Genomic DNA, 57671 nt, shown 5'->3' on the forward strand with positions numbered 1-57671 from the left:
AGCTAATGCGCCGCGGGCCCATCTGTAAGTGATAGCTTGCGCCATCTTTCAGCTTTCCCTCATGTGAGGAAAAGGATTATCCGGTATTAGCTCCGGTTTCCCGAAGTTATCCCAGTCTTACAGGCAGGTTGCCCACGTGTTACTCACCCGTCCGCCGCTAACCAATGGGTGCAAGCACCCAAAGATTCGCTCGACTTGCATGTATTAGGCACGCCGCCAGCGTTCGTCCTGAGCCAGGATCAAACTCTCCAATAAAGTGTTTGATTAGCTCATAAAGTTTACTCTGGCTACTTCTATAAATAGAAGTTTTTATTTGTTAACGTTTGGTTGTTTAGTTTTCAAAGAACAATTTTATTGATTGTCCAAAAGCGACTTCCCTAATTTATCATACCCACTTGGAATTTGTCAATAACTTTTTTAAAATTATTTTCATCTTCGTTTGTGGTGAAGAAGCGTGTGTCTCAAGGACGAGATTAAATATAACACGATTAAATTATGTTTGCAATATAGTTTTATAAGTTTTTTTCACAAAAATGTTTATTTAGTAGATTTTTACATCATCATCATTTGTTATCTCATATTTTATCAACAGTTTATACACAAGTAATCATAACATCCGAGTTAGATTCATTGGTCAATCTCCGACTTTATACACAATCTGTTAATAACTATTAGATTACTTATCAACATTTTTATTCGTATTAGTATTTTTTCTTGTTTTTGTTCTCCTATAAGTATTGTAAAGAAAAAGGCTAACCAATTTACAAATTGGTTAGCCTTTTTCTCCATATAATCCTTCCTTCTTTACACAAAACTAGTTTAACTAAAGGTATCTCTTTTATTTAATATTAATATTTTATTTTCTTCCATCTGCTAATTCAATATTCTTTTTTGAAATTTTCCCTTTCCTTTCGTCGATAACAAATAAACTGATTCCTCCAATAACAACCAGACCACCAATAATTTGAGACAAAATTAATCCTTCATCTAATAAATAGTAGGCTAAAATAATGGCTCCAACAGGTTCAAATAGAATAGCCATGGAAATCATGGATGTACTAATCCATTTTATTACCCAGTTAAATAAGGAATGACCTAATAAAGTTGGAATAAGGGCAAGTAAAAAGAAGTATATCCAGTCACTTGATTGTTTCGGAATGAATGATTCATTTCTAACGAGAACATAAATAAAAAGTGTGATACTGCTAAACGAATATACAATGAACGTGTAGGTAATTAGAGATACTCTCTTTCTAACATCCTGTCCAAACATTAAATACACAGTTACGAGTGCACAGGCAATTAAAGCAAGGAAATCTCCAAAAAGTGCAGATCCACTTACTCGGAAATCACCCCAACTAATAATGACACTTCCTAAAATCGCTATTATGCCACTTATGATAGTCATAAAAGATATTTTCTCTTTAAAGAAAAAATACGTGCCTACAAAAGCAAATAACGGTTGTAATGTTACTAATACAGTGGAACTTGCAACTGATGTATAGTTTAATGACTCAAACCAAAGGATGAAATGCAACGCAAGAAAAATGCCGGCAATCATCGAGAATATCCAATCACGCTTCGTAATAAGACGAAGCTCTGAAACATACCTTGTTAAAAACAGGGGAAGTAATAATATTACAGATAAAAACAAACGATAAAATGCGATGACCCCTGCTGGAGAGGTTGAAAACTTTACTAATATGGCCGAGGTTGAAACTGATATGACTCCGATCACCAAAGCCAGATAAGGATTGAATTGTTTTTTTTCCATTATGTATCTCCCTTTACAAACCTTCTATAATTACATGGTCTATATTTTACACTTATTTAGCTCTAGTTTCCTAATGATAATATCTGGATATTACTCAGTAAATGCAAGATCCAAGAAGTGAAGATAAAAGCTTAGGCTATTTTTCAATCAAACTTAAACACTAATTAGCAAAAATAGACAATAGGCGGTAATGTTATGACCCAATCTGAAATGGAAATGTTATTAAAATTAGGAATATCCGCAATATTAGGATTAGTAATCGGACTTGAACGGGAGTTAAAAAGAAAACCAGTCGGACTAAAGACAAGTCTAGTTATTTCAATAGTAAGTTGTCTTTTGACTATTGTTTCAATCGAATCAGCTTACTCATTTCCGCATAACGATAAAATTAATATTACAATGGATCCACTTCGCTTAGCAGCACAGATTGTTTCGGGCATTGGTTTTCTTGGGGCTGGGGTTATATTAAGGAGAGAAAATGACAGTATTTCAGGTCTAACCACTGCAGCAATGATTTGGGGTGCAGCCGGAATAGGAATAGCGGTAGGTGCAGGATTCTTCACCGAGGCAATTGCAGGTGTAGGATTACTTATTATTAGTGTGGAATTAATTCCTTTCTTAATGGGACTTATTGGTCCAAAGCGTTTAAGAGAGAAAGAAATATCACTTCAGTTAAAGGTAAATGATAAAAACAATATTGATGACATTATCCTATTAATGAAAAATGAAAAGTTTTCCGTAAAAAGAATTCGGATAAAGGATCTGTCTGATAATAACCATCTCCTTCAACTTATTATTACAGTAGATGTTAAATTGAAAACAACTGATGTATATTACACGATATCCAATTTCCAAGGAATTCAAAGTGTAGAAATAGAAAGTATGGGTTAATTTTGATATAGAAGAAGGAAGGTGCGAATTCTTAGGGCTTCGCACCTTTTCTTTTACAACCAAGCCTTGTCTTCAGGATCGAGTGAATGAAACAATTGAAATATTCAAAATCAGATACGACGTCTGAGATTCTGGAGGATACCACCTACAAATTAGCTAGTTCTATTAAGAGTCACTATGAAATTACTCATTATCAAGTAATGAAGTGATGCGGCGTAATTGTTAGGATTTTTGATACTGATCATACTTTTTTCGAATACCTATTGCCAAGCTTGGAAAAATAGTTATAATATTCAATATAGCATTAACGGGGCATTAGCTCAGCTGGGAGAGCGCTACGCTGGCAGCGTAGAGGTCAGGGGTTCGAGCCCCCTATGCTCCATAATTTACAAAAAACGACATTAGCAGAGCTGATGTCGTTTTTACGTGCACGGGTCACGGGTGTTTGTTTTAAACCTGTATTAACGTAATTATGCGTGTACATCCAATTAGAATTGAAATTCAATAATTAGACATAATTCTATTGTTTTATTCTGACAATTTTATAAAAGAAAATTATATACTAAGTTTATAAATTATCTCTTGTCAGAATTTTATACACTGCGAAACAAGAAACAAGAAACAAGATAAAATCTAATTAATATGAAGGAAAGTGAATGAACCTTGAAAAAAATTTTAGTTCCGGTGGATGGTTCCGAGGATTCCAACAAAGCAATTCTGTATGCACTTTCACTTTGGGAAGGAAAAGAAACTGAAATTATTCTTTTAAACATCCAGCCTAGCTATAATACGCCTAATGTAAAGCGATTTGTTAGTCAAGAGCAAATCCGTGGATACCAACAGGAATTGAGTCAAGAGGTATTGGAGAAATCATTAGCTGTAACAGAAACAAAGAGCCCAAATGTCTCAATCAGTACAAAAGTGAGAATTGGTATTCCCGGAATCGAAATTTGTGTAGAGGCTAAGGAAAGCCAAGTAGCATGTATTGTTATGGGAAGTAGGGGGTTAGGCGCTATTAAACGAACCGTTTTGGGCAGTGTAAGTTACAGTGTGTTACATGATGCTCCATGTCCGGTTACAATTGTTCCTTAATAGATATTCTGACTCTTTAAAAAGACCTAGCCTAAATGATAAAAAGCCGCAATTCCCCTGTAGGGTTGCGGCTTTACTCTCTATCAATTCGCAAAGTTATTGCCATTTATCGTATCAACTGCATTCAATTTCCTTTTTGATAAATTAATATTCCCTAAAACAATTCCACTTAGGATGACCACCACACCTAGCCACTGAGAGATACTAACATACTCCGCCAAAAAGAGGGCAGACATCGTAACCGCAACTGGAAGTTCAGATGCTGCTAATATCGTACCAAGACTTGGTCCAACATGCTGCATTCCGATTGAAAACAACAATGGTGGTAAAACGACTCCCAGTAAACCAAGAAAGAAGCCGTACGGTGCAACCCCTACTACAACTTGAAAATCTAACAGAAAAGCTGGTGGAAATAATAACATTACAATTATTAATGCTCCTGTTGAAAATAATGCACTCTTCTGGATGGGAGGAATGTCCTTACCAACTGAACCACTAATATAGATAAATGTTGAAAAGGTTAAAGCTGATAACATTCCCCAGACGATCCCTTGCCAAGACAAGGAGTTGACACCATTTGAGACCAAACCAGCAGATAAAATGGATCCAATGAGAAGCGCAGCAATAGACACCATTTTACTCCCCGTTGGCCTTTTTTTATCGATCATCCACTCGAATAAAGTGCCAATCCAAACAAATTGAAACAAGAAAATAATCGCAAGTGACGCATCTAATGTTTGTAGAGACTGATAATAGAACACTCCTGTTAAACCCATTGGAATGCCAGAAAGAATCATTTTAACTGCTTGAATTCCCTTTAATTTTTTCTTCTTCGCAAAGAGTGTAGCGATCCAGATTAATAAAGTTCCACAAATATATTGACTTCCCGTAACTTCTGCCATTGAAAACCCTGCAGAATAACCAAGTTTAACAAACGTAGACAGCACTCCATAACAGCACCCACCAATAAATACGATTAAAGCATAATGCCAAGCTTTCATTTAATCACACCTTCCTTAAACATAAAAAACCACACAAATGTCCTAAGGCATTTGTGTGGCGAAAATAGAGATTTCTCTAGAAAAGTCCACAATCATAAAAAGTTTTATTATTAATAATGTCCTTAATCATTGTAAAAACAATTGATCATTTTGTCAATCCTACATATACTCTTTCAGGTCGACCGACTGTCCCGTATGCTAAATCAGCCTCTATTTTTTCTTCCGACACGAGATGTTCAAGATAACGTCTGGCAGTCGTTCTGCTTACGCCAATTTCTTTGCCTACGTTTTCCGCAGATAAACCAGAATCAGCTTTTCCCAAAACCTCCAATACCTTTTCTAAAGTAAGAGGGTCAATTCCTTTAGGCAAATACGATTTTTCGTGAATATTTCGTTCAATCTCTTTCCGTAAAAGATTATCCACCAGCTGCTGAGTGACATGTGTATTATCTTTTCCCAACTCTAATAGTTTCGTATGATAATCCTGATACCGAAGTAAGGACTGTTTAAATCTCTCGAAAACAACAGGCTTTATTATATAATCAAAGACACCAATGGTGACTGCTTCTTGAACTTTATGGATTTCTTTTGTCGCTGTGACCATAATAACATCCATCTGTTTATTTTGTTGTTTTGTTTCCTTCAATAAATCTAGTCCGTTCATATCAGGGAAGTAGACATCTAATATGATAAGATCTGGCTGAAATATGTCAATAAAACTTTTTGCTTCTACATAACTATGGGCTATTCCGATTGTTTGGAAACCTTCAATTTGTTCAATAAAACGTCTTTGTATTTCTGCAATCCTTTGGTCATCTTCAACTATCAATACTTCTATGTCTCTTTTCTCCCTCATTGAAACACCCCCTACTTTTTGGAATGGCAACTGTGAAAATCGTTCCTTCACTCTCGGTGGATGAAAATGTAATTGATCCTCCAAGGCAGTAAATCGCTTCCTGAACCAAACTTAATCCAATTCCGGCATTGCTATGGTGATTCTTCGTTGTAAACCCTTCTTGAAAAATTTTATCGTTATTCTCTAAATTAATCCCTTTTCCGTTATCTTCCACTTCGATGATGAGGTCTTTTCCTAAATCCGTTAAAAACAAACTTACTCTTTTTTCGTTTTTTTCATTTTCCCTAACAGCATCGAAAGCGTTATTTATGAGATTTCCAAGAATAGTTACTAATTGATCGCGATTAATATCTACCGGTACATCCTTAAAGCTGCTTTCACGGTCAATTGTAAAATCTAATTTTAATTCACTAGCCAAACTAACTTTTCCAAGGATAAATCCAGCTAAAATTGGGTCAGGTATTTCCCTCATTAAAAATTGAATAAATCCTTGAGCTACATCGACTTCTTTGGAAATAAAGTCAATCGCTTCCTTATAAGAACCAAGCTGGATTAACCCAAGAAGTGTGTATAGTCTATTAGAATATTCATGTGTTTGAGCACGCAAGCCTTCTGCATAGGATTTAACATGAGACAGCTCCTGAAGAAGCTTATATAGTTCCGATTTATTTCGCAAACTCGCCACTGCCCCAATAACTTTCCCTTGTTTATTTAGGATTGGAATGCGATTGACTAAGAAGGTTTCTCCAAAGATCGTAAACTCACGATCATATGCCGCTTGACCTGACCTTACAACATCAAGAAGTTGGGTATTTTCAAGCACGTCTTCAATTCTATTTCCGCGGAGTTTAATACTATTTGGTATATCTAGAATTTTATGTGCCGTTTCATTTACAACGGTGATTTTACCAGCCGTATCAATCGCAATGATTCCCTCATGGATGGACTCTAAAATTGCGTGTTTTTCCTGATACATCCAAGCAATTTCCTTCGGTTCAAGGCCAAAAATAGCCCTTTTAATATTTAGTGAGATTAAGAGCGCTGCAATTAAACCTCCCATTAATATAAACATTGTGGCAATAAAAATTTTCCTTTGAATCTTTGCTACTTCTTTTTCAATATCTGTTTGCAAATAACCAACCGAAACAACTCCGATGACTTCCCCTCCGCTAAATATTGGTGCTTTTCCTCGTAAGGAAGGTCCTAAGGTACCTGTTGATTCAGAAATAACTGATTCACCTAAAAAAACACGATTATTGTCCCCACCAACCATCTTTTGTCCAATTCGTTTCGGATTAGGATGGGAATATCTGACTTCATTTCGATTTCCTATTACGATAAATTCAGCACCCACTTGTTTGCGGATTTTTTCAGCGATAGGTTGAATGATGAAGGAAGGATTTTCAGTATAAAATGCTTCTTGAATATCAGGCATATTTGATATCGATTGAGCAACTGATAAGGCCTTCGTTCCTTTTTCATGTTTGAGATTTGTTTCCATCATATTTTTAAAGGTATATTCAAATATTCCTCCCATAAAAATAATCAAAACAACGATTCCAAGCATTAGTTTAGTATGTAAGCGCATTCGATGAAACACCTCTATTTCTATCATAGTAAAAAAACCCCTTTATAAAAAGAGGTTTTCTCAAATAATCAGAATATCCAAACTTTACCCTTCCACATTAATGATGACCTTTTTACCCCTCATTTTTAATAATACTGGGATAATCAACCATAAAAATGTGATGATTAGAAATGCTAAAGATATCGGTCTTGTAAAAAATACACTGTAATCACCATTAGAAATAGTTAAAGCTCTACGCAAATTGTTCTCAATCATCGGCCCTAATACAAGTCCTAATACAAGTGGGGCAATAGGATAATCATTTTTACTTAAGAAATATCCGAAAACCCCACATGCAAGTAAAAGAAGTAAATCATACATTGAAACTTGTACAGCATAGACACCAAAAATTGAAATAGCAATAATAATAGGAATTAAATACTTTTTCGGTGTTTGAATGATTTTCGCAAATACTTTAACGAGTGGTAGGTTCAATACTAAGAGCATGATATTACCGATAAACATACTAGCAATTAGCCCCCATGCTACTTGAGGATGATCCTCAAATAATAGCGGTCCTGGCTGAACATTATACATCATTAGCGCTCCCATTAGGATGGCTGTTGTTCCAGATCCTGGAATTCCTAATGTTAATAGAGGAATCATTGCGCCACCTGACGCTGCATTATTGGCCGATTCTGGAGCTGCTACACCTTCAATCGCCCCTTTACCAAATTTCGATGGATCTTTTGAAATCTTTTTTTCAAGAATGTAAGAAAAGAACGAAGCAAGTGTTGCTCCTGCTCCTGGTAGGATCCCAACAAAAAATCCTAGGATGGAGCCACGAGCGATAGGTGCTGCTGAATCTTTTAATTCCTGTTTAGAAGGTAGTAAATTATTAATTCTTGCAATCTCTGTTTCTTCTTCGTCTTTTTCTAAGATGGTTTTGAAAACTTCCCCAAGTGCAAATAATCCAACAGCAATCGTTAAAAATTCAATCCCTTGATATAGCCAAGGTACTTCAAAGGTAAATCTAGCTATTCCTGAAACATTATCAATACCGATTGTAGCAAGTAATAATCCGATAACAGTCATAATTAAAGCTTTTGTAACTGATTTTCCTGCCAAGCCACTAACAGCCGCAAGCCCTAAAAGCATAAGTGAAAAATATTCAGCCGGACCGAATTTTAAAGCAACATTCGAAAGTGGTTCAGCTAGTAAAATTAACGCTACAAGAGTAACAATACCAGCTACAAAAGAACCAATAGCAGCGATCGATAAGGCACTACCTGCTCTACCTTTCTTCGCCATTTGATACCCGTCCAATGTTGTTACAACAGAGGATGATTCACCCGGTGTATTTAGTAGAATGGATGTCGTCGATCCACCGTACATCGCCCCATAATAAACTCCCGCAAGGAGAATGATGGCACTCGTAGCTGCTTGTTCGGGAGGCAATCCACCGGTAATAGAGGCCGTTACTGGAATAAGTAGGGCAACTCCGCTCATTGGTCCTATTCCTGGTAAAACTCCAACGGCTGTCCCGATTAAAACACCAACAAAGGCGAATAACAAATTATACCAAATAAGTGCTGTTCCAAATCCATGTATTAAATAATCTAGTGTACCCATTGTCTATTCCCCCCCTCTTATGAAAACCAAATTGGCCAGCCTGGCAATGTCCCTTTTAAAACATTTACGAAAATATAATAGACAACGCCTGAAAAACAAGCTGAAATGAGAAGGGATGTGAGCCATTTGGAACGTTCCATCGTTTGAAAACAAATAAATAAGAAAACAAAAGTAGTAATGATATATCCAATCGTTTCTAGTGTTAAAATATATACTAGGGTAGCAGAAAAAATAATTAGGAAGGGCTTGTATTGAAGGGCTTCCTTTTTCCCTTCCTGTTTTTCACCTCGAAAAGTTTCATAAAATAAACGAATACTTAATAAAGCCAACAGAATCCCTAGAAACAGCGGGAAAATATTTGGTCCAACCTGGCTACCATAAGAAGAGCTAGAAATATTTTGACTCCCAATAATGAATAGGACCCCAACGGCTAGGAACAATGCTGCGGCAAAGCGGTCAAATTTAACGTCCATCCGGTAATCCTCCTTCGATATAAAAATAACCGGGAAGGAGAGATTTACCCCTTCCCACCTTATTACTTCTGCATTCCTAAAGCTTCAAGAAGTTGACTTACTTGTGATTCTTGATCCTCTAAGAATTTTTTGAATTCATCGCTATTTCTATATTCTAATTCCCATCCTTGAGTCTCAACTTCTGTTTGCCATTCAGGAGACGCAACTAATTCATCAATTGTTTTTTCCCAATAAGCTTTTGCTTCTTTGGACATTTTTTCAGGACCAAACACACCGCGCCAAATCGTAAATTCAGCATCTACACCTTGTTCAATCGCAGTTGGAACATCTTGAAAATCACCAGCTAATCTTTCAGTTGATGTAACAGCTAAAACTTTAACTTTTCCAGCCTTTAAAAACTCTTTTACACTTGATGCATCTGTTCCAATTACGTCAGCGTTTCCGCCAAGTAGGGCTGTGATTGCTTCTCCCCCACCATCATAGGAAACATATTTTACTTTTGTTGGATCGACACCATATTTATAAGCAGGAAGAATCGAAATTAGGTGGTCCATTGATCCTGGAGCTGATCCACCAGCAAATGTAAGCTTGCTTGGGTCTTTCTTCACTTCTTCTAATACTGATTTTAGATCAGTAAATTTTGAATCTGCCTTTACAACAATCGCTCCGAAATCCTTCGTCAATTGTGCCAATGGTGTTGTATTTTTAAAACCATAAGGACTATTTCCTTCTTTTTTCAGGTTGTTAATAATAATTGGTGGTGAATTAACAAATAACATTTCGTTATTTTGAACTTGCTGAGTTGCGTATTCCGCCATAAAAACAGCGCCACCGCCACCTGGTTTGTTTTCAACAGTTAAAGGCTGTTCAACAAGTTTTGTCTCGCCGAGTACTTTAATAAATGAGCGGGCAGTTAAATCCCATCCACCACCTGCTCCAGATGGTGCAATAACAGAAATAGCCTTTTGTGGATAGCCTTTAGCTGCTTCCTTTTTGCCATCACTCGAAGTATCTTTACTACTGCAAGCACCTAAACTTAATGCCAAAGCACCTGCACAAAAAATCGTTATAAGCTTTTTAATCGAAATCATGTAAATCCCCCTTGAAAGCGTTTTCTTAATTTTATAAAATTTTTAGAATTTTCATAGTTTATAAAACTAAACTGCATTAAAAACTTAAATCACATTTTGTTCATATTGTTCACCGAAAGATTATGCCATACAAAAAACCCTTGCTATGCAAGGGTTTTCCAAGAAAATTATTCTTTACTACCATGTTTCGTAAAAGTTAATAAAAGAAAAAAACCAAAACTAATTAATAGCGTTACGCCTCCGCCGATATAGAAAATGAGATTCACAGCCTTTGAAAATAGATCAAAAGCATTCATCGCCATTCCAGCAGTTAAACCGATAGAACCAATAATCGCGGTGTAAAAATGAAAAGCTGTTAACTTTTTTGCCACTGGTTGAAATAATCGGTAATATACGGACCAAGAAAAGATCGAAAGCCAGCCGACAACTAATATGTGAGCATGAATCGGTCTATAGGCATAATCATTCGAACCCGCCATATGTGCTCCCATCACTGCTCCTACTAAAGCGAAAATTGCTGATAATCTTAATAATGTATTGCTATATTTTGTATTGTTCATTTTACCTCTCCTTATTACCATTCCGATTTTCTATGTTAACTTGTACATTATTTTCATAGATAATATAACTTACGAATATGAACGGAAGATGAACTTCATATTACATATTTATTGGCAAAATAACCTTAAATGAGGCTCCGATCCCCTTTTCACTGTCTACTATGATACTTCCTTTATGCATTTGAATAATTGTTTGAACGATGGAAAGTCCTAATCCTGTTCCTTCAATTAATTTGTTTCTTGAAGGGTCCGCTCGATAAAAACGATCATATATTCTTTCTTTTTCAGAAGAATCTATGCCAATTCCCGAATCTTTAAAAACAATTTCTACATAATCATCTAACTTTGTTAGTGTAATATCAATACTTCCATATTCCACATTATATTTCATTGCGTTTGTTAATAAATTTTCCCACACGGAATATAGCAAAAAAGGGTCTCCCGAAATAATCGTTTCAGGCAATAAATAACTCAACATCAATTCTTTTTCACTTATTTTCCACTGATACTGTTGGATGACTCCTTTAATTTGTTCCGCCACATTAAACTCTTTTATTTCCATTAAATCCCTTTTACCTTCAATGGATGCTAAAAGAAGCAGTTGTTTAGACAAGTTCGATAATCGATTAATTTCCGAATGAATGATTTGAATATTTCGGTTCCTTTCTTCCTTCGTAATCTCTGTATTATCTAATAAATTTAAATAGCCTTTTATATTCGTAAGTGGCGATTGAATATCATGTGAGACATTTGAAATGAACTCTTTTCTTAAATTGTTGACCCTCGATAATTTGCTAGCCATATTCGTAAAACTTCCCGCTAAATCACCTATTTCATCTTTCCGATTAATATCTAAATGAATGGAAAAATTGCCTTCTGTCAGCGTTTTAGTCGCCTTATTTAATTTAATGATGGGATTTACTAAATACTTTGTACTAATCAACACAAATAAAATACTTAATGTAATAGATGAGAGTAATAACCATCCAAATAATAGATGCATTTCATTGAACATTAATTTAATGTCGGGACGAATAAATAGAGCATATTTCTCATTTTCAAATGTAAACGGAACACCGATTGTATTCTTTAATTCATTGGCAAAAAAGCCTGTCACGAAGGTTTTATGAGGGAAGTTGACAATCCCATGATACACTTCACCAGATAATACATCCGCAACTGCCGTTTTTGATAGTTCCTGATTTCGATAAGAAGTCCCAAAAAACTGCTTTTCGCCTTGCGTATTCACAATATATATTTGATAGCCAATTGAACCAAGGTGTTTAAAATAATCATTCAAATTAATGCTATGATCCTTTTGGATAAAATCCGAAATTTCCAAAGCAAAATGAGTAATTTTTCGATCATTTTGCTGCTTTAATGTATGTTGGTAATAAAAATTGGAAAATACAAATGATAATATCCCACTTATAATCATGATCAAAATAGTAGAAAAAGCAAATTTACTATACAGGGATTTCATTTATAAAACCTCCAAGGAATAACCAACACCTCTAATGGTTTTTATGGAGAACTTATCAGATCCGCTTTTAAAGCGTTCTCTTAAACGTTTAATATGGACATCCACTGTCCGTTCGTCTCCCTCATATTCCATACCCCATACTTGTTCTATTAATTGATTACGATTAAACACTTGATTCGGATGAGAAGCCAAAAAATACAGTAGCTCAAATTCCTTTAAAGGCAGCATATATGTTTTTTGATCCATTTCTACTTCATAACTCTTTTTATTAATAAACAAAGGTCCCAATTTAATATTCGATTCATTAAGTCTTCCGTACCTTCTCAAAAGGGCATTGACGCGAAAAAGCAATTCCTTCGGTTCAAAGGGCTTCACTAAATAATCATCGGTTCCAGAATGATAGCCTTTTTCTTTTTCTTCAATTTGACTTTTAGCTGTCAGTAGGATGACAGGCATATCATGGCTTTTTCGAATTTCCTCAGTTAAAAGGTAACCATCCATATTCGGCATCATGACATCCACAACCGCTAAATCACAAATTTCCTTTTCCACAATTTTTAACCCTTCGACTCCATCTCCCGCTTCTAGAACCTTATACCCTTCTTTCATTAGAAGATCCTTCACTAAATAACGGATATGTTGATCGTCATCAACGACTAAAATGGTTTTCATGAAAACACCTGCTTGTTTAAATTAAACAATCCAATTCTTATTATATTTGAACTACTCACCCCTTAACAACCTTACGGTTTGTTTGAAGGGGGAGATTCCTAAGAACACCAGTGTATCCACCAGTTATTGATTAGGCTATCCCTGTCGCTCCGACAGTTAGAAGTCTTATCGCTTCATTTTTAAGATTTTGTCCTGCGTTAATATCCCTATCGAGGTGTGTTCCACAAGAAGGACAGTCCCACACACGAAGGTTTAAATTCTTAACGTCTTTGTTTTGATAGCCACAACATGAACAAAGCTGACTGGATGGGAAATTCTTCGCCACTGTCACAACTTGTTTGCCATACCATTTCGCTTTGTATTCAATCATGGTTTTGAATTGTGACCATGATACTTCACTAATGGCTTTGGCAAGATTAGGATTCTTTAACATGTTTGATACCGACAAATCTTCCATACCTATTATGTCGTGGTTTTTGACAATCACGGTTGAAATTTTGTCTAGGTAATCCTTTCTTACATTGGTTATTTTTTCATGGATGCGTGCAACTTTCATTTTCGCTTTGTACCAATTGGAACCACCTATCGTGCCTCTACTCATGATTCGCTGTGCTTTAGCTAACTTTTCCTCTAGTGTGCGGAAAAATCTTGGATTAGAGAAAGTTGTTCCATCTGAAAGGATAGCAAAATCTTTTAATCCGACATCTATGCCAACAGCAGAGTTCGTTTTGGGTAATTCCGTCACTTCTGTTTCCGTTGCTAAAGAAACAAAATACTTTCCCGAAGGGTTACGCCTAATAGTAGCACTGATGATTCGACCTTCTACTTCACGACTCTTTGCAAAGCGGACAGTTCCTAATTTTGGAAGTTTGATATGATGATCCATTACAGCAATATTTCCGTTCGTATATTTTGTAGTATAAGATTGAAGTTTGTTCTTTTTGGACTTAAAACGTGGATAATTATTCTGTTTTTTGTAATAGCGAACATAGGCATCCGCTAATGTGTCAACAGATTTTTGCAGAGCAATACTATCTACCTCTTTTAAAAAAGAATACTGCTTCTTTAATTCGAGAAGGAATTTAACCGTTTCGTATTTATTAAAGCACTTGCCTTTCCAGTTGTTAGTTGGAATTTGACCATTCTGAACCATCTCTTCAACAATGTACCAATACGCATCTTTCTCTTTCTGTTTACCGAGAAAGAAATTAAATAAAAATCTTGAACATCCAATCGTTTTGTTAATGACTTCAATTTGGTATCTGTTTGGATAGATTCGAAATTTATAGGCTTTATTTACAATCATGAATATCACCACACTTCACAGGAACATTTGTTCTAATTATACCATGCTAGAACCTTGTTGGCTAACGCCAACCGACATTCATCTCTCACCTACTCATTGGGCTACGCCCTTCCCATTCCTTGAGGTGGGAGTCTTCTGTCGGGAAATGATAAAATAAAAAGCCATCCCAGTTTATTAACCAGAATGGCTGTAAATAAGACGTTTATGAAGCTTTCTGTTCCTTAAGGCCAGCTGAATAAGCGGACTTTTTACTAAGTGGCATAATATTAAAGACAATATTTAAAATAATTGCCGTTAAGCTACCTGTAACAATTCCATTACTCGTTAATATTTGAATACTTCCAGGTAGTTTTGCAAATAAATCTGGTACAGCGGTTACTCCTAAGCCCATCCCCACTGCACAAGCTATAATGAGAAGATTTTCCTGTGATGCAAAATCCACATGACTTAGCATTTTTATCCCATAGGCAACAACCATTCCGAACATCGCAACCATTGCTCCACCAAGAACAGCAGCTGGAATAACAGTCGTCAGTGCACCTATTTTCGGTACAAAACCAAGGATAACAAGAAACGCCCCAGCCGTGTAAATGACGTTTTTACCCTTTACACCTGATAATTGTAAAAGACCTACGTTTTGAGAATAAGTCGTGTATGGAAAGGCATTAAATAGTCCACCTAAAAGAATAGCCAAACCTTCTGCACGATAACCATTTGCTAAATCCTTCTCTGATACTTTTCGATTGCAAATATCACTCAAGGCAAAATAAACACCCGTCGATTCAACTAAACTGACCATTGCAACTAAAATCATTGTTAATATAGCCGAAATTTCGAAAGTAGGCATCCCAAAGTAAAATGGTTTGGCCATATGGAACCACGAAGCATCAGCAACAGCTGTAAAATTCACCTTCCCCATAAAATAGGCAACAGTTGTTCCACCAATTAAGCCAAGTAAAATGGCGATTGAGCGAATAAATCCTGATGCAAAACGATATAAAGCTAAAATGAATAATAGAGTACCAAAAGCAAGCGAAATATTGGATAGTGAACCAAAGTCTGGACTCCCTTGGCCTCCTGCAATATTATTCATGGCCACTGGGATTAGAGTAAGACCAATAATCGTCACTACAGATCCTGTTACGACAGGCGGAAAAAATTTGACCAGTTTTCCGAAGAAAGTTGAAATTAATACAACAAATAACCCAGATACTAAGATGGAGCCATAAATGGCTGATATCCCAAATTCTCCGCCAATTGCAATCATTGGGCCTACAGCCGTAAACGTACATCCAAGGACAACAGGCAAACCAATACCAAAGAATTTATTTTTCCAAACTTGTAGAATGGTAGCTATTCCACACATTAATATATCAATAGAAACGAGGTAGGTTAATTGCTCTGTCGTTAACCCAAGAGCACCGCCTACGATTAATGGAACGATAACTGCACCTGCGTACATTGCAAGCACATGTTGAATTCCTAAAGATGCCGTTTTAAATGAATTCGTTGACATTATTGTATAACCTCCAATTCTTCTAAAAAGGTTACTTTGCCATTTTCCAAAGACTCGATTCTCGCAAGTGACTCTACTTTATAGCCTGCATTTCGAAGAAGTTTTCCACCCTCTTGGAAGGACTTTTCAATGACTATACCGATTCCTACCGTTTCAGCTCCCGCTTGCTTAACAATATTCGCTAACCCTAAAGCCGCTTGACCATTTGCTAAAAAATCGTCAATAATCAAAACCCGATCTTTAGGCGAGATAAATTTATTGGATACCGAAATTTCATTTGTTTCATTTTTCGTAAAAGAATGGACAGAAGCAATAAGTAAATCATTCACCATCGTTAATGACTTTCTTTTTCTTGCAAAAATGACTGGAACGGAAAGCTCAAGAGCCGCCATCAATCCAGGGGCAATTCCTGAAGATTCAATCGTAAGTACTTTTGTCACATTTTCAGCTTGAAAACGCTTTGCAAACTCCTTTCCCAGCTCAGCCATTAAGACTGGATCAATTTGATGATTTAAAAAGGAATCTACTTTTAGTACTTGATTGGAGAGAACTCTACCCTCTGCCTCAATCTTATTCTTTAATAATTCCATTGATCTTTTCCCCCTAGATGTAAAAAAACCTGAAATCATTGGACTCCCCATAGATTGAGTGAGTCAATGACCTTCAGGTTTAGCTTTGAAGGAAAATGGAATAGAACACCTTATAAAAAAGGTGTATTCCCATTGCTCACTCATAGTCGGCATATTTGCGGTACACCGGTAGAAACTTGCAGGCCATATCCCCGCGATTATATGAGTGATTGCGTCCAATTTAATTGTATGAACTGTATTATAGGTCGAAAGATTGTATTTGTAAATGGAAAATCTTAAACATTTTTAATTTCTTTTTGGCTAATGTTCGTATTTTAATCTAGTAGCCAATTCCTCTGTTTCTATCAAATCATTTTCTTATTACTATTAAACAAATATATTTCTCAATTGTTAAATTTCCATTGTTTGACAAATTCGATATTTAACTTATAAAGTTCAGGCATTGTCCAAGATTTATAATATGGTGGAATTTCTAGCTCTTTTGTATTTGCTGCTTCGATAACTCTTATTATATATTCCTTCAGTATGATTAATTCCTCTTTTGTTGCGATATCTCCGTGTCCTGGTACAGCAACTTGAATTGGTAAAATTAACATTTTTTCTAAAATGTCAATCCAACTCTCAGGATTTCCATCAAGCATGTAAGGATGAGTTCCATTTACTAGTAGATCACCTGTAAATATAATACTCTCGTTAGGTATGTATAAGAACATATCACTTCTGGTATGACCCCCACCAAATGAAATTAACTCTACCTCTCTTTTACTTCCGGAGATTATATACTTTTCTTCAAATGTAAACGAAGGAGATACATAAGTTAATAATGGTAATGAGGCTTTAATTTCCTTTAATTGAGATACACTATTCAGGATGTTTTCCTGTTCTATCAAATCTTTAGTTTTATCTGCCTCTTTTTCTAAGGATTTAATATGGTCTGATAATTCTTGTAAAGATTTTTTTTGTTTTTCCATGCGCCCTGGATGAATCTCATCCATAAGTTCCTTTGTCATCGTTGTCGATATAATCTCATATTCATAAAAGGCTTGATTGCCTCTAATATGATCACCATGCCAATGACTGTTAACTACATAAGTAATCGGGTTATTCGTAAGTTGTAGGGCGGCTTGTTTTAGATCAAATGCTGCCTGAGGAGTATTGAAAGTATCGAAAATAATCGTTTGATCCCCTAAATCAATAATTCCCGCGTTTCCAACTCCCCCACCATTCTTTGTCACGATTGCCGCATAAACACCTTTATTTATTTCCCTTAGATTAAAATGTTTGGATTGAAAAATTTCTTCTCCCATGAGTATCCCTACTTTCAGTAAATGAATAAAATGCATTTTGAAAAATGTGGAAATTTATTTACCAATATTATAATTAAAAAATAATTAACGTGAAACAATTAACAATATGTAAGAGAATTATCATAAAAGATATTCATAAGCAAAAATAAAAAGCTTTGAAACCTATTTAGGTTTTAAAGCTTTTTACAATCTAACAACATTTACACTCTGTTTGCCTTTATATTCATTTCATTCCTTCTATTGCACGATATCTCGCTCCTTGAAGTCCTGCATCCCCTTTATAATAACTTGCCTGAATTCGTTCACTAATACTTTGTTGAATTGGATTTTGGGTCAATAACTGCACCTCATGTTTAATCAATTCAAAGAATTGGGGCTGATGATTGATAACCCCACCACCTACCGTTACCACATGTGGATCTAAAACCGTAATAAGTTGATGTAATCCTCGGGCAATATTCCTTGCAGCCTTACGAACAATGATGGCTGCTTTTGGATCATCCTGATTATACAACTCTAGTAATCTTTCCGTAGTTATTGCAGCATTATTATACACTTGCTTCGCTTCTGCCTTTAACGCGGGACCCGATGCAAGTGTTTCAAGTGTCAAATTGAGTTGATTATAATTTACAACCGCAAAGCCGATTTCTCCTGCCATTCCAGCTCCGCGAATAAATTGGCCATTATTTATTATACATGCAGAAATGCCTGTACTAATCGTTATATACACAAAGGTTTCTTTATCAAGCTGGCGTGCCTTCCATTCTCCCCAAGCTGCCATATAAACGTCATTGTCGATCGCAATTTTAGCATTTGGATATACAACTTTAAGACGGGATATTAGCGGGAAATTCCTCCAAGGTAAATTATTCTGGTAAACTGCTAGCCCTTTTTTTGAATCAACTAGACCAGGTACACCTAGCCCAATCAATTGGATTTCTTCAGGCTTGGTGTTTTCCCTTTCTAAAACGTTAGAAAATACAGAGAGAAGAGATGTAAACATTGCTTCAGATTCATGGGTTGCACTATTCACTTGTAGACGACATGTTAACTTACCCCTTTTATCAGCAAGGGCTGCTGCAATTTTTGTTCCACCGATGTCTGCTACTAAGATTTTTTCCAAATAAATGCACTTCCTTTAAAAAATTCAAAGGCAAATTGGAGTAAAATAATTGAAGTTCTTGATTTACCATTTATCTCATCTTTATTATTTCTATCTGGTTTATTAATCTCCTTACTTCTGTTAACTCCACTCTACCTGCAGAAGGCTGTAGTGCATTCGCCGCTCCACACGCAGAGGCTAAAACTAGGGTTTCTTCAACAGGAAGGTTTGTGTAAAAACCTGCTGCTAATCCAGCTAACATAGAATCCCCACTACCTATTGTGTTTACAATATTCATAGGGGGGACTTTAACCCGATAGGTTGCATTCTGTGTGATAAGTACGGCACCTTCTTTTCCAAACGAAATACAAACATTTTGAATACCTTTTTCTATCAGTGTTTTCCCTACCTCCACTGCTTCTTGAAAGGTAATTGTCTCTTTTTTCAATACTTGCTTTAACTCATGTTCATTTGGCTTTATCACAAAGGGAGCACTTTCGATTCCATATAAAAGGGCACTTCCACTCGTATCTAGTATCGCTTTTGAACCGTTTTGTTGAATGATGTCAATTAGTTTCCCATAGCCTTCATCAGGTACACCTAGAGGAAGACTTCCTGAAAGGATAATCATCTCACTTTTTTTCGCTATTTTTTTCATATGGAAACACAATCGATCCCATTCGTCGGAAGAAATTTCCGGACCTACTTCTAATATCTCTGTCTCTTGTTTCGCCTCATTGTCGATGATCGTTAGACATTCACGTGATTCTCCTTGTATAGCAATAAAATCATGTGATATGTTACGCTCATCTAATAGTTGAGTAATCCTCTTACCGTTACTCCCACCAATAAATCCGCTGGTACAAACATTCACTCCTAAAGTGTGAAGGACTTTTGCGACATTGACTCCTTTTCCCCCAGGCTCAACATGTAATTGTTGTAATCTATTGGTTTCACCTAATGATAACTTAGGTAGATAATAAGTTTTATCTAAAGCTGCATTCAAAGTAATTGTGGTGATCATCTCATCTAACCATACTAGTATTTTGCAGCATCTTAATCTTTTCGATCACAACTTCCTTTACAATTTTTGCTGCCGTGACAAAATATTTCCTCGGGTCATTTTGTAAAGGATTCTCACTGAAATACAAACGCATTTCCTGAGCAAATGCATCCTTTAATTCGGTAGAAAAATTAACCTTAGCAATTCCAAGATTCAATGTTTTTTGCACAGATTCTGCAGAAACACCTGATGCACCGTGCATAACTAGTGGGCACTCTGTTCTTTCATATATTTCACTTAATAAGTCAAAGCGTAATTTCGGCTCTTGCTTATACATCCCATGTGCTGTACCAAATGCAGGTGCAAGTGAATCGATTTTTGTTTCAAATACAAATCGCTCGGCCATTTCGGGATCTGTAAAAAAGACTGCTTCCTCCTCAACCATTAGATCGTCTTCGACTCCTCCAATAGTCCCTAGCTCTGCTTCAACTGGTACATTAATGGCATGTGCTACTTCTGTGACCTTTCTTACGAGATTAATATTTTCTTCAAAAGATAAGTGTGATCCGTCAATCATGATCGATGTATAACCAGCACGTAAGCATTTTATAGCAATATCAAAGGAATCACCGTGATCTAAATGAAGGGCTACTGGTATTTTGGCATTCTTGGCAGCTTCTTCAACCATCGCTTTCAAATAATTGACTCCGACATAATTAATGGTACCAGGTGTGGTTTGTAAAATAACCGGAGCATTCATCTTCTCAGCTCCAGCAATGACAGCCTTAATCATTTCAAGATTATGCGCACCAAAAGCTCCAACAGCATAATGATTTTGATAGGCATCTATTAATAATTCTTTTGTTGTTACTAGTCCCATCTTTCTTCCTCACCCTTCAAAGAGTTGTATATAATGAGTTTATTTTCTCTAAATGGTTAAATCATCCATGCTTCTTAATCTGTATCATATGAATGAATCGTAACTCCCTTTACTACACGATTAACAACACCAGTAGGAGATGGATTGTCAGGAGAAAATCCAAATCGAATCGATTTATACATGGCGAAGGTCTGTGCATACAATATATATGGAAGTGTTAGAAAAATATCCTCATTAATTTCGCTTAAATTAGCATTGTAGAATAGATCACAATGGTTCTCCGCCGTTTCATCAGGAATCGATGAAATAGCAATAACTTTCCCTCTATCTTTTTCACCATATATTTCTTGTAAAATATCAATATCATATTTTCTCGTATACGAATGACAAGATAAGAACACTACAACCAATGTGTCAGCATCTAAAATTGATTTTGGTCCATGGCGAAAACCCAAAGATGTGTCAAACGTAGTAGGTATTTTCCCACCCGTTAGTTCTAGAAATTTTAAGGACGACTCTCTTGCTAAACCTTCAAATACTCCAGATCCTAAAAATACAACCTTTGAAAATGAAGAATTGGCTAGATCCATTAATGTCTCTTCACTTTTTTGTATGATGGTGTTTCCAGCATGAATGATTTCTTCAAGTTTTGTCTCCATCGTATGGATGCTTTCAATTTGAAAAAGTAGAAAAGAAGACAAAAGCATCGTTGTAAAACTACTTGTCATAGCAAAGCCCTGATCATTAGCTTCTTGCGGCATTAAGATGACTAAATATTTTTCAACCATCCTCTTTTGCTTTGTCAAAGCACCATCAGGATTACATGTTAAAAAAATTCCATAGAAGTCCTTAATCATTTGCTCCCCTAAATTAACAGCAGCTAAGCTCTCTGGACTATTCCCTGAACGAGCAAAAGAAATCATAATAGTTGGAAAGTTGGAATCTAGGAAATTGTAGGGATTTGAAACGATATTAGTTGTCGGTATACTTTCAACTATGAACTTTTTATTGTTAATTAGTCTTTTTAAATAGGGAAGGAGTGTATCGCCAACAAATGCAGATGTGCCTGCCCCGGTAAGAATAATCCGAATATGGTCATGCTTTTTCTCTATCTCCTTAAAATATTGGATAATTGTATCTCTTTCCTTTAAGAGAAGATCAAATGTTTCTTTCCATAATCTAGGTTGCTGTGCAATTTCTTTTGCTGTATGGACTGCACCAAATTTTTGCCGTTTAACTTCATTTGCATTTAATAGCACTGTTAATCATCATCCTTCCTGAAAAACTGTTTGTGTCATCATTACCAGTTCCCTTAAATAGATATTACTAAATATCTATTTAAGCTCTACTGTATAGGTGAATTTATCTCCTCTGGCAATGGAGACTGTATATTCGATAATATCGGATTGTTCAAATGTAGTTCTTTCTAGCATTAGACATGGGGAGCCCTGTTCGATTGTTAAAATATTTGCTTCATCTTTTCTGGCACTGACAGCTTTAAAACTTTCCAATGCACTTGTTATGATCACTTGATAATCAGAGCGAAATATTTCATACATTGGTGTGAGTTCTAATTTTTCAGCAGATAAATTCTCAAATCGCTTTACTGGTACATACGACGTCTCCAATAACATCGGATCTTGGTCTGCGAGCCTTAATCTCGTTATTTTATACACTTCATCTTCCAAAGTAAGATTCATTGCTTTGGCTATTCTGCTGTCACATTCTATTTTATAGAAAGAAAGCACCTTTGTTGATGGATTTTTTCCAGCCTTCTTCATTTCTTCGGTAAAGCTATAAAAGTTAACCAAACTTTGATTGTAAACTTTCGGGGATACAAAGGTTCCCTTACCATGTATTTTATAAATATATCCTTCTTTTTCTAATTCCTGCATCGTTTGCCTAACTGTAGTACGACTTACTTTATAAACTTCACAGAATTCCCTTTCAGACGGAAGTTGATCATTTTCAGCTAACTCACCATTCTCAATCTTTTCTAATATTGTATCCATTAACTGATAGTATAGTGGTAATCGATTATCCTTTTCTATCATGATTTTCTCCTCTTGTGGTATCTTTGTCATAACCAGTTATCACCATTATACATGACATTGGCCAAAGATTACCATATCATAAATAGAATATGGTTATAACTATTTCGCCTTTTCTGCCGATTCCTTCAATTTTTTTATATAATCAGTTAAAGATATGGTTTCTCCTGTCAATCTTGAATGTTCTGCGGCAAAAGCAATCATATGACTTTGAGCGGATACCTTAGCAGAAGTTAGACTTTCTCTATCTTTCGTAGACACTCGTTCAATAAAGTCCTTCATTATGCTAGTATCTGCCCCCATATGTCCCCCTTCCACCGTTTCTGGGTTTATGAGTTCCTCTTTTCCAGAGAAATAATTTATTTTAAGCTGATTTTCTAAATCATTACCAATAATCTCACCTTTTGTGCCCATGATTTTAAAATTACGATACGTTTTATTCGTAAAAGCGGTCATCGTGAATGAAACTGTTACATCCTGCTCAAATAATAGGTTCACAACTTGATGGTCGACAACATCATTATCACAATGATAGATACATCGACCATATGGCCCATCCTGAATCGCTTTAAGTCTACTTTCGATACTTGAGTTGGGTGAAACAACATTTGCTGGCCACACATCTTGATCATGCAAATACCATTTAACTGCAGAGTATGGGCATTCCTTTTCAATTTTACAGCCATCTAAACATCTATTTGTTGAACCTTCTGGTGCATTATCTGCTTTGAAATATGTTAAACTTCCATATGAGGACACACTTTTACATTTTGTTCCAATCAACCAAGATAACATATCCATATCATGACAACTTTTCTGCAAAATCATTGAACTTGATTCCGTCGAATTCCTCCAATTCCCTCGAACAAAACTATGGGCATGATGATAGTAACCAACATTTTCGTTCCATTGAATCGAAACAATATCCCCTATAACTTTACATTCTACTAAATCTTTCAAAGATTGATAGAAAGGTGCATAGCGCATAACGTGACAAACACTTAGTAAACTATCATGCTTCTCAGCTGCCTCAGCAATTCCAAGTGTTTCTAGTGGGTCGGGAAACATTGGTTTTTCAAGTAATATACTGTATCCCTTTTCGATCGCCTTCATAACTGGTTTAAAATGATAACGATCTGGAGTACAAATAAGCAATGCCTCACACATTTTTTCTTTTTCTAATAACTCCGTCCAATCTTCAAATCTCATTTCCTCTGAAATGTTGTGCAACTTAGCAAATTTATCTCTTTTTTCTTTATTTGGCTCTGCAATGGCAATAAATTGAATTTCATGAGGATAGGAAAGAGCATATGAACCATATGCGTAAAATCCCCTACTCCCCGCTCCAATTAACGCTGCTTTAAGCATTCTGTTTCCTCCTAAATTTATATATTATTATTATTTACCGCCTGTTATGGCAATTCCTTCAATAAATTGCTTCTGTAAAAACATAAATAATACGAGCATTGGTAATATTGCCAAGAAAGAACCCGCCATAAGAATTGGATAATTCGTCGTATATTGTCCTTGAAGGGAAGATAACCCGACAGATAAGGTCATGACCTCTGGAGAACTATTCACAATCATCGGCCACATTAGTTCATTCCAAGACCAAAGAACGGTAAAAATACCTAAAGCGATTAAACCTGGTTTCGCAAGGGGAAGCATGATTCTCCAATAGATTTGAAAGTGGTTACAGCCATCAAGTCTTGCCGCTTCTTCTAATTCCTTTGGTAATCCCATAAAAAACTGTCGGAGTAGAAACGTACCGAATGCACTAAATAAACCTGGTACAATCAAAGCTTGCAATGTATTTAACCAACCTAATTTCACCATAATCATATATTGGGGTAACAAAAATACTTGGCCTGGCACCATTAATACGGATAGTGCTAATACAAATAAAATATTTCTACCGGGAAATTGAATTCGTGCAAAGGCATACGCAGCCAAAGAACATAAAAATAATTGTCCAATCGTACGTACTAAGGTGACGATAAATGTATTAAGCATAAATTTAAAAAATGGAAGCAAAGTAAAAACTTCTTTGTAATTCCACCATCTAAAATCATCTGGAAGAATAATAGGCGGAACATGAACAGACTCAGCGTAAGTTTTTAATGAAGTTAAAATCATCCATACAAAAGGAACAACCATTATCACCGAGCCTATAATCAGTACGAAATGGATTAGAAACGACTTGTTTCTAACAATTTGTGCGGTTTTTGCCAATGGCTATTCCTCCTTTATTCATAGTGCACCCACTTTTTCTGTAACACCATTTGAATAACCGTAATGATTAGTATAACGACTAATAATAGAACAGCTATTGCTGCAGCATAGCCTTTATTATTTAAGATAAACGCATATTGATAAAATAAATACACAATCGACTGTGTATTTTCAATTGCAATACTGTTTTTTCCAATCATCATTAAAATTAAGTCAAACACTTGGAATGCTCCGATTAAAGACATAATGGAGACAAAGAAAATGACAGGTGAAAGCAACGGTAATGTAATTTTAAAAAAGATCCTTACCGGACCAGCCCCATCCATTATGGCTGCTTCATAATACGAGTTTGAAATACTTTGTAAACCAGATAAAAATATGACCATGTTATAACCAATTCCACTCCAAATCGCTACTACTATAACCGAATATAAGGCAATATTCGGATCTGATACCCAGCTTGGGCCTTCAATGCCAATTAATGATAATAGGTAATTTAACAATCCGTAATCAGCGTTATATAGCCATTTCCAAACCATCGCAATTGCAGCAGGCATTGTAATGACTGGTAAAAAAAATAGAGTTCGATAAATGGATTTCCCTTTGATTTTTTGATTAAGTAGAACAGCCAAAAGTATCGATAGAAAAATGCCAATCGGAACCGTGAAGATAATATAAATAAAGGTATTTTTAAAGGACTTTGCAAGGTTTCCATCCTTTAACATTTCTTTGTAATTATCGATTCCAGTCCATTCGTATGTTCCAAATGCTCCCCATTCAGTAAAACTAAAATATACGGTTTGAAGAATCGGCCAAAGGTAAAATATCATCAAGCCAATCATGGTTGGCGCAATCATGGCATAAGCCCAGAAGTAATCTGATCGTTTTTTTGTATTTATTCTCAAATATCGAAGAAGTGGTTTTTTGGGGCTCTCGGTTTGTAATGGGAGTTCATTCACCATGTGCTCCTCCTCTCTAAAAAAATGAAGAGAAGAAAAGGATTCTCCCCTTCATTTTTTCAATATTATTCCTTCGCAAGTGCTTCATTTGCTGTTTGTGAAAGTTCTTTCACCGCTTCTTCTACACTTACTTCACCAGCCCATGCTTTTTTGAGAATTTGAGTTTCATATTCCCATATTTCCCCTGTTGCTTTTACACTCGGTAACGGGACTGAGTATTCTGCCGAATCAATAAATGCTTGAAGATTTAATGTTGGAACAGAGTTTAACCATGCCTCTTGTGTTCCATTAAAAGCAGGAATAACCGTTCCCGTTTTAGCAAATACTTCAGCTGCTTCTTTAGATCCTAAAAATTTCACGAATTCCCAAGCAGCGTCCTTATTCTTCGTATTTTTAGCTATAACATTAGCTAAACCATGGATACTAACCGCTCGTTGTTTTCCTTGAGGCAAGACGGCAACATTGAGATCAGGATTATTCTTATATTCTGGAACCATCCAAGGTCCATCAAACATCATCGCTACTTTTCCAGACAAGAATAAATCTGAAGGTTTTGTTTCACTCATTTGAGCGTGGGTTGGAGATAATCCTTCTTCTATAAAGCTAATATTATATTTGAGAGCCTCGATGGCTTCGGGTTGATCAAATCCAACAGACTTTCCATCCTTTGAAATTATATGACCACCATTTTGCCAAATTAAATCATAATAACCACCTTGATTTCCCATTACAGCCGCAAAGCCCCAAACTCCTTTATCTTTATTCGTTAGTTGTTTAGCAGCTTCTTTCAGTTTATTCCAGTCCCATGTCTCATCAGGATAGGATAGACCCGCTTCATCAAACAGCTTTTTGTTGTAATAGAATCCTGTCGTATCATAATCTTTCGGAATACCGTATGTATCCCCATCGACAGTGTAAAGATCTGTTAAGGAAGAAGGATAATTATCTAAGCTGAAAGCGTCCTTTTCAATTAATTCATTTAGTGGAAGCAGTACATCCCCTTTTGCATATTGGACAATATGAGGACCATTCATCCATAAAACATCAGGTAAAGATCCACCTGTTGCAGCTGTTTCGAGTTTTTGGAAATACTGACCGTCCTTATATGGAGTAAGCTCGATTTTTACCTTAATATCAGGATTTTCCTCATTAAATAATTTAATAATGTCTTCAATCGCTGGCACTTGATTTTTATCCCAAAGACCGTAGCTAATTTCTACCTTTCCATCCTTTGTTTTTCCTGATGTTTCCTCACTGTCGTTGCACCCTGCTAAGCCAAGTATCACTAATAGTGAAGTCATAAAGATGCTAAACCACTTTTTCATAATCTTCCCCCTCTGATAATTACCTTAATATCATTTGAATTGCAACAAAGTCACATCATGATGTTATTACCAGTTGATGTGTAAGGGCTTTCAATTAACTATCACCCCCTAATGAATAGTAAACTAAAAAATTATGATTCTTGTTTTCAATTTTTAATCATGATGTCATTACCAGTTTACGTAAGTATATCATTAAATATGAAAACCCAAAATAATAAATTTTAATTTTTCTGAAAAAGTAATTGACATATTTCTACATAATTCTGTTCTTTGGATGTTAACCATATTAACTATATAAACACTTTCCTTAAAAACTAACTATTATCGGTGCACCATCCATTTTCCTCTTACACATGTAGCATCAATCGTGTTTTCTAATCCTATTATTGCAAAATCTGCATCATACCCTTGTGAAATTTTCCCTTTTCGTTCACCTAGACCAAGTTTTTTAGCAGGATTCGTAGAAGCTAATCTGACACATTCAGCGAGTGATAATCCACCAAATTCTATTCCATTTTTAACGGCTTCCCACATATTTAATGTACTCCCAGCCAAGCTTCCCGTATTAAGTCGTGCAATACTATTCTGAACAATTACCTCTAGTTCTCCTAAGTCGTAAATCCCATCCACCATTCCCGCAGCTCGCATACAATCCGTAATTAAAAGAATATTATCTTCACACTTCGCTTTATAGACAAGTTTAAAAATTGCTGGATGGATATGTTGACCATCTAATATAACTTCAGTGGATACTCTTTCATCTGTAAGTACAAAACCAAGGACTCCAGGTTCTCTATGATGCAAAGGATTCATTCCATTAAACAGATGTGTAGCGTGTGATAAACCATTTTCAACCGCTTTATTAAACTCGTTAAATGAGCAACATGTATGCCCTGCTGAAACTACTACACCTAATTCACTAACTTCCTTGATAAATTCTCGCGCTCCATTTTTTTCAGGAGCAAGTGTAATCCATTTGATGAAACCGGCAGATCTCTCCATCCAATTCTTAAACTCTTTCAAATCAGGATTCTTCATATAGGAAATATTTTGAGCTCCACTTCTTTGTGGGTTGACATATGGGCCTTCTAAATGTATGCCAAGAATTTCAGCCCCATCTTCAATTAAATGATCCATTACTCTTATACAATCAATAACCTGTTCAATTTTTTCTGATGATGCTGTAACTGTTGTCGCTAACAATCCCGTTGTCCCAAATTGGCGATGATATCTTGCAATCTCTTGAATAGAGACGGTTTGTCCATCCATAACATCTGCTCCTCCACCACCATGAACATGAACATCGATAAAACCTGGTATTAATATTCCTGTTGGAAAACAGATATCTGCATTTCTCATCGCTTCCATACTTATTGTTTGAATACTAGCAATCTTTCCATCGTGGACCTCTATCTTAACAGGTCCTGAAAATGAATGCTCTATGATTGCGTCCTTTACACCTATTGAATAGCAACTATCCATTTTATCACCCCAATAATCACAATATAATATCAACATCATTTTACTGTCTAACAATACTTAAATTTGAATTCTTCATTTTTGTGAAAAACCCTTCTTTCACTCCTATTCATTAATCAATAAAAAAGAAGTGATAACTTCTACATTTATCCCAAAAATGTAGAAGAAAAAAATAGACCGAGATATACATAGAAGAATTATTTTTTCACAAATGAAAATGGCCATTCCTATTTTAAGGAATGGCTTATGTAAAAAAAGGTATCTAGGTTCAGTAAACTTTGCTTATTTTATTTATAAAAAAATACTTTAAGATTCTCATTTTGATCAAGGGTTGCCAGTAAAACATCATCGACCTTTAAATTATACAATTCTTTGATTTTGTTTATAAGCCATTGTTCATCTTTACCTAGAGTTTGTAATTCATTGAAATCAATTTTTCTTTCCTTAATTATTGTTTTAGGTAGGTAGAATGGTTTGTTTGGTAGATTTAAATCAGCCAATGTAGCTGGTTGGTGTTGGGGATTTAAAAATATCGAAATAGCTCCGCCTGGTTCCCATAATGCTAACGCTACTTTTTGAATATCCTCCGTTTTTTCTCTCCGTAATTCTGATAAAAGAACATCAATCGTTATCTTTGCCTTAATTAGATTTTTATAATTAATTTGTCCATTTTCAATCAGTGGAATGGGGGATGGATCAAAAAATTTTCTGATTCGAATCGACTTTAAACTTAAAAATAACCCAACGAGATATAAAAGGACTAAAACACTAATTGTAATCATTGAACCTTTTAAACCCAACCCTTCATCAGACAAAGGATGGGCAAGAATATTTCCTAATAGAAGCAAAAGGACAAAATCAAGAAATCTCAACTGAGAAATAGACCGTTGCCCTAATAACTTTGCAACAACGATTAAAAAGAAGAACCCCACAATGGCTCTTAAACACCATTCTACGGTCGAAAGTGAATCCTGACTGCTAAAAAAATCCAATAATACTCACCTCTTACATTTCATATCCATCCTAATAGAATGTTCAAATTAAAAAGTGCTATTCAAAAAGCGACCCTATTGGGTCGCTTTTTAATCCATATTAAACTTGCTCCTATTTTCTTCTGTACTTCTTATTTCTCAAATAATTACAGCTACTAAGATATAGAATTTATTCTGAGATTTTTGATGCAAACCGGAAATCCGGGCTTGAGAGAGCATCAAAACGGATGCCTTTAATATTCGTTTTAACTAGTGAGTTTTGAGCAGAGAAATAGATTGGTATAATTGGCATTTCATCCATTAATACACCCTCGGCTTCATGTAGTAGATCATATCTTTTTTCTTCATCTTGTTCGATTAAAGATTTTTGCAGTAGCTCGTCAAATTTTGAATTACTCCAATTGGTAAAGTTACTTGAGCTTTTTGAGCTATATAAATCTAAAACTGGGAATGGATCAAGAAAATCTCCGCCCCAACCCATCCGAGCAATTTGGAAGTTTTTCTGTTTAAAGGTATCAATATAGGTTTTCCATTCCTGGTTTTCTAGCTTCACTTCTACCCCAAGGTTTTCTTTAAACATTTCTTGAAGGGCTTCTGCAATTTTCTTATGATTACCTTCTGAATTATATTTGAGTGTCACTTCCGGTAGCTTATTCCATCCTTCTTCTTTCAAGCCTTCTGCTAATAGTTTTTGAGCTTCATTTTTATCAAATGTATAATATGTTGGAGCTTCATTTCTATAATCTTCACCAGAAGGAGATGTCACACCAAATGCCACATAGCCATTAGCTACTTTTTCCCCACCTTTTGAAATATTATTCGTGATAGCTTCTCGATCAATCGCAAATGCGAAGGCTTTTCTTATTTTCGCATTTGTAAATGGTTTTTCATTTACATTAAATGAATACGTATAAACACTAAAGGATGGTGAATTTACATATTCCTTATTCTGTCTCTCTTGCTCTATAGCATCTGCTGTTAAAGTTCGTACAAACTCCAATTCACCCGTTTTGAACATTTGATATTCTGTAGTGGCATCTGCTATCATTTTAAAATGAACGGTGTCCAATGTAATATTTTTCACACCCCAGTATGCTTCATTTTTTTCGATAGAAAGCTCAGAATTATGCTTCCAATCTGTAACCGTGTATGCTCCATTTGAAACAATACTATCAGCTTCTGCTGCCCAATCCTTATTCTCTTCTACAACCTTTTGATTAACTGGTAAAAACCCTTGAGCCAATAGTACTTTTGGGAAAAATTTAATAGGCGTTTTTAATTCAACCACTAATGTTTGATCGTCTTTTGCAGTAATACCAACTTTATCAACAGCTTCTTTTCCTGTGTTAAATTCTTCCGCACCTACAATATAATAAAAAGTTGACGGATTATAGGCTGCTGTTTTAGGATCTAACACACGTTTCCATGCATACTCAAAATCCTTTGCTGTTAATGGATCACCATTTGACCACTTCACTCCATTACGAATAGTAAAGGTGTAAGTTTTTCCATCCTCTGATACATCAACTTTACTCGCTGCACCTTCTATAATATTTCCATCCTTATCAAGAGTATATAGCCCTTCATATATGTGATCAATCACCCAGAAGGAAGTTGTATCAGAAGCAAAAGCGGGATCTAATGTATAAGGCTCCCCACCTAAATTGGCTGTAATTTCTTGTTTTACGTCTTTCTTTTTTGTTGTTGAGCCTGCTTTTTCATTACTGCTGCAGCCAGCTAACGCTGAAATAATTAGTAGAAATAAAGCTAAAATGCTTATAAAAGTTTTTTTCATTATTATGTACCTCCAAATTAATATAGATGACATGAAATCCAATGATTTTCCTTTACTTCCTTCCATTCAGGGGTTTGAACGGTGCAAACCTCGCTCGCTACGGGACATCTTGTCCGAAACGGACATCCTGATGGAGGTGCTAACGGACTTGGCGGATCCCCTCCAAGGACAATTCTTTCTCCTGTTCCCCTTAAGCTTGGCTCTGTTACAGGAATGGCTGATAAAAGAGCCTTCGTGTACGGATGAAGGGGTTCCTTGAATAAGGTTGTGCTCTCTGCAAGCTCCATCATTTTCCCTAAATACATCACACCAATTCGATCACTTATATGCTTAACCATTGCGAGATCATGGGCGATGAACAAGTACGTTAATTGATCTTCCTTTTGTAAGTCCTCTAACAAATTGACAACCTGCGCTTGAACAGATACATCCAGTGCCGATATCGGTTCATCTGCGACAATAAAAGAAGGTTCTACTGCCAAAGCCCTTGCTATTCCGATTCTTTGTCTTTGCCCTCCACTAAATTCATGTGGATATCGCTTTGCATGATCAGGATGTAAGCCTACCTTCTCAAGTAGCTGGTACACCTTTTCTTTTCGCTCAGGCCCCTTATATAGCCCATATGCATCTATCCCCTCAGCAATAATGTCACCTACCTTCATCCTAGGGTTAAGGGATGCTTGTGGATCTTGAAAGATCATTTGCATTTTTCGATTAAAATCTCGTTTACCCTTACGATCTAGCTTTGAGATATCTTGGCCATTAAACACCACCTTTCCAGCCGTCGTTTCATATAGACCGACGATTGTACGACCAAGCGTTGATTTTCCACTTCCACTTTCCCCAACAAGACCTAAAGTTTCACCTTTTTTTATAGAAAAAGTAATGCCATCTACAGATTTAATAAGTTTCTTTGTCCCTGAATTGAAATACTTTTTGACATCCTGCACTTCTACCATATACTCAGACATTTTTCTCACCTCCCGACAGCGATTAGTTCTCTATTTTTTGATGCTCGAGGATCATTTAGCCAGCATCTAGCTTGATGCAGATTAGAAAATGATTCTAGCTCTGGCATATAACCGGTACAAATTTCCATCGTATAAGGACATCTTGCGGCAAAAGGACAACCAGTAGGAGGGTCAGCTAAATCTGGTGGGGTCCCTTCAATCGGTATGAGTCGCTCCTTTTCCAATGTATTTGGCTTTGGTACTGAACGCATCAACCCCCAAGTATAAGGATGTTTAGGTTGTTCAAAGATTTCTTGTACTGTTCCTGTTTCAATAATCATGCCGGCATACATCACTGCAACCCGATCGGCTACTTCCGCCACAACTCCCAAATCATGAGTGATTAAAATAGTCGATGAGCTTCTTTCTTTTTGAAGCTTAATAAGCAACTCCAAAATTTGAGCTTGAATGGTCACATCTAGTGCGGTAGTTGGTTCATCAGCTATAATTAACTTTGGTTCACAAGCAAGAGCAATTGCGATGACCACTCTTTGTCTCATCCCTCCACTAAACTCATGCGGATACTCGGAATAACGAGTCTCCGCGTCCGAAATACCTACAAGCTTCAGTAGTTCAATCGATTTTTTCTTCGCCTCTCTTTTGGACAATCGTTGTTTTTTTAATAGTACTTCATCAATTTGCTTCCCTATTTTCATTGTCGGGTTAAGCGCACTCATCGGATCCTGAAAGATCATCCCTATTTCTGAGCCCCGAATGCTTCGTAGCTCCTTTTTCGAACAAAGGGTAATATCTTTTTCTTGAAAGAAAATGTGGCCATTATTGATTTTTCCATATGAGGGAATCATCCCCATAATCGCATGTGCGGTGACACTCTTTCCACAGCCGCTCTCACCGACCACAGCAAGTATCTCACCTTCATCCACATGAAATGACACATCTCTTACAGCTTGTACATCCCCCCCTGCATTTTGAAAAGAAACTTTTAAATTCTTTACGTTTAAAAGGTGACTCACCATTCTTCCTCCTCAATTTTTGGACTTAGGATCAAGCGCATCTTGAAGTCCATCTCCAAATGCGTTAAAAGCAAACATGGTCAATGAAATCATGAGTCCAGGAAAAAACAATCTCCACCACTGCCCACTTAAAATAACTCCTAGAGAATCATTTGCCATTGTCCCCCAGCTTGCTGTTGGTGCTTGAACGCCTAATCCAAGAAAGCTAAGAAAGGATTCAGCAAAAATAGCCTGTGGAATGGTAAAGGTAAGATTCACAATGATAATTCCCAACATATTAGGTAGTAAATGCCTGAAAATGATTTTTAAATGTGGAGTTCCAAGCTTTTCAGCAGCAAGGACATATTCCAGCTGTTTAAGTTGAAGTACCTGACCACGAACAATTCTAGCCATGCCGACCCAGCCAGTAATGGAAAGGGCAATGATCATGGTCATTAGTCCAGGCTTTAAAATAACCATTAACAGGATCACAATGAGTAAATACGGTATGCCATATAGAACCTCTACTAATCTCATTAATACTTGATCAATGCGATTACCTATTTTCCCCTTACCTGACATATAGCCAGATACTCCTCCGATAAAGACACCAATAATTAAATCTATTAAAGCAGCGGCAAATCCAATAAGTAATGAAATTCTTGCTCCAGCCCATGTTCTAGACCAAACATCACGCCCTAAATCATCTGTTCCAAACCAATGATCACGGGATAATGGAAGATTCCCCTCTAGTAATGATTGTTTACTAGGACTGTGCTGAACCATATAGGGTCCGATAACGGAAAGAAGAATGATCATTACTAATAAAGTAAATCCAAGCATTGCAAGCTTGTTACGAATCATTTTTGTTACTACTTCATGCCAAAAGCTTTTTTGTGGTTTGGCAATTAGAACTTGCTTTACATGATCTCTGTCTACTGGTCGAAAAAGATCGTCCAAATCAGTTGAATAGTTTCCCACGCTTATTCACCTCCACTAGATAATTTAATACGCGGATCTATTAATCTGTAACAAATATCAATAACAAACAAGGTCACGATTAAAATCACGCTATAGAAAATTGTTGTTCCTAAAATCACGGGATAATCACGGTTAAAAATACTATCTACAAAGTATTTTCCGATCCCTGGAATAGCAAAAATCTTTTCAACAACAAAGGTCCCTGTAATAACTGCAGCGAATAGCGGACCTATAAACGAAACGACCGGAATAAGAGCATTGCGAATCCCGTGTTTCCAAACAATTTCAAAAGTTGTCAAGCCCTTTGCTTCAGCCGTCTTAATATAATTTTGATTTAAGACTTCTAACATGCTGGTTCTTACAAAACGAGCGATAATGGCTAAAGGTCCGACTGCTAAAGCAAGAGTTGGCAATAAGGTATGTTTCCATGTTCCCCAAGAAGCAACTGGCAGAAGTCCCCATTCGACTGCAACATATTTAATAAGTAAGGGAGCGAAAATAAAGCTTGGAACAGAAATTCCAATAATAGCTATAAACATTGATTGATAATCTAACAATCTATTATGATGAAGGGCTGCCATGACACCTAGACCAATACCAAAAATAATAGCCAAGATAAGAGATTGAATTCCCAATATTGCCGAAGGAGCGAATCCTTCCAAAATTAGCGTATTTACATCTCTTGTTTTTGATTGAATCGAAGGACCTAAATCTAACTGGACTAAATTTTTCAAATAAAGTATGTATTGGATCGGTAAAGGTTCATCTAAGTTGTATTTTGCTCGCATGTTTTTTAATGTTTCTTCTGGCAATGCTTTGGCATCTGTTGCGAACGGATCGCCTGGAATGTAATGCATAATAAAAAATGTAAGTGTAACAATAATCCACAGGGTAACGATCATTGCCATTAAACGTTTAAATATAAACATCATTTTCAATCAACCCCTTACAAATAATTAGTTTTCCTATAAGAATACTATGAATTATAGTTTGAAAAAGCCCTAAATTAATTTCCACTTATCCCCAACTCACAACTTGATCAATTAAGTTGGTTCGAGCCAAAATGAAACCTTTTCCACTTCATGATCACTCCTTATACAATTGAAAAAGCCCCTCACCATAAATAAGATGAGGAGCTTCTAGCGAACAAATACTCATCTTATCTTTCAGGTTATTTCTTCCTGATGGAATTGGCACAGTATTCTTTTCAAGAACCCGCTGCCGAGGTTTCATAGGGCCAGACCCTCCACCTCTCTGGATAAGAAAATTATTAAATTTTTAAATAATAATATAATTATTCTAAAATAACAAATTACCTAAATTTATTTTCAAAACAGAAAATCCTCTTCTTGAAGAAAGAAGAGGATTGAATAATAAATCGTCTCTTCTTATCTTTCAGGTCTTGTCACCTGATGGATTTGGCACAGTATTTTCTAAGGAGAATCTGCTGCCGAGGTTTCGCAGGGCCATGTCCCTCCACCTCTCTGGATAAGAATTAAATTATTTAACTATTTAACAAAACTAAGGATAATACGTTTCTCTTACATAGTCAACCATTTTATTATTATTTTCTCAAAAAAGTTTCATTGTTAATGATAAGGGAAAGGTTCTTATACCGATATTTTTTATTACCGGGCTTTTACATTATAGGTGAAAGAATCGAAAATTAATCTATGAATCATTCAGACTAATAATACGTTTTTATAAATGAAATCATATCACGGTTTATCTTCTTTAGCATTTCTTCGGAAGCGAAATGGCCCATATCGTAGAAATGGCTAGCAGTAATATTAGGAATGATCTTTTTAGCTGTTTCTATCATTCTTTCACCTGGAAAGAAAATATCCTTTTTCCCACCAATAATCATTGTCGGAGCTGAATATTTATTGAGCTCGCTTGCTGTTGTCAGCTTTGGCATTTCCTGTTCTAATTTGGTACTTCGGAATATCTCCATAATAATGTCAGCATCCATATCCTTCATGCAATAATCTGACATTGCATCTGCTATTTTTTTCATATACTTTTTATTTCCCGTCATTTTTAAGCTTAGAAGTGGAATTAATATTTTTCTGATCATTTCTATCTTTGACCCTAGTAAAATTCCAGCCGGGGCATATAGAATTGAACAAGCTATTCTTTCGGGAAAATAGGTAGCAAGGCGTAAGATAATTCCCCCACCATAGGATGGACCCGCAAATGCAGCCTTTTCAATTTGAAAATGATCCATTAAATCAAGGATCCACAAAGCAAAACTATTATCTTTTGCAGATATTCTTGTTTCTGAACTGTATCCTGGATGACCTATTGTATCAGGTGAATATACACGGTATTCTGACAGTAAGTCGGAAAACCATGATAACGTCATTGGATTAATACAATTTCCTCCTTGGAAAATAAATAGTGGTTTTCCCTCCTTCGGTCCGGTTACCAATATATGCGTTTTACCATACCTAGTTTCCACATACTCTCTTTCAAACTGAACATTAAATGACTTTAAATATATTTCATAATATGATTGTAATTTCTTTCTGCTATCATCGTTTACATAGATCGTATGACTCATAATAATGACCTCACTTCAATTTGACTCTTTCACTATGATTTCTGCTTAAAGAGAAAATTTCCTTCTTTCGACAACCGGACAATTTATTTTGGAATGTTCAATCTTTGCCTTTCATATGATAAAAGGGAAACAAAAGGAGGAGTCATTCAAAAAAATGAATGTATTTCATTGGTACGTTATTTTCACATTATTATTAACTACTTTGTTATCTATGATTTTTGCCATACGAAAAAAATCAACTTTAGTACATATGCCTGGGATGGTTATATCGATGTATTTAGGTATGAATGTTGGTTTAACAGCAGGAGTGCTTTTCGGATCTATTTATCAAGGAAACTTGTATCTTTCAACGATACTAGCAATGCTACTTGGAATAGTAGCAGGAACTCTATGTGGATTGATTTTTGGCGTATTACCCGCAATAGAGGGATTTATGGCTGGTGTAATGGGTGGAATGATGGGAGCTATGCTCGGAGAGATGATCACCATCCCGCAATCTTCTATCATGATTAAAATCTTTCTAACCTTAACCTTATGTACGATTCTCCTCTTTTTCATTTTACCGAAGCATTCTGAACATGATGAGATTAAAAATAAAAAATGGTTCTTGAAACCTATTGGGATTATCGTATTAATAGTATTTTATTTAATCATTGGTAATCAACTGAAGTCTTTTCCATCAAAATCTACACCGCAAATGGAACATTATCATCATTAAAAAGAGTTAGGACAGGTTGACCTCATTTAATAAGGTCGTCCTTTTTTATGTAAAAAATGTACTAATTATGACGAAAATGTGAAATCGGCGGATATACTTGTGTTTTGGACGGATATATGAAGAAAAGTGACGGATATACGGGAAAAACGGCGGATATATCACCTAACTGAGCGGATAAAATTTTAACAAGTGAAAGCAGTAAGTATTTTGTAAATAAATTGTAACTAGATAGTGCGAATGTTAGATATTTGATCAATTTTCTATTAAAATAACACTCCTACTAAAACAAAAAGCCTAGCGCAATCCACGCTAGACCTGTCAAAATCAACATATATTAAATCAAAAATCTGCAAAACTACATTTATGCTATTTTTTCTTAAAAATTGAAACTCCAAATGCAAGCAAGCCTACGATTAAAGCAGCGATGGAGAGGTAAAGTGGAGTCTTTGATTCGTTTGTTTTCGTATTTTCATCTACTGCTTGTTGGGCAGAATCTGAATTTGCTGATTGGTCCGCATGTGTTGCACCATGATCAGAAGCAACTGCCTGATTAACAACAGTCACAGAGGCAGGATGTTCAGCATCCTCTGCACCAACCCATTCTACAACACTTCCATCCTTATATGTTTGATAAGCTTTCCAAACGATTTCATTCGCGTCGTCTCCAACTTTTCCTTGCATGTTAAATTGCCCGAATTCAGTTGGTGAGAGACCTTCTCCTTCCGTGGTCCACGTAACACTTGTTATTTTTCCTGAAGTATCTTTTTGCACTTCATATGTCCAACCTGGTTTAGGTTCAAAGCGGGTAATGTTTACTTCTTCAGAAAATTTCACTTCGACCTTTGTTGTAGGAACTTCTTCACTTTCAGATGGTACTCGAACAGTAAACACTTCATATTTTCCTTGTGATGTTTCCTTTGGCTGCACTGTGACGTGAGCACTTGCTACTCCAGCGTAAAGAGATAAAGCACCTATGATTGATACGGACAAAGTTACTAATTTTTTCATGATAAATCCCCCATTGTTGTCTTATATATTTGTCTAACAAAATTGGTTTTTAGTAAACAACGAAATCCTTACGATATACCATCTCATTATCATCTGAGTCTAATATTCGAATCTCTACCGTCCAGTTTCCTGCAAACGGAAGGTATGGTCCATCGATCATGTAATGAACACTCGGTGCTTGTTCATAGTCTGGAAATGGTATTTGAATTGGAGCCACCTCTGGATTGTCTTTGTTTTTTAAAATTAATTCGATCCGTTTCATTTTAATTTCAGCTTTATCCGAACTTGCTTCCACCATGAAAGTATTGGTACCTGGAATTTTTGGCGAGATATTTGCTGTAAACCCGATATTTCCATCCTGCTCATGCCATGCAAATGGTTTGTTCTCAGGTAGTGGGCTTAGGTACGTGAAAATCCCTACAATACATAAAATTAGAATCATTAAGGCAAAATCTACTTTCATCAATTTACCTATCATATACTCATTCTTTTTGGTTAAATAATGGCGTAGTATACTACCAAGTAAGATGATCAAAAAAACAAGGCCAACTTTGGCTAGGAGGTATTTCCCCCACTGAGTATAAAGTACATATGGTAATTTAGGCAGGAAAATAAAGGATAAAATAGAACCTGTCACAATGAGAATCACGATACTAAATAGGGCTGCTTTAGAAAATATTCGCAAAAACTGACCAGAATGTTCATCATGCTTTTTCCAATAAATAAGAATATACAATAATCCACCCGCCCATATGGCGGCGGCAAGCAAGTGAATAAGATCCAATGAAACGGTTATTAACCGCGGATCATAGGCCATTGAATGGCCATTTATACTCTTTGCAGCTAGTAAAATGAATGCCCAGGCTCTATCCACCCACGTATGGCGCAGCAAAATAAAAAAGCCAACAAAAGATAAAAGCATGGAAGCTAACCAGGTAATGCCAATTGTCGTTCCAAATAACAGGGAGATTAATTCTCCTAAGTTCCAGCTATCTAATAATCCCGAAAATTGCACATATCCGAATCCAATATTGGCTAGAAAAAAGAAAGACAGTAAACAAATCACCCATTTTCGATTAGTTCGTCTTACTTTCTGTGACTGCAACAAAATCACTTTGCTTACAGTTCCCCACATGATCCAACCTGTAACCAAAAGCAGTGCGATAAAATAAATAATCCTTACAATAAAATTCAGGATAGATCCTTCAGCTTTACTTACATCCTGCTGAGGAGTGTTTATTTTATCAGAAACCTCCCCAATCGAAATCATATATGATCCTTTCACAGGATGCCCGTCCGCTGACAATACGCTATATGAAACGGTGTAAGTCCCATTGGCTAATGATGGCAAATTCTGACTTAATTGTTTCTGATCGACACTTAACTCCGTCTTACTTTTACTAATTGACTCACCGCGGTTATTAAACACTTTAATCGAATAAAGTTCATCTTCCAGTCTTTCATTAAACAAAAGAACAATTTCTTTTGGAGAAGACAGGATCTGATTGTTTGGAGTTGGAGTAGCTTTCTCTAACAATGCATGAGCATTAACGCTCTGTGGTATGATAAGAATGAAAAATAAGAGCATGAGAGAGATACTTTGCTTCTTGATAAATGGCTGTCTTACATAAGTTAACATCCTTTTCCCCTATTCCCCCATTCTACTAGCACCTTCACACAAGAGAAGTTTCAAAAGTTCCTTCCCTATAAAATTAGTAAATTTCTTAAAAATTTCATATGACTCTTATGGGCTATTTTTTTAATAAAATGAGCTAAAAAGTTCATTGAATAGACATAGTACAAGTCATAAATATAGTGAAAAATAGAAATTATGTTTTAGCTTTGATATTCTAAAGAAGCTTCACAGATACATTGAATAAAGGGGAATAACACGATGTCGTACCGTAAATTGAAGATATTCACCATACTCATTCCAACTATATTAATAGGTGGGTTTGAGTTTTTCCGTCACAGTGTTTTACTTCATAATCTTTCTATGGATGCTGGAAACTTTTTTATTACGATATTAACATTCATTATTTCCTACGCTTTTGCGACATGGATGTTCAGAACAATCGATAAGAAAAATCAATGGATAACAAAGGAACGTGAAATGCGGGCCATTTACGAGGAAAGAGAAAGATTAGCAAAAGAATTACATGATAGCATCGCACAAACTCTTTTTTTACTAAAAGTACATTTAAAAAAAGGAAAAGTGGAAGAAGCAGGTGCTCTTGTTAATTCAATTGACACCCATTTACGACAAGCCATTTTCAACTTAAGGATAAGCCCAGAAGAACAAGCTTCTTTCTCAAATAGAATAAAAAACTGGCTCGAAGACTGGAGTACCGTCTCTGGAATAGATGTCGAGATTGACATACTTTTGAAAGAAGCATATTTTATGCCTTCAGAAGAGATTCAGCTTTTTGGGATTATTCAAGAAGCATTTAATAATATTAGAAAACACTCTGAAACAAAGGATGTATATTTTAAAATACTTACGCATGATAAAGATTGGGAAATGAATATTCATGATCACGGGAAAGGGTTTGTTTTAACTGATATTCGTTCTAATCAATATGGGGTCGCTATGCTAAAAGAGAGAGCGGAAAGATTAAATGCGGAAATGGAAATCAAGTCAGAATTGAATGTCGGAACAATAATTATGTTGAGAGGAATAAAATAAGATGAGCAATCCCTTTCGAGTATTAATTACAGATGATCATCCTCATGCAAGAGAAGCTATTCTAGAAATGCTAGCGGATGATCCTCATTTTATCATTGTCGGTCAAGCAAAGAATGGACAAGAAGCCATTGAGCTCAGTCGGCTTCATTTACCAGATATCATTCTTATGGATATTGAAATGCCAATGATGAATGGCTTAGAGGCTACAAAAGTAATTAAAGAAAAATACCCTTTTATTAAAATCATTATGTTGAGTGTTTCTGATAATGTTGCTGATTTGTTCACTGCGATTCAATACGGGGCTCAAGGATATCTTCTAAAAAATATGGATCCAGATGATTGGCTTCAATATCTGCACTCTGTTGTCGAAGGTTCTGTTGAAACAGCTCGTGAAATGGCTGGAAAGTTACTCTATCAATTTCGGGAGAAGGATATGCAAAATTCTCCAATCATAAAATCATTAACGCCTAGAGAGAAAGAAATTCTTTTGTTAATTACGGAAGGGATTACGAATAAACAAATTGCCGATCAATTGTTCATTTCGGAAAATACGGTTAAAAATCATATAAAAAATTTATTAGAGAAACTAAAGCTTGAAAACCGTGTTCAACTAGCTTCTTATGCAATTAAATACTTTAAGGCTTAGTTAATTTTTAAAAATTATGACCTTTAAAAGGAAAAGGCAACTGTAAACAGATGCCTTTTCCTTTTAAAAAACGTCTTTAACAAGCGTTAATTATTCTTTTCTCTCAATACACCGTATACGTTTGCCCTGTTTGGCCACCTTCAACACTTTTTCGGAAAGCTTTCGCCACCCTTCTAGCAGGAACAGGCTCAAATCCAGGAAAATATGGACCATATTTATCTAGTGATTCCTCTATGACATTTGGGCTTACATTATTAATTCGTATCCCTCGGGGCATTTCAATTGCCGCGGACTGAACGAAAGCCCTAATCGCCCCACCTACCATCGCCGATGACACCCCGCCCACAATTGGGTCATCCATGATGATCCCTGTTGTTAAGGTAAAGTTGCCTTGATCATTTACATGATTTAATCCAAGTAAGACAAGATTCATTTGACCCTTTAATTTACTTTCTATCGAAATTTCATTATTTTCAGGAGTTAGTTCCTGGAGTGAGCCAAAGTAAGTTTTCCCTGTTGTACTTATAACAGCATCCACTTTACCCACTGATTGATACATGTTTTTAATGCTTTCTTGTGAAGTGATATCAACATAGACATCTGCCTCGTTTCGTCCCGCTGTAATCACTTCATGATTTGATGCCAATTCTTTTCGCACCGCACTTCCAATCGTTCCTGTTGCACCTATTAAAAGAACTCTCATTTTAACTCCTCCTAAATCTATTTTTTATTTAAAATCACTAACACACTTATTAAAGAAAGAATGGCTATTAGTATATTGATATGAACATATCCATTCGAACTTAACGCGATGAGAATACCTGCGACTGTTGGTCCCATTGTAGAGCCCATGGATCTTGCTAAACTTAAATACCCAATTGCTGAACCTGTTTCAGTTGGTTTTACGTTTTGAATCATCACGACATTTAAAGGTGATCCGATAATAATTCCAATTCCAAAACCGATTATCGTTACCGCGATGATAAACAATGTAAAGTTTGGTGCAAAAGCGATGAGTAATGCGCTGGCTAATGTTAGAGAGAATCCAATTGCAATTGCCTTTTTTGCACCAATTTTTGTAACTAAATATCCGCCAACCATTGAGGCAACCATTGAGGCGGCAGCTAATGGTGTCACACTTAAAGCGGAATAGCTCTTATTTAGTGAAAAATGATTTTCAATAAATGAAGGTAACAGATTGATAGTACTTGCCATAATAAAGCCCGAAAGCAGGGATAATATTAATACAATTAATGTGTTGAAATTCTTAAAATAATCGATATTTAAAATTGGATCGACCGTACGTTTTTCAAGTTTTGCAAAAAATGGAACTAAGACAACTCCTATAAGCATTAACCAAACATTCTTTAATGTAATTCCTAACATAATCATAAAAATGATGGCAATCAGCATGATTATGCCGTAATAATCGATTGGTTTCTTGACAATTTGTTGTTGAATCTTAATAGGTGACATGAAAACTAAAACAATAATGGAAATTGGGACATTGATTAAAAATATCCATCGCCAATCAAAATTTCCAATAATTAGTCCTCCAGCAATCGGACCTAAAATAGTACCCAGTCCGAAAACAACTCCTATTAGCCCTAACATTTTGGCACGTGTCTGATCTGGAAAACTCATTGCAATGAAAGCTGCAGTAATTGGAAATATACCTCCTGTACCTACAGCCTGAACAACTCTTCCTATTAAAAATAGGATGAAACTTGGAGCAAAAGCAGATAAAAGAGATCCTAAACTAAATAATGTAATTCCGATCATAAAGATCTTCTTTCTACCGAAACGGTCAGACATTTTTCCCATTAATGGAATACTGACTGAAAAAAATAAAGTGTAGATGGTGAAACTCCATACCCCCCATGAAGCTTCTATACCAAAGGCTTTATTGATGGAACTAAATGCTGGTCCAACAATTCCATGATCCAACGCTCCCATGAATATTCCTGTTAAAAATAATGCTAAGGCCATATGTATCGCCATTTCCGGACTATTTTTACTTACTGCCGCTGTGTTCATTTAATCGCCTCATTTCTAATCATTTTCTTTCGATGATTTATTTATACCATACCCCCATATAGTATGTAAAGTAAGTTATTAAAAATTCACCATTTTTATAATGAATTTTTTTAGATTGATTAAATTTTTATCTGTTTTCCTATCTGCCACTACTAGTGGGGTATTTTTCTATTGTAATAAAATAGATATTCAATAGATATTAACTATTTCTTAAAAAAATCTTAAATGACCACCTACAAAAAGTAGGTGGTCATTTATAGGGCAAGCTTTGTCATGCTGCGTTTTAGAAAGTTTCTAGTTCGGTCAAATTGGGGGTTTGTAAAAAGATCTTCTGGATGACCTGTTTCAACTATTTCCCCATTATCCATAAAAATAGCTCGGTTTGCCACTTCTCTCGCAAATTCCATCTCATGTGTCACGACAATCATTGTCATATTTTCTTCAGCAAGTTGCTTCATAACTTGCAGTACCTCCCCCGTTAATTCAGGGTCCAAGGCGGAGGTCGGCTCATCAAACAACAAAATTTCAGGGTTCATCATAAGCGCCCTGGCAATGGCCACTCTTTGTTTTTGACCACCAGAAAGAGTTGTCGGATAAGCATTTGCCCAATCGGAGAGCCCAATTTTTCCTAGTAGCTCTGTGCTCTGCCTTTCTATATCTACATTTAATTCTTTCTTTACCATTCTAGGTGCAAGCTCAAGGTTTTCTTTAACTGTGAGGTGTGGAAATAAGTTAAATTGCTGAAAAACCATTCCCATTTTTGATGTAATCCGTTTGATTTCCTTTTGTTTTAAATAAATACCATCTCGAACCAAATAATCTCCAGATATACATATACTTCCTCCGTCAATTTCTTCAAGATGAACTAGGCTGCGGAGCATCGTACTTTTCCCTGAGCCCGAAGGTCCAATGATGGCAACAACATCGTTTTTATTAACCTTAAAAGTAATTTGTTTTAGCACATCCAATTTTCCGAAAGATTTTTTCAAATTGGAAACTTCAATAATCGACATATTCAACACTCCTTCTATTCAAATTTAAAACGGCGTTCAAACCACTTAAAAAGTATGGTTAAAAGAAGCGTCATGAGTAAATAAATGAGACCTGCGATAAAAAATGGCATAATGGTAAAGTCACGATTGACTGCCGTTTGGGCATAGTGCAATAATTCTGGAACTGCAACTGCATAAAGTAATGCAGTATCCTTAACTAAAGTCACAGATTCATTAGCAACAGCAGGAAGGGCAATTCGAAACATTTGAGGCAGAATCACTCGGGTAGTCGTTTGCCACTTAGTTAAACTAAGCACTTTGGAAGCTTCGTATTGACCTTTATCAATTGCCAAAAGACCGCCGCGGAAAATTTCTGCAAAATAAGCGGCATAGTTTAAAACGAAACCCAAACATGCTGCGACAAAACGGTCTAAAACCAAATATTCCCCGATCACAGGTAGCATCGGTAATCCGAAGCAAATAAATAAGAGCTGCAATAAGAGCGGTGTACCACGCATCAAGTAAATATAACCTTGGGCAACTATAGACAAAGGTTTGAAACTACTGTTTACTCCTATTGTTAAAACAAAGCCCAGTGGAATCGACGCCACAATAGCAATCAAAAACAAAAGAACCGTCATTTGTGCGCCTTCTAGCATCGGTTTAAGTATTCCAATCATATAGTCAATTGTCATAAGAAGTCCTCCAAAAACAAAACAGGTTCCTTACGGAAATCCTGTTTTGACTTATATATTCACCATTACTTTAATACGATATCCTCACCAAACCACTTTTTCGAAATTTCAGCAGCCGTTCCGTCCTCATTCATCTCATCTAATGCTTTTTGAAGCTTTTCAAGCAATTCCTCGTTCCCTTTCTTTACTCCTACACCATATTCTTCAGGAGCAAGAGACTCATCGAGTATCTTAAAGGTATCTTTCTCTTTCGTCATATAATAGTCAATGACAACTTCATCTATTATGACCGCATCCAAACGACTGTTTTTTAAATCGCTTAACGCTAATACATTATCGGTAAATTCAGTAACCTCTTTGACTTTAGATTTAATTGGATTAGCGTTCAAGGCATCTGCAGCTGAAGAAAGTGATTGAAGTCCAACAACTTTTCCTTCTAAATCAGCTAATTTTGAAATATTTGAATCAGCCAACGTAACTACAACTTGTGCATTTTTCAAATAAGGTTTTGTAAAAAGAACTTTTTCTTTACGTTCGTCTGTAATGGTATATCCATTCCAAATTAAATCAATTCTACCACTGCTTAGTTCAGACTCTTTTGTTTGCCAGTCAATTGGTTGAAATTCAAACTTAACACCCATTTTTTTCGCAGCTGCTTTAGCATAATCGATATCGAAACCAACAATTTCGTTGCTCTCATCCCGGAAACCCATAGGTGCAAATTTATCGTCTATCCCAATCACCAAAGTTTTAGCTTGTTCTTTCGAATCTGCTTTAGAACATGCAGTGAGAATTGAAAATATTGATACTAAAGCTAAAATTATTGCCGCAATACGTTTCATTTTTAATAACCACCTTTATAATTTTTTAAAATTGTAATTTACACTTCACTTTAGTTCGCTAATATATTAGTGCGATAAAATATAATAAAGTAAAACTATCATAAATTAATATAGATTGTCAACAAAATATTTTAGTGTATTAGCAGACTAAAGGATTGGTTGATTTTTTTTAAAAGGAAAGAAAACTTAAAAAGCTATCAAATAAGATTAATTAAAAGTAAAAAAAGCTAGAGGGATCGATTGTGAATCCACAAGACTTCGTCAATAAATTTCCTTATTTGCACAATTTCTTCATACTTTTAAAGTAGAATAGAACTACTCAATTGAAAATAGGTGAACAAATTGAAGAAGCTTTCGATTAAACTTGGGATTTTATTTTTTTTAATTATTTTTGGTTTAATGACGTTCATGTTTTTCTTTTTACATGAGGGGATTGCAGATTCTAGAGTTGAAGAAGAGCTTAATGCACTTCGAACAAGAGGAAATTCTCATAGGGCCATTCTTGAAAAACAGTTTGATGAGGAAACAATTCATCACGTTGTTTTAATGGAGTCTGAATCGAATACGGATGTCGTGATTACAAATGAAACCCGAAAAGTACTAGCCGCTTCTGGTTTGAGCAATATTTTAAGAAAATATCCAAAGTCACAATCTTCCACTATCCCTAGAAAGGGTAAAATTGTTGAAGGAAATTGGGATAAAGAACCTTATATTATAACGGTCAGTCCTATTCAAACAGAAGAAAAAATTGTTGGGTTTGTTTACATGTTTCAAGATACAACATCTATTCATTCCTTAATTCACCGTTTAAATGAACACTTTATATTAGCAGGCTGGATTTCCATTTGTCTTACAATAATCATTATTTTCTTTTTATCGAAAGGAATTACTAAGCCTCTTATTAAAATGAAAGAAGCAACCTCTCAAATTAGCAAAGGAAATTTCTCCATTTCCTTACCTAAAACGACTGAAGATGAGTTAGGTGATTTAGCTAGATCGATTGAATTGTTGGCAACTGATCTCAATTATTTAAAAGAAGAGCGGAGTGAATTTTTGGCTAGTATCTCCCATGAACTTAGAACTCCATTGACCTATATAAAAGGGTACGCAGATATTGTAAATAAACGAAATCTTTCCAATGAGGAAAGACAAACATATTTGAAAATCATAGTAGAAGAATCCAATCGATTATCCGATTTAATTAAGGAATTATTTGAGCTAGCAAAAATAGATCAAAATTCTTTTTTGATTCAAAAAGAGCTTATCGATTTGAATCAATTTTTATCGAATATTGAACATAAGCTTTCACCAGCGTTTCAAGAGAAACAAATGAAGATTGAAATATTTTGCCAACCCAATACAATGATAATGGCCGATCCATTGAGACTCGAACAAATCATGATCAACTTATTGGATAACGCATTGAAGTACTCACAAAAAGAGGCACTAATCCAATTGAGAGTATGGAAAAACAAGGATTTCACTCATATTTCTGTTCAAGATAATGGAAAAGGCATTCCCAAAAAGGATATTCCATATATATTTCAGCGCTTTTATCGTGTTGATAAATCTCGAACGAGATCCCTTGGAGGAAAAGGACTTGGACTAGCTATTGTTAAAGAGCTCGTACACGCTCATGGAGCAGAGATTCAGGTGAAAAGTAACGAAAATATTGGCACTGAGTTTGAAATCATTTTTAAAGGAGCAAAGTAACTATGAAATCTATTTTATTAATAGATGATGAACGAATGATGCTAGATTTATTAGCTTTATATTTGTCTCCACTTGGTTATAACTGCATTAAGAAAGAATCTGCAAGGGCTGCGATAAAATATTTGGAGTCACATTCGGTCGATTGTGTCTTATTAGATATCATGATGCCTGAGATGGACGGATGGGAGGTATGTCAGGAAATCAGAAAATATTGGAATACTCCTATTATTATGCTGACAGCCATAAGTGAGAAAACAGATATTGTAAAAGGTTTAAAACTTGGTGCTGATGACTATATTTCTAAACCTTTTGATGAGGAGGAATTAACTGCAAGAATTGAAGCAGTCTTACGCAGACATAAAAATGAGACAGGAAAAATTTCGTTTGAAAACCTGATACTGGATCAAGATTCATACCAACTTCTACATAACGGTACCGTTATCCCATTAACACCTAAAGAATTTGGGATGATTAGTTTATTTCTAACTAACCAAAATAAAGTTTTTACGAGAGAGCATTTAATTACGTCCATTTGGGGATATGATGTTTCCACTGAAGACCGGACCATTGACTCTCATGTCCGAAACTTACGAGAAAAGCTTCGAAAGGCTGGTTTTCGAGCTGATAATCACTTACTTACCGTCTGGGGAGTAGGTTATAAGTGGACAGGAAAGGAATAGTTTGTGGAAAATCTATTGCTAGAAAGGTTCGCTGATAAGCCGGTTTTGGTAGCCATCATAAGTATAGCTCTTAATGTCGTAATTGCTATTTCAGGAATACTTCCCAGTACTTTTATTACAGTTGGCACAGTAGGAATTATGGGGCTAAAAATTGGCTTGTTTATTTTGATTATAGGTGAAGCAACAGGTGCCATTGTTAGTTTTTATCTTTATCGAAAAGGGTTTCATAAACTTTCATCCCGACCGAAATTTTTTAAGTTTAACAATAGGTCCCTGCTAAAGCTAAAAAAAACAAGTGGAATAACAGCTTTTTTATTTGTCATTTTACTTAGGTTATTACCGTTTGTGCCTTCTGGTGCTGTTTCACTTACAGCAGCCATAAGTAAAATTGGGATTCTCTCCTTTAGCATTGCCAGTACTTTAGGAAAAATTCCAGCTTTAATTATTGAGGCGTACTCCATTTCCATTGTCATTGAATTAAAACCCGAAGGGCAACTTGGAATAGTTACCCTAATCTTTCTATTTTTTCTTTTCCTTTTACTTTGGAAAAGGGTTGTCACAAAAAATAAAGACCGTTAGCTAAATAGCTAGTGGTCTTATTACATTCCCCAATAAGTGATTGTATCAAGAATACCTAGAATGAGCATGATCACACCTGCGACTCTTTGAACAATCGCGCCTATCATTCTACCGCTCTTTTTCATTAATTTTCCGCTTAAACCAAAATACCAAATGATAAAAATAGCCAATAGTAATGGCAACGATGTTCCTATTGCAAAGACACTAGGAAGAACAGCCCCATATGAGACAGATAAAGACATTGGCATAAGGGTAACGAAAAACAAAATAAACATTGTAGGACAGAATCCAAGGGTGAAACTAACTCCCATAAGAAATGCACCCAATTTCCCACTTTTCTTCAATCTATCAAGTATGGAACCTAGAGAAAGTGAAATATTGATTTTGATAATACCCATCATGAAAAGCCCAACCACCACTAATATAGGTCCTACTATTTTTCTAAACCATGGAAAATAGATGATAAAGCTGGATTTAACCTCGCTTCCTAACATCCACATAATGAAACCAAACAAAGAAAATACAACTATTTTTCCTGATATGAAAAATAGTATTTCTGCCCACGCAATCTGTTTTTGAATAGACTTATTTCCGTAAACAGTAACCGCTCCTAGATTTCCTGTAAACTGACACGGGGCTAATGCACCAACAATTCCAAGTAGGAAAGCAAATAGAATGGGGAGCCCCTCCATACTTCTTGCAATATTTAAAATGGGCTGCGTTAGAATATTACTGATTTGGTTAAGGTACTCATACATCTATTCCTTCTTCTCCTTATTAAATCTAGTTTTTTAATTTTATTTTCTAACATTCTATTATTCAAAACTATATTTAATTAGATTAAATCATAGATATCGAAATTTTGTGCATAGTTATAAAGGTTTAGCTAAGAAACTACTACTTCCCCCATACCAACAGGCCGTTACCCTTTTAGTAACGGCTATTGAATCGAAATTCATGTTAATATTTTTTATAGAAAATATAAATGTATCCAAACTTTATTTCATAATGCTTATACCATTCGGAATTTCCCCGACATCAATTTTATCAATGACTTTGTTTTGTTCAGTATTAATTACTGTTACCGTATTTTCAAACATATTTGTTACATAAAGCCGTTTACTGTCTGGGCTTGTTACTACTCCATGAGCGCCTTTTCCTGTTTCAATCGATGTTTTTACCTTCATGGATCCCAAATCAATTACAGAAACTGAAGTAGAAGGTTCATCTTCGGTTCCTTGATTAGCCACATATGCAAATTGATTATTTCCATCCACGTATACTTGAGCTGGACCTTTACCTACCTCTACTTTTTTTACATGATCGGTTGCTAAATCAACAATTGCAAGCATATTTTCAGCATATAAAGTAACCAATAGTGTTTTACCATCAGAAGTAATCCCTGTTGTAACTGGAGTTGAACCTAATTTAATCTTCTTTTCTTCTTTCATTTCCTCAAGATTTATGACACTGATTGTATCTTCTCCCATATTAGCAATATAAGCTTTTTGACTATCCGTAGAAATTCTAAATCCATGTGGCCCTTTTCCTGTCTCAACTGTTTCAACCAAGGTAAAGCTTTCTGTATCAATGATCGAAAGGTCATTATCTTCATTATTTGTAACTACTGCATATTTCCCATTTTCCGTAAAGACAATATGAGCAGGATGATTGCCAACTTCAATAGATTTTAATAGATCATTTGTGGCAGTATCGAAGAACAATGCTTTCCCTTTCATTTCCATTGAGTCTTCATCATGTGATCCATGCCCCATTTCTGGAACAACTGTAGCACCGAGAGTTTTACCATCAGGGGAAACTTGTACATTGTGAACTGCACCATCCACTTTAATGGTATCTACTACTTCATTGGTGGATGCATTGATTTTGGTGATACTGCCTCCTTCATTTGCTGTAAAAAGGTATTTTATATTCTCCAAACTAGACTGATCAGTATCAGCTTCTTCCTTTGGAGCCCCGTCTACTTCATTCTCTTTTTCTTCTGATTTGGAACTACATCCACCAAGAATTCCCCCTATTAGAATCAATAAAATAAATATCCCCAATTTTATTTTTTCCATTGTCTATTTCCTCCCTTTTAAATCTATCGTAATTTTATTGGCACCAAATTACTGGAGGTGTGATGTATTTCACTTTGTAAAAAAAGAAAGATAACTTCGTAAAGTTTTGTGAAAATCCATAAAAACTGCAAATCTATCTCTTAAAATAAATAATTTGTTTGAAATTTCATCATATAAAATTAAAATATTTTTTCTTAAATTTATATTTCTTAGATAAATCCATAATTTCTGCAAATTTATTAAGTAAGATCAATTTGAATAAATTATAGGGGTGTTTTCAGATGAGGTTTAAATTTATTACATTGATTGCTTTTACAATTCTCATACTTGCTGCATGCTCCTCCAATCAAAGTGGGAACATGAAAAATATGGATCATGAGAATATGAATCAAGATAAAACTGATGAAAATAGAAAGGAAAGCAAATTAGATGGATTAGAAACTACAAGTACTGAAATATTGACAGGAAACGAATTTATGCTTGTTGCTAAAGAAGCTTCTCACCAATTAAATAGTAATGTGGCTGTAGATGCTTGGACTTTTAACGGTTCTGTTCCAGGATCGCAAATCCGTGTAAAAGAAGGAGAAAAGGTCAAAATTAATTTAAAAAATGAACTTCCTGACCCTGTTACCATTCACTGGCACGGAATTCCTTTAACGAATGAAATGGATGGGATACCTGGTGTTACTCAAAATGCCGTTCAGCCTGGCGAATCTTTTACATATCAATTCATTGCAACCGTTCCAGGAACTTATATGTACCATACCCACCAGGATGGTGTAAAACAGCTTGATAAAGGTTTATACGGTTCGTTTATTGTCGAGCCGAAAGCAAAAAACTATGACAGAGATTATACTATTATGTTAGATGAATGGATAAGTAAGCCTGAAGTATCAGATTCAGGGATGGGTGGTATGAATCATAGTAACATGAATGGCAGGCACTCAAGTGAAAATTCAGAGGACAAAGATAATAACATGACTATGGGACACAGTATGAATGATTACGATATTTTTACAATGAATGGAAAAAATGGAGATGCTATTAAACCTTTAAAAATAAAGAAAGGAGAAACCGTTCGAATTCGATTAGCAAATATCGGGTATTTATCTCACAAAATTCATCTTCACGGACATAAGTTTAAGGTGGTTGCTATAGATGGGCAGGAATTAAACAAACCGCAGGAAATCAAAGATCAATTAATTACAATTGCTCCGGGCGAACGATATGACATTGAATTTACTGCTAATAATCCTGGAGATTGGTATCTTGAATGCCATGGGAATATGGAAGGCACTAATGGAATGAAAACGATCATTCAATATGAGGGAGAAAATGAAAATAAAGACCAGTCTGACTTAAGTAAAAATTTACCAGTATTCACTTACAGCAATTATGGAGGTCAAAAAAACGGCGAATTTACATTAAAACAGGAGTATAACCTAGAATACACAATGGATTTGAATACAGCTATGGAAGGAAATAATATGGTTTTTTCCATCAATGATAAGATCTTCCCAAACACCGATAATATTAATGTAAAAAAAGGGGATTTAGTAAAAGTAAAGCTAGTTAATAACTCACCAATGGATGATCACCCAATGCACTTACACGGGCACTTCTTCCAAGTATTGAGAAAAAATGGTAAACCCATAGCGGGGTCTCCAATTATTAAAGATACAATCAATCTACAGCCAGGGGATGAATACATTGTCGCTTTTAAAGCTGATAATCCTGGAAACTGGATGTTCCACTGCCATGACCTACACCATGCATCAGCAGGGATGGTGACTATGGTTAAATATGAAGGATTCAAACCAAACTTCACACCAGATCCAAGTGCAGACAATAAACCAGAGTAATCAATAATCAAGTAAAAATAAAACTGCCATTTTAACCTTTATCAAAAAGTCGACATGGGTGTCCTCACGAATGAATGTGACAAAATTTCGAACAAAGTGGATAATACACAACCAATTACTGATGAACCATTGAATCTTCATTCAAATTTGGTTATTCTACTGGAGATATACTGTTATAACTTAATAATAAAGTAAGGAGAATAAGATGAAGAAATATATATTTCCCGTACTAACGGTCTTCACTTTAGTTACAGGTTGTTCATCTTCATCCGATGAAGATAATTCAAGTAAACATCAAGATCAAAAAGTACCTGTATTAACCTATGAAAAAGGTAGTGATGATTGGTCAGTCGTCACTTCTCTTACAGATAGTCCAAAAGTTTTGGAAGCCTATCAGTTTGCTACAGCACACCCTGAAGTGTTAAATTATATGCCGTGTTATTGTGGATGTTATGAAGAAGATGGACATACTAGCAACACGCATTGCTTTGTCGATCATGTAGAAGGTACCACTGTAACTCTTGATACAATGGGCTTTTCCTGAGGGGTTTGTGTAGACATAGCCCGTGAGGCTAAATCAGAGTTTGAAAAGGGAACACCGTTAAAAGATATTCGAGAAATGATAGACAAGAAATATGAGGGAATAGGAACACCATCAACCCCAACACCATATCCGGAGGGGTAGGTCATAAACGTACAAGCAGTGAACCGAAAATGCGTTCACTGCTTTGTGTTTGTTTTGGGTTATTTTTTATAACTTACTCTTTATTGACAGGTACCTTATTATAACCCCAATCCATCTTGCCACATTAATTCCCTTATTTTATCCATACCCATTCTGTTTACAAATTTATGAACCGCTTCTCTCTTCTTACCGTATCTACGATATACTTCAAGAAATCCTTCAACGTTCTCATATAATTGACTTTCATCCAGGTTTTCACTTAACAAACTACCTATCTTTGCGTCTGCTCCTTTTGATTTTCCACCAATATATAGGTTATATTTATCTCTTATTTTCATAATTCCTATATCATTTATTAATGGTTCACCACAACCAATAGGGCATCCTGTATATGCAGCTTTTACTGTAAACGGGACGGGTGTACCGGCGATTCTCTTGTTTAATTCTATTGCAGTTGGCATACCTTCCTCTTCTCGGCCTTTACAAAAATTACATGTCCGTAGGCTTTTCACAAAGTTCCCCACAGGATAACAATGCAATCCAACTAGTTGAAACTCAGTTTGAACTTCCTCTGCTTTATCTTCAGGTATTTCAATATAAAGTTGCTGGAAAGTTGTAAGCTCTAATTGGTCACTTTCTTCCATATATCTTGCTATGGTTAATAATTGTTGGGCTGTTAATTTCGAACCAAAGTCTATTCCACCATTCACAGCTAGTTTAATTTTATTTTCCGAATCCATTTTTCGCACCTCGCAAATTTCCAGTCATTAAATATCAACTTTACTGTAATGTGCTATCCATCTATTAAAAACGGAACCTATTATTAAGGCTCCGTTGATTAATCATTATTTAATTTCTACAACATATGGAAACACATTTACTTCTCCATTAAATTTGAACTCTGCCCAGATTTTATATTTTCCTGGTTGTGTGAATTTCGTTTCAAATACTGGCTTATCCCCATCTAACGGATGGACATGTATATAATTTTCAGCATTTTCATCTAGAATAACAACATGACCAAGTGCTCCGAGATGCTGTTCTGGATGTTCGCCATTCAAATCAAAATTCAACTGAATTTCCTCATTTGCCACTAAAGAAGATGGCTGTAAGGTTGCGCTATGTCCACCGGAAAGTTTAACAAGACTTGTATCCGCCTCTAAGTTGCTATGTTCATGTCCCTCGCTTGGATTACCTTTAATAAACGTAATCGGTTGCACTTTATAACTTAGATTCTTCGGCTTAATATCAACAAATATTTTGTACTCTCCATCTTTTAACGTGTGTGGAGTTTTAAAAACCCCTGGTTTTTCAGTAACGGGATGCAAATGATTGTATACTTTCAAGTCCGAGCTAACGACAATTAGATGCATCAATTTTTCATGGTTAACCTCTATTTCCGAAACTGGCTTACCTTGTGCATCTTTTAATGTAATAACCAAATCGCCATTTTCCTCATGGATCATTGGCAATACTTCACTTTCACCAACGCTTGTTGATTCATGATCAGAATGACCTTCTGAATGCCCTTCTTCTTCACTACTTTCTGAATGGCTTTCATCTTGACTGTGTTCTTCCTTCACTTCTGAATGATTGGTTTCTGTGGCATGTTCTTCGTTAACGGCTGTATGTTCCGCTTCTGGCTCATTTCCAGTGAAGGAATAGTACGCATAATATCCTCCAACAACAATGAGCAGATAAACAACTGCTGATAGCGCCCATTTTTTCATAAAAATTCTCCTCTATAATTTGACTCTTTGTAGACGTAATGCGTTTAAGACTACTGACACAGAACTAAATGCCATTGCAGCTCCTGCAAGCCACGGTGCTAAAAATCCTATTGCTGCAATCGGAATTCCAAGCGTATTATAACCAAACGCCCAGAATAAATTTTGTCTAATATTACGAATCGTTTTCTTACTCATAAAAATCGCATCGGCAATGCTGTTTAAGTCGCCGCGAATTAATGTTATATCCGCTGCTTCCATGGCTACATCCGTCCCAGTTCCAATCGCCATTCCGATATCTGCGATCGCTAATGCTGGGGCATCATTAATTCCGTCTCCAACCATAGCTACTTTCTTACCTTGTTGTTGTAGCTTTTTCACCTCATCAGCTTTACCTTCTGGAAGAACTTCCGCAATCACATGATTTACTCCAGCTTGTTTCGCAATCGCCTCGGCAGTTTGTTTGTTATCACCAGTAATCATGATGACTTCTAGACCCATTTCTCTCAAACGCTTTATTGCGGCAGGGGATGTTTCTTTAATCGTATCTGCAACCGCTACTATACCTGCATACTTACCGTCAATTGCTACTAGCATCGCTGTTTTCCCTTGCTTTTCAAGAGATTCCATTTGTTCTAACACATTCTCAATCTCAATATTGAATTTTTTCATTAAGCGACGTGTTCCAATAAGGACTTCTCTACCGTCAATTATTGCTTTGATACCATATCCAGGTATTGCCTCAAATTCGCCTACTTCTTTAAGAGAGATACTTTTTTCTTTAATCCCTTCAACAATCGCTTGAGCAAGTGGATGTTCAGATTGTTTTTCGGCAGAACCGACAAGGGTTAAAAATTCTAAGTGCTTATAATCAGTGATGATATCCGTTAACACAGGGGCACCATTAGTAATCGTTCCTGTTTTATCAAGAATAACGGTATTAATGCGATGAGTCATTTCAAGGTGTTCGCCACCTTTAAATAAAATACCGAACTCTGCTGCACGGCCAGATCCAGCCATAATCGAAGTCGGAGTGGCTAAACCTAATGCACATGGACATGCAATAACGAGAACTGCAATTAATTTTTCAAGGGCTTCTGCGAAGTTTCCTGGATCAACCCAAATGAACCATGCTAGGAATGTCAAAATAGCTATCCCTACTACGATAGGCACAAATATCCCCGAAATCGAATCGGCTAATCGTTGGATTGGTGCTTTAGAGCCTTGTGCTTCTTCTACTACTTTAATAATTTGCGCTAATGCTGTATCTTTTCCAACCTTTGTTGCTTTGATTTTGATGAAGCCATTTTTATTAATGGTTGCGCCGATGACTTTATCGCCAACCGTTTTATCTACTGGAACGCTTTCTCCAGTAATCATCGATTCATCAAGGGCAGAACGTCCTTCTAGAATCTCGCCGTCAACAGGAATTTTCTCACCTGGTTTGACGAAAATAATATCACCAGTCACAACATCTTCTAACGGGATTTCCATTTCTACTCCATCTCGTAGAACCATTGCCGTTTTAGCCTGTAAGCCCATTAATTTCTTAATAGCTTCAGACGATCTTCCTTTTGCTTTTGC

Annotated in this window: 53 protein-coding genes, 1 tRNA gene, 1 rRNA gene and 3 riboswitches (1 of these 58 running past the window's edge); of the genes, 11 read left to right on the top strand and 44 right to left on the bottom strand. The window is 35.8% G+C overall.

The features are described from left to right. Together ACFSO7_RS10200 and ACFSO7_RS10205 are read right to left on the bottom strand one after the other, a co-directional pair. Window positions 1-255: ribosomal RNA gene (locus ACFSO7_RS10200) — 16S ribosomal RNA — on the bottom strand; the annotation flags it as partial. Window positions 256-856: 601 nt separating this feature from the next. Beyond that, window positions 857-1774 carry a DMT family transporter gene (locus tag ACFSO7_RS10205; protein ID WP_377877194.1) on the bottom strand — a complete coding sequence of 306 codons (918 nt, stop codon included), beginning with the start codon at window positions 1772-1774 and terminating at the stop codon, window positions 857-859. A gap of 195 nt (window positions 1775-1969) precedes the next feature. Between ACFSO7_RS10205 and ACFSO7_RS10210 the strand changes: the two genes are divergently transcribed. The 3 genes from ACFSO7_RS10210 to ACFSO7_RS10220 all read left to right on the top strand — a co-directional run bounded on the left by ACFSO7_RS10210 (window position 1970) and on the right by ACFSO7_RS10220 (window position 3757). Then, window positions 1970-2665 carry an MgtC/SapB family protein gene (locus ACFSO7_RS10210; RefSeq protein ID WP_377877195.1) on the top strand — a complete coding sequence of 232 codons (696 nt, stop codon included), beginning with the start codon at window positions 1970-1972 and terminating at the stop codon, window positions 2663-2665. A gap of 309 nt (window positions 2666-2974) precedes the next feature. Next, window positions 2975-3047 (top strand) — tRNA-Ala (locus ACFSO7_RS10215). A 281-nt stretch (window positions 3048-3328) separates the two neighbouring features. Beyond that, window positions 3329-3757, top strand: coding sequence for a universal stress protein (locus tag ACFSO7_RS10220; protein WP_377877196.1), 429 nt, complete (start codon window positions 3329-3331; stop codon window positions 3755-3757). An 83-nt stretch (window positions 3758-3840) separates the two neighbouring features. On the opposite strand, the gene ACFSO7_RS10225 is transcribed toward ACFSO7_RS10220, so the two are convergent. The 30 genes from ACFSO7_RS10225 to ACFSO7_RS10370 form a co-directional block, all read right to left on the bottom strand. Next, complete coding sequence (locus tag ACFSO7_RS10225; RefSeq protein ID WP_377877197.1) at window positions 3841-4758, bottom strand: EamA family transporter; 918 nt, start codon at window positions 4756-4758, stop codon at window positions 3841-3843. A 145-nt stretch (window positions 4759-4903) separates the two neighbouring features. Next, a complete protein-coding gene (locus ACFSO7_RS10230) occupies window positions 4904-5614 on the bottom strand; it encodes a response regulator (protein WP_377877198.1) in 711 nt (236 codons plus the stop codon). Next, window positions 5577-7229: an ATP-binding protein gene (locus tag ACFSO7_RS10235; RefSeq protein ID WP_377877199.1), complete on the bottom strand. Its 1653-nt coding sequence runs from the start codon at window positions 7227-7229 to the stop codon at window positions 5577-5579. The genes ACFSO7_RS10230 and ACFSO7_RS10235 overlap by 38 nt, the downstream gene beginning before the upstream one ends. 57 nt (window positions 7230-7286) lie before the next feature. Further along, window positions 7287-8813 (bottom strand): tripartite tricarboxylate transporter permease, encoded by a 1527-nt coding sequence (locus tag ACFSO7_RS10240; RefSeq protein ID WP_377877200.1) that lies wholly within the window; start codon window positions 8811-8813, stop codon window positions 7287-7289. 17 nt (window positions 8814-8830) lie between these two features. Continuing rightward, window positions 8831-9286 carry a tripartite tricarboxylate transporter TctB family protein gene (locus ACFSO7_RS10245; RefSeq protein WP_377877201.1) on the bottom strand — a complete coding sequence of 152 codons (456 nt, stop codon included), beginning with the start codon at window positions 9284-9286 and terminating at the stop codon, window positions 8831-8833. 62 nt (window positions 9287-9348) lie between these two features. Then, a complete protein-coding gene (locus ACFSO7_RS10250; RefSeq protein ID WP_377877202.1) occupies window positions 9349-10377 on the bottom strand; it encodes a Bug family tripartite tricarboxylate transporter substrate binding protein in 1029 nt (342 codons plus the stop codon). Between the two features lie 167 nt (window positions 10378-10544). Beyond that, window positions 10545-10937, bottom strand: a complete 393-nt coding sequence (locus ACFSO7_RS10255; protein ID WP_377877203.1) for a hypothetical protein — start codon at window positions 10935-10937, stop codon at window positions 10545-10547. Between the two features lie 100 nt (window positions 10938-11037). After that, window positions 11038-12420, bottom strand: a complete 1383-nt coding sequence (locus ACFSO7_RS10260) for a HAMP domain-containing sensor histidine kinase (protein ID WP_377877204.1) — start codon at window positions 12418-12420, stop codon at window positions 11038-11040. After that, window positions 12421-13092 (bottom strand): response regulator transcription factor, encoded by a 672-nt coding sequence (locus tag ACFSO7_RS10265; protein WP_377877205.1) that lies wholly within the window; start codon window positions 13090-13092, stop codon window positions 12421-12423. A gap of 130 nt (window positions 13093-13222) precedes the next feature. Then, complete coding sequence (gene tnpB / locus ACFSO7_RS10270) at window positions 13223-14398, bottom strand: IS200/IS605 family element RNA-guided endonuclease TnpB (protein ID WP_377877206.1); 1176 nt, start codon at window positions 14396-14398, stop codon at window positions 13223-13225. Window positions 14399-14600: 202 nt separating this feature from the next. Next, on the bottom strand, window positions 14601-15914 hold the full coding sequence (locus ACFSO7_RS10275) for a nucleobase:cation symporter-2 family protein (protein ID WP_377877207.1): 1314 nt from the start codon (window positions 15912-15914) through the stop codon (window positions 14601-14603). After that, on the bottom strand, window positions 15914-16504 hold the full coding sequence (locus ACFSO7_RS10280; RefSeq protein WP_377877208.1) for a xanthine phosphoribosyltransferase: 591 nt from the start codon (window positions 16502-16504) through the stop codon (window positions 15914-15916). The genes ACFSO7_RS10275 and ACFSO7_RS10280 overlap by 1 nt, the downstream gene beginning before the upstream one ends. A 123-nt stretch (window positions 16505-16627) precedes the next feature. Then, window positions 16628-16729, bottom strand: a riboswitch (purine riboswitch). 158 nt (window positions 16730-16887) lie between these two features. Next, entirely contained in the window at window positions 16888-17811 is a 924-nt protein-coding gene (locus ACFSO7_RS10285; RefSeq protein WP_377877209.1) for an MBL fold metallo-hydrolase, read from the bottom strand. A gap of 223 nt (window positions 17812-18034) precedes the next feature. After that, window positions 18035-18934, bottom strand: a complete 900-nt coding sequence (locus ACFSO7_RS10290; protein WP_377877210.1) for an ROK family protein — start codon at window positions 18932-18934, stop codon at window positions 18035-18037. Window positions 18935-19004: 70 nt separating this feature from the next. Continuing rightward, a complete protein-coding gene (gene pfkB / locus ACFSO7_RS10295) occupies window positions 19005-19937 on the bottom strand; it encodes a 1-phosphofructokinase (protein ID WP_377877211.1) in 933 nt (310 codons plus the stop codon). A gap of 1 nt (window position 19938) precedes the next feature. Further along, a complete protein-coding gene (locus tag ACFSO7_RS10300; RefSeq protein ID WP_377877212.1) occupies window positions 19939-20796 on the bottom strand; it encodes a class II fructose-bisphosphate aldolase in 858 nt (285 codons plus the stop codon). A gap of 74 nt (window positions 20797-20870) precedes the next feature. Further along, window positions 20871-22055 (bottom strand): SIS domain-containing protein, encoded by a 1185-nt coding sequence (locus ACFSO7_RS10305; protein WP_377877213.1) that lies wholly within the window; start codon window positions 22053-22055, stop codon window positions 20871-20873. A 75-nt stretch (window positions 22056-22130) separates the two neighbouring features. Further along, window positions 22131-22850, bottom strand: a complete 720-nt coding sequence (locus ACFSO7_RS10310) for a GntR family transcriptional regulator (RefSeq protein WP_377877623.1) — start codon at window positions 22848-22850, stop codon at window positions 22131-22133. Window positions 22851-22949: 99 nt separating this feature from the next. Then, window positions 22950-24215 (bottom strand): Gfo/Idh/MocA family protein, encoded by a 1266-nt coding sequence (locus ACFSO7_RS10315; RefSeq protein WP_377877214.1) that lies wholly within the window; start codon window positions 24213-24215, stop codon window positions 22950-22952. A 30-nt stretch (window positions 24216-24245) separates the two neighbouring features. Then, on the bottom strand, window positions 24246-25004 hold the full coding sequence (locus ACFSO7_RS10320; protein WP_377877624.1) for a carbohydrate ABC transporter permease: 759 nt from the start codon (window positions 25002-25004) through the stop codon (window positions 24246-24248). Window positions 25005-25093: 89 nt separating this feature from the next. After that, window positions 25094-26038 carry a carbohydrate ABC transporter permease gene (locus ACFSO7_RS10325; protein ID WP_377877625.1) on the bottom strand — a complete coding sequence of 315 codons (945 nt, stop codon included), beginning with the start codon at window positions 26036-26038 and terminating at the stop codon, window positions 25094-25096. 65 nt (window positions 26039-26103) lie between these two features. Further along, entirely contained in the window at window positions 26104-27363 is a 1260-nt protein-coding gene (locus ACFSO7_RS10330) for an ABC transporter substrate-binding protein (protein ID WP_377877215.1), read from the bottom strand. A 321-nt stretch (window positions 27364-27684) separates the two neighbouring features. After that, the gene (gene nagA, locus ACFSO7_RS10335) at window positions 27685-28845 is read right to left on the bottom strand and encodes an N-acetylglucosamine-6-phosphate deacetylase (protein WP_377877216.1); all 1161 of its coding nucleotides are present in this window, start codon (window positions 28843-28845) and stop codon (window positions 27685-27687) included. Between the two features lie 284 nt (window positions 28846-29129). After that, entirely contained in the window at window positions 29130-29834 is a 705-nt protein-coding gene (locus ACFSO7_RS10340; RefSeq protein ID WP_377877217.1) for a DUF421 domain-containing protein, read from the bottom strand. A 169-nt stretch (window positions 29835-30003) separates the two neighbouring features. Beyond that, on the bottom strand, window positions 30004-31629 hold the full coding sequence (locus tag ACFSO7_RS10345) for a peptide ABC transporter substrate-binding protein (protein WP_377877218.1): 1626 nt from the start codon (window positions 31627-31629) through the stop codon (window positions 30004-30006). A gap of 17 nt (window positions 31630-31646) precedes the next feature. Beyond that, window positions 31647-32600, bottom strand: coding sequence for an ABC transporter ATP-binding protein (locus tag ACFSO7_RS10350; RefSeq protein ID WP_377877219.1), 954 nt, complete (start codon window positions 32598-32600; stop codon window positions 31647-31649). A gap of 5 nt (window positions 32601-32605) precedes the next feature. Then, the gene (locus ACFSO7_RS10355) at window positions 32606-33616 is read right to left on the bottom strand and encodes an ABC transporter ATP-binding protein (RefSeq protein ID WP_377877220.1); all 1011 of its coding nucleotides are present in this window, start codon (window positions 33614-33616) and stop codon (window positions 32606-32608) included. 9 nt (window positions 33617-33625) lie between these two features. Next, a complete protein-coding gene (locus tag ACFSO7_RS10360; RefSeq protein ID WP_377877221.1) occupies window positions 33626-34573 on the bottom strand; it encodes an ABC transporter permease in 948 nt (315 codons plus the stop codon). 2 nt (window positions 34574-34575) lie between these two features. Then, complete coding sequence (locus ACFSO7_RS10365; protein WP_377877626.1) at window positions 34576-35502, bottom strand: ABC transporter permease; 927 nt, start codon at window positions 35500-35502, stop codon at window positions 34576-34578. A gap of 227 nt (window positions 35503-35729) precedes the next feature. After that, window positions 35730-35838: riboswitch (SAM riboswitch) on the bottom strand. A gap of 120 nt (window positions 35839-35958) precedes the next feature. Further along, window positions 35959-36068: riboswitch (SAM riboswitch) on the bottom strand. Window positions 36069-36260: 192 nt separating this feature from the next. After that, complete coding sequence (locus ACFSO7_RS10370) at window positions 36261-37136, bottom strand: alpha/beta fold hydrolase (RefSeq protein ID WP_377877222.1); 876 nt, start codon at window positions 37134-37136, stop codon at window positions 36261-36263. A 154-nt stretch (window positions 37137-37290) separates the two neighbouring features. On the opposite strand from ACFSO7_RS10370, the gene ACFSO7_RS10375 reads away from it, so the two are divergent. Next, window positions 37291-37854: a hypothetical protein gene (locus tag ACFSO7_RS10375; RefSeq protein WP_377877223.1), complete on the top strand. Its 564-nt coding sequence runs from the start codon at window positions 37291-37293 to the stop codon at window positions 37852-37854. 366 nt (window positions 37855-38220) lie between these two features. Here ACFSO7_RS10375 and ACFSO7_RS10380 read toward each other — a convergent pair whose 3' ends face one another. Together ACFSO7_RS10380 and ACFSO7_RS10385 are read right to left on the bottom strand one after the other, a co-directional pair. Beyond that, window positions 38221-38862: a YcnI family copper-binding membrane protein gene (locus ACFSO7_RS10380; RefSeq protein WP_377877224.1), complete on the bottom strand. Its 642-nt coding sequence runs from the start codon at window positions 38860-38862 to the stop codon at window positions 38221-38223. A gap of 49 nt (window positions 38863-38911) precedes the next feature. Beyond that, on the bottom strand, window positions 38912-40501 hold the full coding sequence (locus tag ACFSO7_RS10385) for a copper resistance CopC/CopD family protein (RefSeq protein WP_377877225.1): 1590 nt from the start codon (window positions 40499-40501) through the stop codon (window positions 38912-38914). Between the two features lie 255 nt (window positions 40502-40756). Here ACFSO7_RS10385 and ACFSO7_RS10390 point away from each other — a divergent pair, with 255 nt between their 5' ends. After that, window positions 40757-41548, top strand: a complete 792-nt coding sequence (locus ACFSO7_RS10390; RefSeq protein ID WP_377877226.1) for a sensor histidine kinase — start codon at window positions 40757-40759, stop codon at window positions 41546-41548. A gap of 1 nt (window position 41549) precedes the next feature. Then, window positions 41550-42194: a response regulator gene (locus ACFSO7_RS10395; RefSeq protein ID WP_377877227.1), complete on the top strand. Its 645-nt coding sequence runs from the start codon at window positions 41550-41552 to the stop codon at window positions 42192-42194. A gap of 103 nt (window positions 42195-42297) precedes the next feature. Here ACFSO7_RS10395 and ACFSO7_RS10400 read toward each other — a convergent pair whose 3' ends face one another. The 5 genes from ACFSO7_RS10400 to ACFSO7_RS10420 form a co-directional block, all read right to left on the bottom strand. Beyond that, window positions 42298-42897: a short chain dehydrogenase gene (locus ACFSO7_RS10400; protein WP_377877228.1), complete on the bottom strand. Its 600-nt coding sequence runs from the start codon at window positions 42895-42897 to the stop codon at window positions 42298-42300. Window positions 42898-42914: 17 nt separating this feature from the next. Continuing rightward, complete coding sequence (locus tag ACFSO7_RS10405; protein ID WP_377877229.1) at window positions 42915-44231, bottom strand: MFS transporter; 1317 nt, start codon at window positions 44229-44231, stop codon at window positions 42915-42917. Window positions 44232-44485: 254 nt separating this feature from the next. Then, window positions 44486-45244 carry an amino acid ABC transporter ATP-binding protein gene (locus ACFSO7_RS10410; RefSeq protein WP_377877230.1) on the bottom strand — a complete coding sequence of 253 codons (759 nt, stop codon included), beginning with the start codon at window positions 45242-45244 and terminating at the stop codon, window positions 44486-44488. Between the two features lie 14 nt (window positions 45245-45258). Next, complete coding sequence (locus ACFSO7_RS10415; protein WP_377877231.1) at window positions 45259-45918, bottom strand: amino acid ABC transporter permease; 660 nt, start codon at window positions 45916-45918, stop codon at window positions 45259-45261. A 65-nt stretch (window positions 45919-45983) separates the two neighbouring features. Then, entirely contained in the window at window positions 45984-46760 is a 777-nt protein-coding gene (locus ACFSO7_RS10420) for an amino acid ABC transporter substrate-binding protein (RefSeq protein ID WP_377877232.1), read from the bottom strand. Between the two features lie 342 nt (window positions 46761-47102). On the opposite strand from ACFSO7_RS10420, the gene ACFSO7_RS10425 reads away from it, so the two are divergent. Genes ACFSO7_RS10425 through ACFSO7_RS10435 form a run of 3 tightly spaced genes read left to right on the top strand, consistent with a single transcriptional unit; the run spans window position 47103 to window position 49732 of the window. After that, a complete protein-coding gene (locus ACFSO7_RS10425; protein WP_377877233.1) occupies window positions 47103-48473 on the top strand; it encodes a sensor histidine kinase in 1371 nt (456 codons plus the stop codon). A gap of 2 nt (window positions 48474-48475) precedes the next feature. Further along, window positions 48476-49153, top strand: a complete 678-nt coding sequence (locus tag ACFSO7_RS10430) for a response regulator transcription factor (RefSeq protein ID WP_377877234.1) — start codon at window positions 48476-48478, stop codon at window positions 49151-49153. A gap of 3 nt (window positions 49154-49156) precedes the next feature. Beyond that, entirely contained in the window at window positions 49157-49732 is a 576-nt protein-coding gene (locus ACFSO7_RS10435; RefSeq protein ID WP_377877235.1) for a TVP38/TMEM64 family protein, read from the top strand. A 20-nt stretch (window positions 49733-49752) separates the two neighbouring features. On the opposite strand, the gene ACFSO7_RS10440 is transcribed toward ACFSO7_RS10435, so the two are convergent. Together ACFSO7_RS10440 and ACFSO7_RS10445 are read right to left on the bottom strand one after the other, a co-directional pair. Then, window positions 49753-50490 carry an urease accessory protein UreH domain-containing protein gene (locus ACFSO7_RS10440; protein ID WP_377877236.1) on the bottom strand — a complete coding sequence of 246 codons (738 nt, stop codon included), beginning with the start codon at window positions 50488-50490 and terminating at the stop codon, window positions 49753-49755. Window positions 50491-50730: 240 nt separating this feature from the next. Continuing rightward, window positions 50731-51813 carry a YncE family protein gene (locus ACFSO7_RS10445; protein ID WP_377877237.1) on the bottom strand — a complete coding sequence of 361 codons (1083 nt, stop codon included), beginning with the start codon at window positions 51811-51813 and terminating at the stop codon, window positions 50731-50733. Window positions 51814-52094: 281 nt separating this feature from the next. On the opposite strand from ACFSO7_RS10445, the gene ACFSO7_RS10450 reads away from it, so the two are divergent. Further along, window positions 52095-53675: a multicopper oxidase family protein gene (locus ACFSO7_RS10450; RefSeq protein WP_377877238.1), complete on the top strand. Its 1581-nt coding sequence runs from the start codon at window positions 52095-52097 to the stop codon at window positions 53673-53675. Between the two features lie 205 nt (window positions 53676-53880). After that, on the top strand, window positions 53881-54360 hold the full coding sequence (locus ACFSO7_RS10455; protein WP_377877239.1) for a PCYCGC motif-containing (lipo)protein: 480 nt from the start codon (window positions 53881-53883) through the stop codon (window positions 54358-54360). Window positions 54361-54458: 98 nt separating this feature from the next. Here the strand turns inward: ACFSO7_RS10455 and ACFSO7_RS10460 are convergent, their stop codons facing one another. The 3 genes from ACFSO7_RS10460 to ACFSO7_RS10470 form a co-directional block, all read right to left on the bottom strand. Continuing rightward, window positions 54459-55100, bottom strand: coding sequence for a nitrite/sulfite reductase domain-containing protein (locus ACFSO7_RS10460; RefSeq protein WP_377877240.1), 642 nt, complete (start codon window positions 55098-55100; stop codon window positions 54459-54461). Between the two features lie 105 nt (window positions 55101-55205). Then, complete coding sequence (locus ACFSO7_RS10465; RefSeq protein ID WP_377877241.1) at window positions 55206-56090, bottom strand: hypothetical protein; 885 nt, start codon at window positions 56088-56090, stop codon at window positions 55206-55208. Between the two features lie 12 nt (window positions 56091-56102). After that, window positions 56103-57671: the 3' portion of a heavy metal translocating P-type ATPase gene (locus tag ACFSO7_RS10470; protein WP_377877242.1), read on the bottom strand. Its footprint extends 846 nt past the window's final position; the window shows 1569 of its 2415 coding nt (coding positions 847-2415); its start codon lies beyond the right edge, outside the window; it ends in the stop codon at window positions 56103-56105.

This window comes from Bacillus sp. CGMCC 1.16607 (assembly GCF_042683745.1).
GTDB lineage: Bacteria > Bacillota > Bacilli > Bacillales > Cytobacillaceae > Pseudoneobacillus.

What these genes read in the sequence shown, in the direction of transcription:
- pfkB (WP_377877211.1), bottom strand. Translation starts at nt 19,937, where the DNA reads ATGATCACCACAATTACTTTGAATGCAGCTTTAGATAAAACTTATTAT.
- ACFSO7_RS10410 (WP_377877230.1), bottom strand. Translation starts at nt 45,244, where the DNA reads ATGTCGATTATTGAAGTTTCCAATTTGAAAAAATCTTTCGGAAAATTG.
- ACFSO7_RS10460 (WP_377877240.1), bottom strand. Translation starts at nt 55,100, where the DNA reads ATGGATTCGGAAAATAAAATTAAACTAGCTGTGAATGGTGGAATAGAC.
- ACFSO7_RS10430 (WP_377877234.1), top strand. Translation starts at nt 48,476, where the DNA reads ATGAAATCTATTTTATTAATAGATGATGAACGAATGATGCTAGATTTA.
- ACFSO7_RS10245 (WP_377877201.1), bottom strand. Translation starts at nt 9,286, where the DNA reads ATGGACGTTAAATTTGACCGCTTTGCCGCAGCATTGTTCCTAGCCGTT.
- ACFSO7_RS10250 (WP_377877202.1), bottom strand. Translation starts at nt 10,377, where the DNA reads ATGATTTCGATTAAAAAGCTTATAACGATTTTTTGTGCAGGTGCTTTG.
- ACFSO7_RS10350 (WP_377877219.1), bottom strand. Translation starts at nt 32,600, where the DNA reads ATGTCTGAGTATATGGTAGAAGTGCAGGATGTCAAAAAGTATTTCAAT.
- ACFSO7_RS10380 (WP_377877224.1), bottom strand. Translation starts at nt 38,862, where the DNA reads ATGAAAAAATTAGTAACTTTGTCCGTATCAATCATAGGTGCTTTATCT.
- ACFSO7_RS10265 (WP_377877205.1), bottom strand. Translation starts at nt 13,092, where the DNA reads ATGAAAACCATTTTAGTCGTTGATGACGATCAACATATCCGTTATTTA.
- ACFSO7_RS10300 (WP_377877212.1), bottom strand. Translation starts at nt 20,796, where the DNA reads ATGGGACTAGTAACAACAAAAGAATTATTAATAGATGCCTATCAAAAT.
- ACFSO7_RS10395 (WP_377877227.1), top strand. Translation starts at nt 41,550, where the DNA reads ATGAGCAATCCCTTTCGAGTATTAATTACAGATGATCATCCTCATGCA.
- ACFSO7_RS10415 (WP_377877231.1), bottom strand. Translation starts at nt 45,918, where the DNA reads ATGACAATTGACTATATGATTGGAATACTTAAACCGATGCTAGAAGGC.
- ACFSO7_RS10320 (WP_377877624.1), bottom strand. Translation starts at nt 25,004, where the DNA reads ATGGTTGTTCCTTTTGTATGGATGATTTTAACTTCATTAAAAACTTAC.
- ACFSO7_RS10235 (WP_377877199.1), bottom strand. Translation starts at nt 7,229, where the DNA reads ATGATAGAAATAGAGGTGTTTCATCGAATGCGCTTACATACTAAACTA.
- ACFSO7_RS10275 (WP_377877207.1), bottom strand. Translation starts at nt 15,914, where the DNA reads ATGTCAACGAATTCATTTAAAACGGCATCTTTAGGAATTCAACATGTG.
- ACFSO7_RS10260 (WP_377877204.1), bottom strand. Translation starts at nt 12,420, where the DNA reads ATGAAATCCCTGTATAGTAAATTTGCTTTTTCTACTATTTTGATCATG.
- tnpB (WP_377877206.1), bottom strand. Translation starts at nt 14,398, where the DNA reads ATGATTGTAAATAAAGCCTATAAATTTCGAATCTATCCAAACAGATAC.
- nagA (WP_377877216.1), bottom strand. Translation starts at nt 28,845, where the DNA reads ATGGATAGTTGCTATTCAATAGGTGTAAAGGACGCAATCATAGAGCAT.
- ACFSO7_RS10255 (WP_377877203.1), bottom strand. Translation starts at nt 10,937, where the DNA reads ATGAACAATACAAAATATAGCAATACATTATTAAGATTATCAGCAATT.
- ACFSO7_RS10375 (WP_377877223.1), top strand. Translation starts at nt 37,291, where the DNA reads ATGAATGTATTTCATTGGTACGTTATTTTCACATTATTATTAACTACT.
- ACFSO7_RS10280 (WP_377877208.1), bottom strand. Translation starts at nt 16,504, where the DNA reads ATGGAATTATTAAAGAATAAGATTGAGGCAGAGGGTAGAGTTCTCTCC.
- ACFSO7_RS10210 (WP_377877195.1), top strand. Translation starts at nt 1,970, where the DNA reads ATGACCCAATCTGAAATGGAAATGTTATTAAAATTAGGAATATCCGCA.
- ACFSO7_RS10345 (WP_377877218.1), bottom strand. Translation starts at nt 31,629, where the DNA reads ATGAAAAAAACTTTTATAAGCATTTTAGCTTTATTTCTACTAATTATT.
- ACFSO7_RS10240 (WP_377877200.1), bottom strand. Translation starts at nt 8,813, where the DNA reads ATGGGTACACTAGATTATTTAATACATGGATTTGGAACAGCACTTATT.
- ACFSO7_RS10205 (WP_377877194.1), bottom strand. Translation starts at nt 1,774, where the DNA reads ATGGAAAAAAAACAATTCAATCCTTATCTGGCTTTGGTGATCGGAGTC.
- ACFSO7_RS10315 (WP_377877214.1), bottom strand. Translation starts at nt 24,215, where the DNA reads ATGCTTAAAGCAGCGTTAATTGGAGCGGGGAGTAGGGGATTTTACGCA.
- ACFSO7_RS10355 (WP_377877220.1), bottom strand. Translation starts at nt 33,616, where the DNA reads ATGGTGAGTCACCTTTTAAACGTAAAGAATTTAAAAGTTTCTTTTCAA.
- ACFSO7_RS10310 (WP_377877623.1), bottom strand. Translation starts at nt 22,850, where the DNA reads ATGATAGAAAAGGATAATCGATTACCACTATACTATCAGTTAATGGAT.
- ACFSO7_RS10370 (WP_377877222.1), bottom strand. Translation starts at nt 37,136, where the DNA reads ATGAGTCATACGATCTATGTAAACGATGATAGCAGAAAGAAATTACAA.
- ACFSO7_RS10285 (WP_377877209.1), bottom strand. Translation starts at nt 17,811, where the DNA reads ATGGGAGAAGAAATTTTTCAATCCAAACATTTTAATCTAAGGGAAATA.
- ACFSO7_RS10465 (WP_377877241.1), bottom strand. Translation starts at nt 56,090, where the DNA reads ATGAAAAAATGGGCGCTATCAGCAGTTGTTTATCTGCTCATTGTTGTT.
- ACFSO7_RS10225 (WP_377877197.1), bottom strand. Translation starts at nt 4,758, where the DNA reads ATGAAAGCTTGGCATTATGCTTTAATCGTATTTATTGGTGGGTGCTGT.
- ACFSO7_RS10385 (WP_377877225.1), bottom strand. Translation starts at nt 40,501, where the DNA reads ATGTTAACTTATGTAAGACAGCCATTTATCAAGAAGCAAAGTATCTCT.
- ACFSO7_RS10450 (WP_377877238.1), top strand. Translation starts at nt 52,095, where the DNA reads ATGAGGTTTAAATTTATTACATTGATTGCTTTTACAATTCTCATACTT.
- ACFSO7_RS10400 (WP_377877228.1), bottom strand. Translation starts at nt 42,897, where the DNA reads ATGAGAGTTCTTTTAATAGGTGCAACAGGAACGATTGGAAGTGCGGTG.
- ACFSO7_RS10440 (WP_377877236.1), bottom strand. Translation starts at nt 50,490, where the DNA reads ATGTATGAGTACCTTAACCAAATCAGTAATATTCTAACGCAGCCCATT.
- ACFSO7_RS10230 (WP_377877198.1), bottom strand. Translation starts at nt 5,614, where the DNA reads ATGAGGGAGAAAAGAGACATAGAAGTATTGATAGTTGAAGATGACCAA.
- ACFSO7_RS10365 (WP_377877626.1), bottom strand. Translation starts at nt 35,502, where the DNA reads ATGTTTATATTTAAACGTTTAATGGCAATGATCGTTACCCTGTGGATT.
- ACFSO7_RS10445 (WP_377877237.1), bottom strand. Translation starts at nt 51,813, where the DNA reads ATGGAAAAAATAAAATTGGGGATATTTATTTTATTGATTCTAATAGGG.
- ACFSO7_RS10330 (WP_377877215.1), bottom strand. Translation starts at nt 27,363, where the DNA reads ATGAAAAAGTGGTTTAGCATCTTTATGACTTCACTATTAGTGATACTT.
- ACFSO7_RS10405 (WP_377877229.1), bottom strand. Translation starts at nt 44,231, where the DNA reads ATGAACACAGCGGCAGTAAGTAAAAATAGTCCGGAAATGGCGATACAT.
- ACFSO7_RS10420 (WP_377877232.1), bottom strand. Translation starts at nt 46,760, where the DNA reads ATGAAACGTATTGCGGCAATAATTTTAGCTTTAGTATCAATATTTTCA.
- ACFSO7_RS10390 (WP_377877226.1), top strand. Translation starts at nt 40,757, where the DNA reads ATGTCGTACCGTAAATTGAAGATATTCACCATACTCATTCCAACTATA.